Origin of the sequence: Mycobacterium sp. D16Q13, from assembly GCF_002013375.1 — a bacterium.
Taxonomy (GTDB): domain Bacteria; phylum Actinomycetota; class Actinomycetes; order Mycobacteriales; family Mycobacteriaceae; genus Mycobacterium.
The window spans coordinates 1-57,671 of the sequence record NZ_MAEW01000011.1 but is presented as its reverse complement, the minus strand read 5'-3'; the positions used below and the strand labels follow the sequence as shown (position 1 = coordinate 57,671).

Below are 57,671 nucleotides of genomic sequence, written 5' to 3'. Positions count from 1 at the left end.
CGTCGTCGTCAACGTCACCTACCGGATCGGGGCACTGGGCGGACTGGAGCTCAGCGCCCTGGGAGAGGGTTTCGACGACAACCTGGCGCTGCGGGACCAGATCGCGGCGCTGAGATGGGTGCGCGACAACATCGCGGCCTTCGGCGGGGACCCCGACCGGGTCACCATTTTCGGCGAGTCAGCGGGGGCGACATCGGTGCTGGCACTGCTGGCGAGTCCAGCAGCGGCAGGACTGTTCGGGCGTGCCATCGCACAGAGTCCCGCGTTGCCGCTCATCGCCGACAAGGCCCTGCGTGACCGGCGGGCGCACCGATACATGGAGCTGCTCGACGTCACCGATCCCAGTCGGCTCAAGGTGTTGCCACAGCGGGAACTGCGCCGCGGTGCGGCCAAACTGCAGATCGAAAGCGCCACCGATACGCCGATCCTCGGATATGGCCTGACGCACGGAACAGACCTGCTGCCGCATCACCCCATCGAGGCGGCGCGGCGCGGCGAGGTGCACCAGGTGCCGCTCATCATCGGGTCTAACAGCCATGAGGCGTCGATGTTCGCGCGGGTAAAACCGCCGATGCTGCCCACCACCGAGCCGACCGTGAACGGCTACTTCAATCGGGTGGGGCCGGAGTATCAAGACGCGATCATCGCCGCGTACCCGCGGTACCCGAGCCGTTCGGCCCTGGTGGCGGTGGGCTCAGACGCCATGTTCGCCGCACCCATGTGGGCGTTCGCCGATGCCTACAGTGCCTTCGTCGACACGTATATGTACCGGTTCGACCACACCGCGTGGGGGCTCAAGCTCCTCGGCCTGGGCGCCACCCACGGCAGTGAGATCGTGCATGTCCAGCACAGTTATGGATCATTTGTGGGGATGCTGCTGAGCCCGCTCGGGGCACGGATGATGCCCTCGGTGGGGCGCCGCATGCAGCGGGCCTGGCTGGACTTCGCCACGGGAGACGGGCCGGACGACTGGCCGACCTATGGGGCAGACGGTCGGCGCACGCGGATCATCCGGTCTCGCTCCGACGTCACCATCGAGGACCCGGACTCGGCGCGCCGTACCGCCTGGGCCCAGGTGCACTGAGTCTCGACGCGGCGCCCCGGCAGGGCAAGGAACGCGGGCCGCTAGGCTCAAACCTCTAAACACTGGCCTTTTTGTATAACAAGCACTGTCGAAGGGATCTTTTGTGCTGCGCACTCACGACGCGGGTACGTTGCGGGAGTCGGACGCCGGACAGCGCGTGACGCTTGCCGGCTGGGTGGCTCGACGGCGCGATCACGGCGGCGTCATCTTCATTGACCTGCGTGATGCCTCCGGCGTGTCCCAGGTGGTGTTCCGTGATGACGCGGTGCTCGAACAGGCCCATCGGTTGCGCGCCGAATTCTGCGTCAAGGTCACCGGTGTGGTCGAGGTCCGGCCCGAGGGCAACGCCAACGCCGAAATCCCGACCGGCCACATCGAGGTGAATGCGGCCGAGCTCATCGTGCTCAACGAGAGCGCGCCGCTGCCCTTCCAGCTGGATGAGACCGCGGGTGAAGAAGCGCGCCTGAAGTACCGGTACCTGGATCTGCGCCGCGAGGGTCCGGGCAACGCAATCAGGTTGCGCTCCAAGGTAAGCGCCGCGGCGCGCAGCGTGCTGGCCCGCCATGATTTCGTTGAGGTAGAGACTCCGACGCTGACGCGCTCGACTCCGGAGGGCGCGCGCGACTTCCTGGTGCCAGCCCGTCTGCAGCCGGGCAGCTTCTATGCGCTGCCGCAGAGCCCGCAGCTGTTCAAGCAGCTGCTCATGGTCGCGGGTATGGAGCGGTACTACCAGATCGCGCGGTGCTACCGGGACGAGGATTTCCGCGCCGACCGGCAGCCCGAGTTCACCCAGCTCGATATCGAGATGAGCTTCGTGGACCAGGACGATGTCATCGCGCTCGCCGAGGAGCTTCTCGTCGCGCTGTGGGACCTGATCGGATATCACGTGCCCACACCCATCGCGCGGATCACCTACGCCGAGGCGATGCGCCGCTATGGCAGCGATAAGCCGGACCTGCGGTTCGGCCTCGAGCTGGTGGAATGCACGGAGTACTTCTCGGACACCAGCTTCCGGGTGTTCCAGGCGCCCTATGTGGGGGCGGTGGTGATGCCGGGCGGCGCCGATCAGCCGCGCCGGACCCTGGACGGCTGGCAGGAATTCGCCAAACAGCGCGGACACAAGGGCCTGGCCTACGTGCTGGTGGGGGAGGACGGCACCCTGGGCGGGCCTGTCGCCAAGAACCTCACCGACGCCGAACGCGATGGGCTGGCAGCGCATGTCGGCGCCAGCCCGGGTGACTGCATCTTCTTCTCCGCCGGTGCTGTCAAATCCTCGCGGGCGCTGCTGGGTTCGGTGCGCGGCGAGATCGCCCAGCGCCTCGACTTGATCGCCCCCGACGCCTGGGCATTCGCCTGGGTGGTGGACGCGCCGATGTTCGAGCCCGCCGACGACGCCACCGCCGCCGGTGACGTGGCGGTTGGCTCCGGTGCCTGGACCGCGGTGCATCACGCCTTCACCTCACCGAAGCCGGAGTCGGAGAACACCTTCGACAACGATCCGGGATCGGCACTCGCCTACGCCTACGACATCGTGTGCAACGGGCACGAGATCGGTGGCGGATCAATCCGTATCCATCGCCGTGATGTCCAGGAACGTGTGTTCAAGGTCATGGGCATCAGTAACGAAGAGGCCCAGGACAAGTTCGGATTCCTGCTGGACGCCTTCGCGTTCGGTGCACCGCCCCATGGGGGCATCGCCTTCGGCTGGGACCGGGTGACCGCATTGCTCGCGGGTACCCCGTCCATCCGCGAAGTCATCGCCTTCCCGAAGTCCGGCGGCGGTGTGGATCCGCTCACGGATGCCCCGGCGCCGATCACCCCGGCGCAGCGCAAGGAGTCCGGAATCGACGCGAAACCCGATAAGGCCGATAAGCCGGGTAAGCCGGACGCGTAGCGCACGTGCTGCACGTCCGGGTCATCGCGCCCGCCGATCTCTCCGATCAGGTGGTGGAGTTCCTCTCTACCACAACGGGGGTCGCACATATCGTGCGTGTGCCCGGGGCGGCGATCAGCCCGGAGGGTGATGTGATTACCGCCGACGTGGCTCGCGAGACGGCCAACGATGTGCTCGACGGACTCAAGGCGATCGATATCGACAGGCGGGGATCGATCACCGCGGAAGTACTCGACACCGTGATCTCGCAGACCGCCTATGAGGCCGAGGACGACGCCGAAGGCGACCCCGCCGATGCCGTCATCTGGGATGAACTGATCGGGCGCACCCGCGAAGAATCTGCCCTCAACCTGACGTTCCTGGCCTTCCTGTGCCTGGCCTGCCTGATCGCCGCGGTTGGCGTGGTCACCGATTCACCGGTCACCATCGTCGGTGCCATGGTGGTGGGACCCGAGTTCGGTCCGCTTGCCGCCCTGGCGGTTTCGATCGTGCGGCGAAAATGGTCGCTGGCGCGCCGGTCGCTGCTGGCATTGGTGGTGGGATTCCCGGTGGCGATGGCGGTGACTGCCATCGGGGCGCTGGCGGCCGAGGGCGCCGGGTGGGTCACGTTGAAGAGTGTGCGTGAGCTGCAGCAGGTCGACTTCATATTCCAGGTGGGGCCGTTCTCGTTGGTGGTCGCGTTGTTGGCGGGCGCGGCCGGCATGCTGTCGTTGATGTCCGCGAAATCGGCGGCGCTGGTAGGGGTGTTCATCTCGGTGACCACCGTGCCGGCCGCGGGATTCGCGGTGGTCGCCGCGACTGTGGGGGAATGGGAAATCGCCGGACTGTCGGCGCTGCAGCTGGCGGTCAACCTTTTCGGCATTGTCCTGGCCGGGGTGTTGGTCCTGATGGTGCGACCGCGCGGGCTGCGCTAGGCGATATCTCCGATATCGGCGACCCGCTGATCGAACTCCTCGTCGGGGTCGTCATGAGCCAACGCGGGATCGCCGTATTCATAGGGCCGTGAGACGAACACAGTGCCCATGCCGATTTCTCGTGCGGCGCGCAGGTCATACGGATGTGCGGCCACCATCGCAGCGTCTCCGGGTGCGATACCGAGGTAGCCGAGCGCGCGCCGGTACACCACCGGATCCGGTTTGAAGCTGCCGAACACCTCCGCGGTGAGCACTGCGTCCCAGGAAATGCCCAGGCGTTTGAACAGATTCACCATGGTGGCCATATCGGTGTTGGACAGGGTGGCCACGACGGCCTGTGAACGCAGCCCCGACAGCCCAGCGGGTACATCCGGCCATGGCAGCAGGCGCTGCCAGCTGGACGCGACGAGCTCGGCGGTCGCAACGTCCGGACGCGGCAGCCCGAACATCTCGCAGATATCCGCGAAGCCGAGCGCGTAGAGATCCTGCACCCGTGTCCAGTCATCCACGGACTGAGCCAGATGTGCGACGCGGTCGAAATAGTCCGCGCGCCAGGCACGCGTGAAATCGGCCGCATCGATGCTGGGAGCGTGCGCGGCCACCGCGTGTGACACGGGCTCGAAGAAATCCAGCAGCGTGCCCTGCACGTCGAACAGGTATGCCTTGTACCGCAACGTGCCTCCGCTCAGTAGGTGCTCTTGGGTGGATCGGTGCGGGTGATGCCGGTGACCTCGATGACGGGAATGGACGACGGGCCGCGGTAGCTCTGACCGCCCGGCACAATGCCGGTCGCCGAGATCCAGGTGTTCTCCGGAAGCGCCGATGCCGACGCGGCCGCCGGGCCCGTCATATGCAACCGCGCCAGCTGGGCATCCGCGGCGCAACACACGATGACGATCTTGGCCAGGTCGGTGTGCTCGCCCTCTTTGAACGTGAACCCGGTGACGGTGATGGTGCGGCCGCTTAGCGTGTCCGAGGAACCTGCGGCGATGCGCATCAGGACCTCCGGCAGTGGCACCGATGGCGCCTCACCGGGTGGCAGTGGGGGGAAGGCCCGCCGGGGCGTGTTGGCCGATGCGCCGATGTTGGCCGGCGCGATGGAACGAGCGCTGAGGGCAGGGGGCACGATGAAGATGAGCAGAACGATCGGCAGCACCAAAAACCATGTGGCGCCGTGTTTGTGGGTGTGACCTCCGTGGCCGTCGTGCTCATCGTCATGGTCTGTGTGGCCGCGGCGCACATCGCGGATGATCGCTGCCAGACCGAGCCCGATCACGATGACCGCAGAACCGGCGAGCCACGGCAGCAGTCCGGGCTTGACGTAGCGAGTGAAAGTTCCGGTCACCGCGATCATGGCCACGCTGACCCCCAGCAGGATCAGCAGCGTGTTCTCCGTGTCGCGCCTCATGAGGTCCCCAGCACCGCCAGTCCGACACCCGTCGCGACGACGGTGGCGACCACGAATGTCAGCGGCGAGAACCGGGCCGCGAAGGGCCGTCCGAACATGCCCGACTGCATCGCGATGAGCTTCACGTCGACGGCCGGACCGACCACGAGGAAGACCAGCCGCGGAATCAGCGGCATCATCGTGATGCTCGCGGCGACGAAAGCGTCGGCTTCCGAGCACAGCGCGAGCACCACGGCAAGCAGCGCCATGGTCACCACACCCACCACGAGATTGCCCGCCAGATGCTCGAACACCCAGGCCGGAACCAGCACGTGCAAGGCCGCCGCGGCCACCGCGCCGATCGCCAGGTACGAGGCCGCCTGCAGAAAGTCGTGCCGGGCCGCCTCGGTGAATGTCGTCCAGCGGGAAGAGGATCCGGCGTGCGCGACGGGCAGCGTGCGGGTGACCCAGCTGTCCCGTCCCCACCGGGACCACGCCATGCCCATCACCATGGCGGTCAGCAGGGAGGCCACCGCGCGCGCCAGCACCATCTTTGGCTGGCCCGGGAAGGCGACCGCGGTAGCGACCAGTACCACCGGGTTGATCGCCGGCGCCGACAACATGAAGGTGAGTGCGGCAGCACCGACGGATCCTGGTCCGTACAGCCGGCGCGCCACCGGAACCGAACCGCATTCACAGCCGGGCAGTGCCGCACCGCTCACACCCGCCACCGCCACCGCGGCGACTGATCGGTTCGGTAGCCACCGCGCCAGCCGTTCTGGGGTGACGAACGTCGCGACGAGCCCACTCACGATCACCCCGAGCGCAAGGAACGGGACAGCCTGGACGAACACCCCACAGAACACGGTCCCGGCGGTCGCCAGCTTCTCGTTACCATCGACAATCCCGCGTAACCAGCTCGCGGCCAGGGCCATCGCGATGAGCGCCACCACCAGGATCTCGGTCGAACCGAACCACCGTCGGGACGAAGAGGCGGCGACCGTCATCCAGCCATCCTGTCAGCGGAACCTGAGAACGCGGCGCAGCAGTGGCACTCTGGTGAGGTGACCGATGACACACCTTTCAATGAACAGCCCGCCGCAGTGATCAACGAATTCAATGACGGCATCACTCAGGAGTTCCGTGCCAACGGCGGAGAGGTCGGCGGACAGTTCGCCGGTGTACCGATTCTGCTCCTGACCAACACCGGTGCCAAGAGTGGGCAGCAGCGTCTGAATCCGCTGGCCTACTTCGATATCGATGAGAAGATCTACATCGTCGGCTCATTCGGCGGTGCCGACAAGGACCCTGCCTGGGTGCACAACCTGCGCGCACATCCACATGCGCATATCGACATCGGAACCGGCGGTTATGACGTGATCGCCCACGAGCTTTCGCTTGGCGAGCGCGACGCGTTGTATCCGAAGGTCGTCGAGCAAGTTCCCGTGTTCGCTGACTACCAGGAGAAGACCGACCGGGCGATCCCGATCTTCGAGCTGCGTCGCCGTTAGTCGAGGAACCTGCGTGCCAGCGTCTTCGGCGCCTGGCACAGCCAGGCTTCGGTGATCAGTTCGGTGAGGTCCGGCGGCGAAATGGCCTCCAACCGGGCGAGCACGATCGGGTAACCGTCGAAATGTGGCGTGGTGAAGTAGACGTTCGGTTCCTCGGCGATCAACGCGTGTTTGACGCCCTCATCGCCGACGCGGGCGCCCAGTATGTCGCCGTCGGGGGCCGAATCTCCCAGTGCTGCCAGATCACTCTTCCGCAACGGCCGTTCCCAGACGAACAGTTTTTTGCGCACCTTCCACACGCGTGGGGCGGTTTCGAGCGCCTCGGGGAGCGCCGATGCGACGCCTGTTACGTCCTCCCAGGTGGCCACCGGTTCATTGTGCCCTGAATCGCAGGCCATGCGGGTGAGGCCAGGTTATGGTGGGATCAGCCGATGGGCATCAAGGTGGCGCTGGAGCACCGGACCAGCTACGTATTCGACAGACTCGTGCAGGTGCATCCGCACGAGATTCGATTGCGCCCCGCTCCGCACACCCGAACCCCCATCGAGGCCTACTCGTTGCGTATCGCACCTGACGATCACTTCATCAACTGGCAACAGGATGCCTTTGGTAATTTCCTTGCCCGCGTGGTGTTTCCGAAGCGGACCCGACGGCTATCGATCACCGTCGGACTCATCGCGGATCTGAAATCGGTCAATCCGTTCGACTTTTTCATCGAGGAGTGGGCCGAGCACGTCGGGTTTGTCTATCCGGCCGCGTTGGCGGCGGACCTGGAGCCCTATCTCAAACTGGTGGATGAATCCGTGCCGGGTTCGGGTCCCGGTGAACTGGTTCAGGCCTGGGTGGCCAACTTCACGATGGCACCGAACACACGCATCATCGATTACCTCGTCACGCTCAACCAGGCGCTGTGCTCGGATGTCGGTTATGCGGTGAGGTTGGAGCCCGGTGTTCAGAGCCCCGACACGACGCTGGCAGTGGGTATCGGCTCCTGCCGTGACACCGCCTGGTTGCTGGTGTCCATCCTGCGGCAGAAGGGGCTTGCCGCCCGCTTCGTGTCTGGATATCTGGTGCAACTGACCTCGGACATCGTCGAAATCGACGGTCCCTCAGGGCCGGTCGCGGACTTCACCGACCTGCATGCCTGGGCCGAGGTATACATTCCCGGTGCCGGATGGGTCGGGCTTGATCCCACGTCGGGGCTGCTCGCCGGTGAGGGGCATATTCCGCTCTCGGCGACTCCGCATCCGTCGACGTCTGCCGCCATCTCCGGGGCAACCGATGTGTGCGAGTCCACCCTCGATTTCTCCAACACCGTCACCCGTGTGCACGAAGATCCACGAGTCACGCTGCCGTACACGGCGTCGGTGTGGGAGGCCGTCACCGCGTTGGGTGCGGAGATCGACACTCGGCTCGATACCGCCGAGGTGGGGTTGACGATGGGTGGCGAGCCGACATTCGTGTCGATCGACGACCAGGTTGCCGAGGAGTGGACCACCGCGGCCGACGGGCCACAGAAGCGGGTACGTGCCTCCGATCTGGCCGCCCGGCTCAAAGCGCTCTGGGCGCCAGCAGGTTTGGTACAGCGCAGCCAGGGAAAGTGGTACCCCGGCGAACCTCTGCCGCGGTGGCAGATTGGTTTGCAGTGGAGGCGCGACGGCCAGGCACTGTGGTCTGACCCCGAACTGCTCGCAGACCCGTGGGCCGAGGATCGTCAGTGGTCTACCCCCGAGGGCGCCGACCGCGCGCTGCTGCACGCTCTGGCGGGTGATCTCGGGCTGCCCGAGAGCCAGGTACGCGCGGTGTACGAGGATCCGCTGAGTCAACTCGCCGCATCCGTTCGGCGTCCCGAGGGCGATCCGGTCGAGGCAGCCGATGACCCGGCACCGCAGGAAGACTCGGAAGATCGACGGTCAGAACTGCTGACCCGTCTGGACGAGCAGGTGACCGGGCCGGCCGCGTACTTGCTGCCCCTGCACCGCGGGGAGGACGGCGGCCGCTGGGAGAGCGCCGACTGGACACTGCGCCGCGGACGGATTGTCCTGACGCAGGGATCGTCCCCGGCGGGGCTCCGGCTCCCACTTGATTCCATCTCCTGGCAGCCGGCACCGCACCCCACCGAGGCTGACCCGCTCGGTGTCACCGCGGAGCTCGGCGCACAACGGGCCGGCGCGGACGCCGTTGTGGTGCCCGCTGACGGAGCACCCCCCACTGCCCTGGTCGCCGAGATTCGCGACGGGCTGCTGTATCTGTTCCTGCCGCCGGTGCAAAGCCTCGACGACTTCGTGGATCTCATCGCGCGCGTCGAGGCCGCCGTCACCTGCCCGCTGGTGATCGAAGGGTATGGACCGCCGCCGGACCCCCGGCTGGAAGTCATGAGTGTCACTCCCGATCCGGGGGTCATCGAGGTCAACGTGACCCCCACCGGGAGTTTCGCCGAACAGTCCCGCCAGCTGCAGGCGCTGTACGAGGAGGCACGCAAGGCGCGGCTGACCACCGAATCGTTCGACGTGGATGGCACCCACACCGGGACCGGCGGGGGTAACCACATCACACTCGGGGGCCGGACCCCGGCGACCTCACCCTTGCTGCGCCGCCCCGATCTGCTGGTGTCGCTGCTGACCTACTGGCAGCATCATCCCGCGTTGTCCTACCTGTTCTCGGGACGGTTCGTCGGCACCACATCGCAGGCCCCTCGCGTCGACGAAGGTCGAGAAGAGGCGTTGTACGAGTTGGAGATCGCCTTCGCGGAGATCGACAGATTGACGAAGGCGCCCGATCGCGATCCTTCCGAGCATCCTGCTCCGTGGCATGTCGACCGGGCGCTGCGGCATTTGCTCACCGATATCACCGGGAACACTCACCGGGCGGAGTTTTGTATCGACAAGCTGTACAGCCCCGACAGCGCCCGCGGGCGTCTGGGCCTGCTGGAGCTGCGTGGATTCGAGATGCCGCCGCATTTCCAGATGGCCATGGTCCAGTCGCTGCTGGTGCGCGCACTGGTCGCCAGGTTCTGGGAGCAACCGCTGCGCGCACCGCTGATCCGTCATGGCGCGAATCTGCATGGCCGTTACCTGTTGCCGCACTTCATTATTCATGATATTGCTCAGGTTGCCGCCGAGCTGCGTGCGCATGGCATCGCCTTTGAAACCAGCTGGCTCGATCCGTTCACCGAGTTCCGGTTCCCCCGGATCGGCACCGCGGTGTTCGACGGTATCGAGATTGAACTGCGCGGGGCCATCGAACCGTGGCGGGTGTTGGGAGAGGAGGCAACCGCCGGAGGTGCCGCGCGATACGTGGATTCCTCGATTGAGCGTGTGCAGGTGCGAGTCATCGGAGCCGATCGTTCCCGGTACGTCGTCACCTGCAATGGTGAGCCCATCCCGCTGCTCTCGACCGCCAACCCGGACGTTCAGGTAGCCGGCGTCCGATACCGGGCGTGGCAGCCGCCCAGCGCGCTGCATCCGAGCATCACCGTCGACGACCCGCTGCGTTTCGAGCTCATCGACACTGCCAACGCGTTGTCTCGCGGCGGCTGTACGTACCACGTATCGCACCCGGGTGGCCGGTCCTATGACGACCCTCCCGTCAACGCGGTGGCCGCCGAGGCACGCCGTGGGAGGCGCTTCGATGCCACCGGTTACACCACCGGGCACGTTGATTTGTCAGACTTGCGCGAGAAACAAGCCCGCATGTCTACCGATGCCGTGGCGCCCGGCATCCTGGATCTACGCCGTGCGAGAACGGTGGGACGCAGGTAGGCGGTCGATAGGGCGTAGAAACGGCAGCGTAACGGGAAGGAAGGTACGACCGGTGGTAGCACCTGCTTCGGGGGCTCCCGTCGGACCCGACTTCTCTGTGGCCGATAACCCGCTGATCGCGCAGTACCGCAGCATTCGTGCCCAGGGAGCACTGTTCGAGGTCGGCCGACGGGGCAGCCAGGCGGGTTACGACGAGTTCCTGGCACCTGATGGCAGCGTTCGCCCGGCCTGGACCGACCTGGCCGACGCCATCGCGCAGCGTGGCCGTCCTGGTTTGGATCGTCTGCTCGATCGCGTCCGCACTCTTGTCGACAGCGACGGCATCACCTACATGGATCCCGGACGCGTCTCGGTATCGACGCCCGCACCCGATGCGCCCACTCATCCGGTCCCGTGGCGTCTGGATGGGCTCCCGCTGCTCCTCGACTCTGCCGACTGGGACGTACTGGAGGTCGGGCTGACGCAGCGGGCCACGCTGCTGGACGCCATCCTCAGCGACCTGTACGGGCCGCAGGAGTTGATCAGCTCCGGTGCGCTGCCGCCACAGCTGCTCTTCGCACATCCGGGATATGTGCGCGCGGCGCACGGCATGGCCTTGCCCGGCAGGCATCAGCTGTTCCTGCTCGGCTGTGATGTCGGCCGCACCGGCGCCGGCGAGTTTCGGGTGAATGCCGACTGGACGCAGGCGCCATCGGGTGCCGGGTACGCGATGGCGGACCGCCGCGTGGTGGCCCACGCCGCTCCTGATCTCTACGAGAAGATGGCGCCGAGGCCGACCTCGTCGTTCGCGCAGACACTTCGCCTGGCGCTTATCGATGTCGCGCCGGAGTCGGTCGAGGATCCGTCGGTGGTGGTGCTCAGTCCCGGTATCCACTCGGAGACATCCTTCGATCAGGCGTACCTCGCGTCGGTACTGGGTTTTCCGCTGGTCGAGTCCGCCGATCTGGTGGTGCGCGACGGCAAGCTGTGGATGCGGTCACTGGGCACCCTGCGCCGGGTGGACGTGGTGTTGCGCAGAGTCGACGCCGGCTACTCCGATCCGCTGGATCTGCGGGCCGACTCACGACTGGGAGTCGTCGGCTTGGTCGAGGTACTTCGCCGGGGCGCGGTGACCGTCGTCAACTCGCTGGGCAGCGGGGTGTTGGAGAATCCGGGCCTGGCTCGTTTCCTGCCGGAGCTATCGCGGCGGCTGCTCGATGAGCCGCTCGCCTTGTCCGGAGGTCAAACCTGGTGGGGCGGCATCGACGCGGAACGATCGCATCTGCTCGCGAATCTTGGCTCGCTGCTGGTCAAATCAACAGTGGGGGAAGAGGTTTACACCGGACCATTGCAGTCGGCGCAGACACTGGAGACCTTGCGGGCACGCGTCGAGGCGGCGCCCTGGTGCTGGATTGGTCAGGAACTTCCCGAACTGTCGGTGGCTCCCACATATCTGCGCTCGGGTGCTCTGACCGCAGCGCCGATCGGTATGCGACTGTTCACGGTGGCGCAGCGCGGCGGGTACGCGCCGATGATCGGTGGTCTCGGATACGTCGGCGCTTCCGGAAACTCAGGATCGACGCTCAACAGTATTGCCGCCAAGGATATTTGGGTTCAACAGCCAGATCGCGATCAGACCGAGCGAGCCCTGACCGTGGCCTCGCTGGATCTGCCCGCTGGTCGCCTGGCGGGCGCTGACGCGGTCAGCTCACCGCGTGTGTTGTCCGATCTGTTCTGGCTGGGGCGGTACGGAGAGCGCGCGGAGAATCTGGTCCGGCTGTTGTCCGTCACCCGGGAACGGTTCCACGAGTACCGGTATCGGCAGTTCATGGAGGCCAGTGAATGCGTCCCGGTGCTGTTGAAGGCACTTGGCGACATCACCGGCACCGACACCAGTTCCGAGGATCTGGGAACACAGCTGTGGTCGTTGACGGTGGACAAGGAGCGGGTCGGGTCCCTGGCGCAATCGGTCGAGCGGCTGGGTCTGGCGGCTCGCGCTGTTCGAGATCAGATGTCCAATGACACCTGGATGGTGCTCGGCGGCATGGATCGCGCCATCGTGACCGCGGCGGCCGAGTACGACGAGAGCGCGCGGTCCGGCGGCAGCCCCACCCGTGCGGACGACACGGTGCTTGCCGCCACCCAAACTCAGGTATTGGCAGGGCTTCTCGCGCTGGCGGGGCTGGCGGCGGAATCGACGGTGCACGATATCGGTTGGACGATCATGGATATCGGTAAGCGCATCGAACGGGGCCTCGGCCTGACAGCCCTGCTGCGTTCCACACTCACGACGGTCCGCTGCCGCGCGGCCGAGCAGTCCGTGACCGAGTCGACGTTGGTGGCGTGCGAGTCTTCGGTGATGTACCGCCGCCGCACCCGGGGCAAGATCAGCCTGGAGGCCGTTGCCGACCTGCTGCTGTTCGATGCCGTCAATCCGAGATCCCTGCTGTATCAGGTGGAGTCGCTACGCACCGACCTCAAGTCGTTGCCGAGTGCCTCGGGAACCTCACGTCCGGAGCGGTTGGTGGAGGACTTGGTGACGCAGCTGCGCCGGATCGATCCGGCTGATCTGGACGCTGCGGGCGACGATGGGCAGCGCGACACACTCGCGGACACCCTCGACAACGTCCATCAGGCGTTGCGCGAATTGTCCTCGGTGGTCACCAAGACGCACCTGTCCATGCCGACCGGTATGCAGCCACTGTGGGGCCCTGACCCGGGGCGGAGATTGCCGTGACCGATGGTCTTCGCGCGGGCGGTTCATCCGTGATCCGGTACCAGGTCACGCACCGAACCCTGTACAAATACTCCGACGATGTCACCAGTTCCTATGGGCGCGGCTACCTCACGCCGCGCGACACCGACTGGCAGCATTGTGAATCGAATGAACTGATCGTAGAACCGGAGCCCTCGGACAGCTCCACCGGCAGGGACGTGTACGGAAACCTCAGCTCGTACTTCCACGTCACCACGCCGCACCGGGAGCTCAGCGTTACCGCCCGCTCGATCGTTGACGTCAGCATCCCACCGCTCCCTGCGGCGGGGTGGGAGCAGGCGTGGGAGCTGGCTCGCCCGGCATTCGGGGACGCGACCGGGGCCGGCGCACTGGCTGCCGAGTTCGTGCTGGACTTGGTGCCCCCCGAGATCACCGATGATGTACGCGCCTACGCCGCAGTGAGTTTCACCGCGGGACGGCCACTCGGGGAGGCGGTCGTGGACCTGATGGGCCGGATCTATCGTGACTTCCAGTACCGCTCGGGGTCCACCACCATTTCCACCAAGGTCAGCGAAGTGCTGGCTGCGGGGGAGGGAGTTTGTCAGGACTTCGCCCGCATCGCGGCGACGGCACTGCGCACCCAGGGGCTTGCGGCGCGCTATGTGTCCGGTTACCTGGCCACGAATCCGCCGCCCGGGCAGCCGCGCCTGGTTGGCGCCGACGCCACCCATGCGTGGGCAGCGGTGTGGGTCCCGCCCGACGGATGGGTCGCGTTCGACCCGACGAATGACACGATTGCCGACGAGCGGTATGTCACCGTCGCTTGGGGTCGCGATTACGCCGACGTCCCGCCCTTGCGCGGCATCATCTATACCGATTCCGACAGCAGCACGATCAAGGTGTCGGTGGACGTCGCACCGTGTGAGGAGAGCCCCGCTCATGCGTGACTTCATCTGTCCGCAGTGCGGTCAGCATCTGGCGTTCGAGAACTCGGTCTGCCTGGCCTGCGGAAGTCACGTCGGGTTCTCGCTCGAGGACAAGGCCCTGCTGGTCATCGCCCAGGACGACGGGCCCGGGTTCGTCGACTCCGAGAATCATCACCTGTGTGCGAATCTGCATGTAGCCGAATGCAATTGGCTGGTGGATGGTACCGGTACGGATACGTTGTGTGCGTCCTGCGTGCTCACGCGCACTCGGCCCAGCGATTCTGACGGAACGGCCTTGCCGGCATTCGCCGACGCAGAGAAGGCGAAGCGCCGGCTCATCGCTGAGCTCGCCGAGCTGCGACTACCGGTGACGGGGCGAGACGTCGACCCCGAGTTCGGACTGGCCTTCGATCTGCTGTCCAGTAAAGAACAGCAGGTGATGACGGGGCATCACAACGGGGTGATCACACTGGATCTCGCCGAGGGCGATGACGTGCACCGCGAGCAGCTTCGCATCTCGATGGATGAGCCGTATCGCACACTGCTCGGCCATTTCCGTCACGAGATTGGGCACTACTTCTATTACCGACTCGTCGAAACCACGCCGGATCATGTGGAGAGGTTCCGCGCACTATTCGGCGATCCAAATGCCGACTACCAGGCGGCCCTTGACCGGCATTATCAGCAGGGGGTGCCGGAAGGCTGGGAGGCGAGTTTCGTTTCCTCCTACGCCACCATGCATCCCGCCGAGGATTGGGCGGAGACCTTCGCGCACTACCTGCATGTCCGCGATACGTTGGACACTGCCGCTGCCTTCGCCCTGGCGCCCGCCGGCGGCACCTTCGATCGCAGGGTGCTGGGCCCCAGCGGATTCGACACCATCATCGAGATGTGGCTGCCCCTGGCCTGGTCGCTGAACATGGTCAACCGCTCCATGGGGCGCGACGATCTGTATCCGTTCGTGCTGCCCGGTCCGGTGCTGGAGAAGATGCGACTGATCCACGAGATCGTCACCGCCGTGGGGGAGCCCGCAACCGGATAGTTACCCGCCCGGGGTGGCGAATACGAACAGAGCCATGAAGGCCACATTGATGAAGAAGGTGGCTTCGACCAGGCTGACGGTGATGAAAAACGGTGTGAATAGCCGGTTCTGAGATTCCGGCTGGCGGGCTACCCCGGCGATGAGCTGTGCTCCCGCCATGCCGTCGCCGATACCCGCGCCGATCGCACCGCCCGCCAGCGTGATGGCTCCGGCCAGTAGCGCGTTGCCCATGAGGAGTTCAGTGGCCATGATGTGCACCTTTCTTCGTCGTGGCATCCAACAGTGCGGCGATGATCTCCACTGCCGCCCCGATACCGACCTCATCACGAATGAGTCGTGAAAGACGTTGGGCTTCTTGTCGATACCGTGAGAGGGTGATCACCTCTGTGATCGATGCCGAGAGTTGGTCGGCCCGAAGCGACGTACGCGGCAGCGGTGTACAGGCGGCCCCGATGTGCCCCAATCGGTGAGCCCAGAAGGGCTGGTCCATGATGCCCGGGATGGGAACACAGGGGATTCCGGCCCGCAATGCGGCGGCGGCCGTTCCGGCGCCGCAGTGGTGCGCGGCGGCGGCCATTCGCGGAAACAGCCAGGAGTGCGGAACATCGTCGACGGTGATGGCGTCATCGCCCAGGCCGGCGAGTCCGGCCCACCCGCGTTGCACCACTGCCCGTACTCCGGCTCGACGTATCGCGGTGCCGATGGTCTCCGAGAGCTCGTGTCCCTTGGCGGTAGCGGTGCTGCCGAAGCCAATGAAGACGGGAGCGGGCCCGTTGTCGAGAAATTCGCTCAGTTCTTGTGGGGGGAGCCAGGTGTCGTCATGATCGGGCCACCAGTACCCGGTCTGATGCCAGTGCGGTCGCCAATCGCGGGGGCGTGCGACGACGTGACGGCTGTAGCCGTGCACCATGGGCCAGTGTCTCGCGCGGATGTCGTGGTAGCGGCGCGGTGAAGCGGGGGCCAGTCCGAGATGGTGGCGCAGGTCATCGATGAGCGGTGTGTAGATCCGTTCCCCCCACTGGGCAAGGCGCCACACCAACCGGTTACCCCGGGTGCCAAACGACCGGACGGTCAGTGGCGGTGGCGCAAAATCGGCGGTGGGGCAGGCCGGTTGAAGTGAGAGGCCTGCGCTGGGTATGTCGAGTGCTTCGGCAACGTGATATCCCAGCAGCGTGCCCACTGGGCCTTCGGCCAGCAGAACATCGGCATCGTGCGCAGTTTCGGCCATCGCCTCGCCGACTCCCGCAAGTCCTGCCCGCATCTCAGTGAGAGCTGCCCCCGAGGGGCGCATCCGCGCGCCGTCCACGAGTGCCTGACCATGCTCGCAGTCTCGAGTTGCCGCTTCGGTATCTCCGGGCAACGGACGGAATTCCAGACCGGATGCACGTACCAGGTGTGCATAGGGTTCTTGCGCGGCAATGACCACGTGCACAGACAGGCTGTCGCGCAGCCGTTTTCCCAGTCCGGTCAGCGGCACCACGTCTCCACGGGTGCCATATGCGGAGATCACGATCGTTGTCATGGCGCTGTCCCGACGGCCTTGGTGAACATGTCGACGAGTTGTTCTCCGTATCCGGTGGCGTCATAGTCGGGGTCACGTCCCAGTTCCCACACGGCGCCATCCAGCGCCGCCCGCAAGGCGTTCTTCATGAACCGGGGCGACACCGACTGGAACTCACCGGTCGCGACGCCGTCGAGGAAAATCGCCTCGGGGTCCATCGCGGCGAACTCGGCGGGGGGCGCTGCGCCTGCCGCCGCCTGGTCGAACCGCAGACCGTCCTGACTGCGATAACCGGTGATGATCTCCAGTAGGGCGATCGCGGCCATCCGATTACTGACGACGAACTCGATGTTGGCCCTGATGTAGGCCGTGAGACGTGCGATCGCGGTGGTCTCTGCCTGCACTGCGGGCACGATCGCGGTGCACGCCCGGGTGAACACCTCGAGCATCACGGATTCGATGACCTCAGTTTTCGATGTGAAGTGATACAGCACCGCGCTCTTGGCCACTCCGACGTGCTCGGCAATTTTCGCCAGCGACGTCTGCGGATACCCGGTGCCGGCGAGCACCTCGATGGCGCCCGCCACTATCTGTGCCCGTCGGGCCCGTTCAGTGAAGGTCAATGTCTCTGCAGACCGCATGGTCTCAAATTAGACCGATCGGTCAGAACGCGCAAGGGCAACGCCCACGACATCCGCTGGCAAATGCATGGATGTGAATTCTGAGATGAGTGTGTGCCGCCCCACAGTCTTATAAAGACGGGGTAAGGTGAGGCGGTAATGACCACATTATTGGCAGACCCCGTCGCGCAGGTTATCGCCACAGCTGAGGAGTTGCTCTCCAAGCGCGCGGGGGCAACCGTGACGTTGGCTGAACCCGAAGATCTCGGTGGCAGCGGGCCTGCGATCGTTATTCGGGTCCGTGCGGTGCAGAACCCTTTCGCGTTGCCGAAGTCCATGGTGATCAAGCAGGTCCCCGAGGGCGGATCCCATGCCGCCGTGCTGCGCGAGGTCGTGTCGTACCAGTTTGCAAACTCCCTGACGGCCAAGCATCGGCCCGGGCCAGAACTGGTTGCCTACTCGATCGCCGAACGACTCATCGTGCTCACCGACCTGGGTTCCGCGCCGACCATGTCTGAACTGCTCGCAGAGCGCAATCGCGCTGCGATAAACCACGCGTTGATGGCGTGGGCGCAAGCCCTGGGGCGGATGCATGTGGCCACGGTGGGGCGCGAAGGAGACTTTGCTGCACTGCTTCGGCGCATTGATGTGAAGAAGGCCGATGTCGACCCATCGCAGCAGCGCCTCGGTGGAGCGGACACCATCGCCCCGCTGCAGCAGATCCTGAGGAGTGAGTACTCCCTCGAGGTACCGACGCCGCTGATTCCACGCCTACAGCAAACAGCTGAACTCTTCGAGAAGGGCGGCGTTCGAGCCTTTAGTCCTTCCGAGGTTGCCCCCGACAACATCCTTGTCACCGAGCACGGCGTCCGTATCCTCGATTACGAATGGGGCGGATTCCGGGACATCGTGCTGGACATCGCGCACGCACTCACCGTCTACCCGGAGTTCCTCGGCGCCACCGAACGCGAGGAGGTCGCCGAGCTCGATGATGCGATGACCGAGGCGTGGCGCTCCGATGTCGTGTCGATCGCACCGGCGCTCGCGGACGACGAGATGCTCGCGCGGCGCATCCTGGATGCGCGGCTGATGTGGGTATGGCTGGCCACCCACGAGTACTTCACCATCGATGTCGACATTGACGACGACACGGTGGCCCTGGGGAACCCCGCACCGAGCCACCCCGCACTTCTGGGGCGTTGGATGGCACTACACGCGGCCGCCGAGCGTGTGGGCGACGTCGTCGTGGCCGGCCACGCAGCGGACGTTATCGCCGCACTGCGCGGCGATACTTTTACCGAGGACTGAGCGCCGGATCGAACCTCATTCGGTCAATGTCCACCGCGATGCAGGTCCTCGAACAGGCTGTGCGCGAATATCTTTCAGCCGACCGGAACGGGTAATGCATTCCCGGAAGTGTTGAGTATCACATCTGTACGTCATCCAACCTGACATACAAGGCCGGTCGTGCCGTTGACTTGACACATCAGGACGTGCAGGGTTTTAGCGCACCACTTATCTCCATAGCCTCGACGCTGTTCGCCATGACAGCGTTGTCAATCGCTGCGAAACATCATCCGCGCGTAGATATTTGAGGTGACTGGTGACATCGAACAACATTGTGTTCTCCGAAGAGCTTGACCTCGTCGTTGAGGCCATCGAGTCGGTGGCCACCGAGGCGCTTCCCGAGCTCACTCCCGAATCGGAGATCGCGGACCTGGGTTACAACTCGGTGCAGACCCTCGAATTCCTGACGCATATCGAAGAGGTCACCGGAGTCCGGTTGCCTCCGCGTGAGCTGGTCAGGGTGAACACGATCGCCGATCTGGCCGCCGTCGTACGTGCACATCTGGCCGCTGAGCTCGCCGGCTGATGGACGCGCACCGCGGGAACGGTCCATCGGAGCCGCTGGCCATCGTGGGGATGGCATGCCAGGTACCGGGGGCCGGGGACGTCCGATCCTTCTGGCAGATGCTGCTGCGAGGCGACACCGCCGTCGGACAGATCCCGCGGGAGCGCTGGGAGCATGGGCCGTTCTTCGATCCCGAGGGTAAGCGCCCCAACACCACCTACACCGATGTGATGGCCGCGGTCAGCGGTATCGACCGGTTCGATCCGCTTACCTTCGGGATTTCGCCGCGGCAAGCCGAAGTCATGGATCCGCAACATCGGATCCTGTTGACCACCACGCGCGAGGCATTGGAGGATGCCGGCTTCGATCAGGAGAGCTTCGCGGGCCGCAGCGTCGGCGTATACGTCGGTATCTCGACATCCGACTTTCGCGAGGTGGTGGTGAGTGCGCCCCTGCGCGGAGTGCAGCTCGGCGCCGGTCAATTCGGGGATTCCTCAAATCTCTCCGATATCGACTCGCGGGCCCTGACGGCGGATGTCCCGGTAGTGCGTCCGTTCACGATGCCGGGCTCGCTGCTCAACATGTCGGCCGCGATGATCAGCAGAGCGTTCAATCTGCGCGGGCCTTCGATGGCGGTCGACGCCGCCTGCGCGTCATCGCTGGTCGCGCTGAACAACGCTGTGCTTGCGCTGCGGTCGCGGCAATGCGAGGTGGCGATTGTTGCCGGAGTACACCTGAATCTGGTGCCCGATTCGCTGGTGATGTTCTCGAAGATCGGCGCCGTCTCAAAGTCCGGTGTCTGCGCCCCCTTTGACGCGAGCGCTGACGGATTCGTACTCGGTGAGGGCGCGGGCGTCATCGTGTTGACCCGCGAGGACACCCTGCCCGCGCGGGGCGAGGTACATGCCTGGCTACGTGGCGTCGGCTGCAACAACGACGGCTCCGGCGCCGGGCCGATGGAGCCGCAGGCCGCGGGACAGCGCGCCGCGATCGAGTTCGCACTTGCGGACGCGGGGCTGGATCCCGGTCAGATCGATTACGTCGAGGCGCACGGTACCGCCACTCCGGTTGGCGACGCGGTGGAGGTCGAGTCGTTGAGTTCTTGCCTGGCGCACCGCGGGGATCTGCCGCGGTATCTCGGCAGTGCAAAAGCCAATGTGGGGCACGCCATGTCCGCGGCGGGGCTGATCGGGCTGATTAAGACGGCACTGGTGTTGCGCACCGGAATCATTCCGCCGCAGCCCAACATTCGTGAAAAACGAGGAGCGCTAAATCTGGAGGAACGGGGTTGGCGCATCGCCGAATCGGCGACCACGCTGCCCGCTGTGCCGCTACGGCCGCACGTGGCGGGTGTCAGCGCGTTCGGATTCGGCGGAACCAATGTGCATGTACTCCTGGAAGCGGGTCAGCCGCGTGACGTCGCGCGCACAGGCACACCCCGGGACTCCTGGGTGATACCGATTCGCGGTGAAAATGCCAGCGATATCGAGGTGCGCTGCCAGTATCTGCTGGACGACATCGACGCCACACCGGACCTGGACCTCGGACAGGTGGCCCGGACGCTCACACGCCGCGAGGACCGCGGGGTGGAGTTGCTGATCGTCACCAGTTCGATCTTGGAGCTCCACGAGCATCTGCGCGCCGCGCTCGCAGTGCTCAAGGCAGGCAGCGAGATTCCCACGCGGATAGGCGAAGACATCTGGTATCGATCGGCCAAGCCGGCCTCCTCGATCCCTCGGGTCTGCTTCCTGTTCGCCGGCCAGGGGGCGCAGACCGTCAACGAGCTCGCGTTATTGAAAACCGCGGTGCCGGGGGTGAATGCGACTATCGAACGTCTCGCCGAGGCCGCGAACAGCCCCGGACTGCTCGACGTGATGTATCCGGCCGAGCACACGCCGGATGCCGAGATGGCGCTCGCCAGCACGGACCGCTGCCAGCCGGCACTGCTGATCACGCAGCTGGCCCTCGTGCAGTATCTGGCCAGCGCCGGTGTCGTTCCCGATGTCGTACTGGGCCACAGCGTCGGGGAATTCGCCGCCGCCGCCACCGTGGGAGTGCTCTCCGACGAGGAGGCGGTGCGTTTTGCCGCCCGGCGGGGAGAGGCGATTGCCCATGCCGACATTCCTGCCGGGGGGATGATCGCGTGCCGAAGTGACGAGGCCACGCTGCGCGCGCTCATCGAGGGCGTTCCGTCGGTATGGGTGGCCAACCACAACGCCGCGGATCAGATCGTCCTCGCCGGCACCACCGACGGATTGGCCACTGCCGGTGCGCTACTCATCGGCGCCGATGTTCCGCACAAGGTGCTGAACGTCTCGCATGCCTTCCACAGTCCGCTGCTAGAACCGGCGAACCGTGAAATCTACAGGCTGGTTGGGGAATTGCCCATCCGGAACCCGGAAATCGCCTTCATATCGTGCATCTCGGCATCCGAGTACACCAATGCGGAGGAGATTCGCGCGCGGTGGCGTGAACACGCGCTCGCACCGGTGCGTTTCTCCGGCGCCCTCGGCGCCCTCGGGGGCACGGACACCGTCTTTCTTCAGATCGGTGCGGGGCGTGCTCTGTTGAACCTCGCGCGGTCGGTGGGCGCTCCTGCCGATCATCTGGTGGAGGTGGACACCGCCGAGCACGCTCGCCTGCTCAATCGGATACGGGCCCAATTGCGTTCGGTTGGCGTGCCCACCGCATTGGACGGCCCGTCCGATCACCCGGGCGCACTGCTGACCACACGGCCGGTTCCCGCCAAGTCACTGTGGCCGGTGAAGAAGCGTGAATCGCGGCGCACCCTCGCGGCGATTCCTCAGGACAGCTCTCCGGCGAAGCGGACACAATCCGCGCCTATCGGGAAGGAATCACCCCTCGTGCAGGACATCATCTCGCTCTGGCGTGAACAGACCGCGCTACTCACTACGGTCCTGGGTAGCCAGGCCGTCGACCTGCCGCCGATTGCTCAGGCGGTACCCGCGATACCCGTCGCCGTGGAACCTGTCACGGTACCCAACCCGCAGCGTACGTCCGTGAATCGAAACAGCAATGCGCTCAACGAGATCGCGCGCATTGGATCATATGACGCGGCGGCGCTCACCGCCGGACACCTCCTCGTCGGTGATCTGGGCTTTGACTCGCTGATGCTCACGGAGCTGTTCAAGACCCTGCAGAAGGGCAATCCGGACCTTGCACTGCAGGACTTCAGTGCCAAGGAACTCACAGTGGGCAATGTCGTGGCTCTGGCAGCAGGGCAGACGGCTGTGGTGGTCGCGAAACCCGAGCCCTCCGGTGAGGTCCTCGTCGAGCGGGTCAGTCGTGAGCGCACGATCACGGATTTCCCGGAGTGGCAGGCGCTGGACAAGCGGCTGAAAGACTTCGACAGCGAGGGCACGGAGAACCCGTATTTCACGGTGCACCAGCAGGTTGTCAATGACACCACCCGCGTGGGCGATCGTGTGCTGATCAACTTCTCGAGCTACAACTATCTGGGACTGTCGGGGGACGAGCGGGTCACCGCCCGCGCCCAAGAGGCGTTGAGCCGTTACGGCACATCGGTTTCCGCAAGCCGACTGCTTTCGGGGGAGAAGCCGGTGCACCGCGAGCTGGAGGCGGCCATCGCGCGGCTGCTGAAGGTTGAGGATGTGGTCACCCTCGTCGGCGGCCATTCCACGAATGTCACTGCCATCGGCCACATTCTTGGTGAGCAGGACATCGTGCTGCACGACGCGCTGGCGCACGACAGCATCATGCAGGGCTGCCGCTTGTCCGGTGCGACGCGGCGTCCGTTCAAGCACAACGACGCCGCACATCTGGACCAGCTACTCGGCACCGTTCGCGACCGATACCGTCGGGCTCTGGTGGTGATCGAAGGCGCCTACAGCATGGACGGTGACATCGCCGACCTGCCGGCGTTCATCGAGGTGGCCAAGCGGCATGACGCCCTGCTCATGGTCGACGAGGCGCACTCCATCGGGGTTCTCGGTGCGGGCGGCGGCGGCATCGGCGAGCACTTCGACGTGGACCGTTCTCAGGTCGACATCTGGATGGGCACCCTGTCGAAATCGCTGTCCAGCTGCGGTGGCTACCTCGGCGGATCTCGCGAGCTGATCGAGTACCTGAAATACAGCCTGCCCGGCTTCATCTACAGTTGCGGGCTGCCACCGGCGTCGGCCGGCGCCTCGCTCGCCTCGATCGAGATTCTGCAGGCCGAGCCGGAACGTGTTGCCGCACTGCATGCCAACGCCGACTACATGCGTGCCGCGTTTGCGGGCGCCGGTCTCTCGTTCGGCGACAGCAATGGGACACCGATCATCCCGTTCGTGGTGGGTGACTCGCGCCGATCGCTTCTGCTGGCCGCGCAGCTGCGCGAATCCGGCATCAACGTCGATCCGATCCTGTACCCCGCCGTGCCCAACGATCAGACGCGACTGCGCTTCTTCGTGACGGCCAGCCACAGTTTCGAGCAGATCGACCGCACCGTGAAAATCCTTGCGAACCTTGTCAACCCCGCAACCCAGAACCTGAACGGAGCGTGACGATGTTCGACATCGATAACCCGCGATCGTTGGCCACGGCGCTTCAGGCCAATGCCGCGTCGACCACCCGCGGACTGACATTCATCGGCGACGACCGTAGCGAGGTATTGGTGCCCTTCGCGGAGCTGCTGGGTGAGGTGGCTCGCGGCGCCGGTGCGTTGTCGGCACACGGCATCGCGCCGGGTGACCGGGTGGCGCTGGTAGTGCCGGATACCCGTGAATTCGTCACCGGGTTCCTCGCGATCGTGTGGCTCGGTGCCATACCCGTGCCGTTGTATCCGCCGACGAGCCTGGGTAAGCAGGATGCATACCTCGACTTCCTCGAATCAGTGCTGTCCTCCAGCGGATCTCGCGGACTCATCGCACCGCAATGGGTGGACGAGGTGCTGAACCTGTCGGCCAGATTCGGTGCCCAGGTGGGTGCCGTGGTGCATACCGAAACTGTCACCGCCGGAGGCGATTACGTGGATGCCGCCCCGCGCACCACAGATCAGGTCACCTTCCTGCAGTTCACCAGTGGCAGTACCGGAAAACCGAAGGCCGTCCGGGTGACCGACGCCTCGCTGTGGGCCAACGCGCACTCATTCCTGACAAATCTGCGCTGCCTGGAGGCGCAGAAGTACCCCACCGAACGCCTGGTCAGCTGGCTTCCGCTGTACCACGATATGGGTCTGATCGGGCATTTCCTGAGTGTGGTGCTATTCGGGCTCCAGGCAACGTATCTGCCCACACTGGCCTTCCTGCGTGACCCGGGCATCTGGCTTGACACGGTGTCCAGGCATCGCGGAACCGTCTCCTTCGCACCGAATTTCGCGTTCGCATTGACGGTCAAGAAGGCCGTGCCGCCCCCCGCAGGGGAGACCGCGTGGGACTTTTCCAGCGTGCGGGTCTTCGGTTGCGGCGCCGAACCGATCAACGCCGAGGTGCTGGATGCCTTCATCGAGGCGTATGCCCCGCACGGACTCACACAGGAGGCCGTGATGCCTGCCTACGGCATGGCCGAGGCCACCCTCGCGATTACCTTCGACAGCCTTGCCAGCCGTTTCGAGCGTCTGCCCATTTCCGGTGCGGCATACCGGAATGAGGGTCTGGTGGTCCCCGCCGCCGTAGGCGATGACGTTCTCACCTTCGTCAGCTGCGGGAAGGTACTCGACGACCGGCACCGCGTGCGGATCGTCGACGACGCCGGGCGAGAGCTGGAGCAGGGGCGTGTCGGCGACGTTCAGTTTCACGGACCATCGGTCGCGGCCGGATACTTCGAGAATGAGGAGGCAACCCGTAATGCCTTCAGTGCCGACGGGTGGCTGAGCACCGGTGATCGCGGGTTCATCGCGGACGGCAACCTGTACGTCACCGGGCGTAAGAAGGACATCCTCGTCGTCAATGGGCGCAACTACGACCCGCAGCAGGTCGAATGGGCGGTAGAGGATGTGCCTGGCATCCGGAAGGGCAATGTGGTGGCCTTCTCCGTACCGGGAGATGTCACTGAACACGTGGTGATCGCCGCCGAACGATCCGGCAAGAGCGACGACGACAATGCTGCGCAGATCACGAAGATCAGGCGTTCGGTGTCCGACCGCACGCGTCTGGCGCTGGCCGATGTCGTGTTGTTGCGGCCGGGCCAGCTGCCCAAAACCTCCTCGGGAAAGGTGCAGCGTTCGCGCACCCGCGACCTCTATGTGCAGGGGGCACTCGCCGATTCGGTGGTGGCCACTCGCACTCACGCGCACGCGGTTCCGATCACGGTCTAGTCACAGGGGCGCGTCGTAGCCGGATGCGGCGCCGACGCGTTCCTACCATCGCCGGGTGGCTGATCGCTATGGCACCGACATCCTGTCCAACAACCCGCATGCTCCGCGGCGTCCTCAATCGACCGAGGTCGCGGCGATAAAGGGCCTGGTGGTCGAGGATGCCCAGACGGGCTTCGTGGGTGCGGTCGTGCGGATCGAGTACGGCCGGATGGATCTGGAGGACCGGCACGGACGAGTCCGCGGATTCCCGGTCGGGCCGGGATATCTCATCGACGGCAAACCGGTGATCCTCAAGGAGCCGTTGCGGCACACACCCACCAAGCCATCCAGGAGCGCGTCGGGATCGGTTGCGGTACAGGGTCTTAAGGCACGCACGGCGCTGGCCAGCCGAATCTACGTCGAGGGCCGTCACGATGCGGAGCTCGTCGAGCAGGTGTGGGGTCACGACCTGCGCGTCGAAGGTGTGGTCGTCGAGTACCTGGGCGGGGTGGACGACCTCGCGGCCATCGTGAAGGAATTCCAGCCCGGTCCGGGGCGTCGGCTCGGAGTGCTGGTTGATCACCTGGTGAAGGGGTCGAAGGAATCACGTATCGCCGAAACGGTGCAGAAGGGCCCCTACGGCGAGCACACCCTCGTGGTCGGGCATCCGTTCGTCGACATCTGGCAAGCGGTCAAGCCCGAGCGGATCGGCCTGCATGCCTGGCCCACCGTGCCACGGGACATCGAATGGAAGCACGGCATCTGCCAGGCACTGGGCTGGCCTCATGGCAGTCAGACCGAGATTGCCGAGGCCTGGCGCCGGATCCGCGGCAAGGTGCGCACCTGGACAGACCTGGAGCCCGCCCTGATCGGCCGTGTCGAGGAACTCATCGATTTCGTCACGCTGCCTGACCAGTGACGGGCTGCACTGAACCCGTCGGCCCGACGTGGTAAGCCTGAGACGTGTCAGACAGCCTGTTCGACGTGCCCGGGGGCGGGTTCGACGTGGCCCCTGTGGATGCGGGGGTGGCGCCCAACGCGCCCCTCGCTGTCCGCATGCGCCCCGCCACACTCGATGAGGTGGTGGGGCAGGGGCACCTGCTCAAGCAGGGCTCGCCGTTGCGCCGCCTCGTCGACGGCTCCGGCGCGGCCTCGGTCATCCTGTACGGACCGCCGGGCACAGGGAAGACAACTCTCGCATCCTTGATTTCGGGGGCCACCGGGCGCAGGTTCGAAGCGTTGTCGGCCCTGTCCGCGGGCGTGAAAGAGGTGCGAGCGGTCATCGACGATGCGCGCCGTGCCGCCGTCCATGGCCGCCAGACAGTGCTCTTCATCGACGAGGTGCACCGGTTCTCCAAGACACAGCAGGATGCGCTGCTCGCGGCGGTCGAGAACCGGGTGGTGCTGCTGGTGGCCGCCACCACGGAGAATCCCTCCTTTTCGGTGGTGGCACCGCTGCTTTCGCGCTCGCTGATACTTCAGTTGCAGCCGCTGGGCGACAACGATATTCGCGAGGTACTCGAGCGGGCGATCGCCGATGAGCGCGGGCTCGGTGGTGCGGTGACCGTCGACGCCGAGGCGCTGAGCCTGCTGGCGCAGTTGGCCGCGGGCGATGCGCGGCGCGCACTGACCGCGCTGGAAGTCGCCGCAGAAACAGCCGAAGGCGCGGGCTCGGTCATATCCGTCGAAGTGGTCGAGCAGTCGGTGGATCGGGCAGCGGTGCGCTACGACCGCGACGGTGACCAGCATTACGACGTGGTGAGCGCCTTCATCAAGTCGATCCGGGGCTCCGATGTGGACGCCGCGCTGCACTATCTGGCGCGCATGCTGATCGCCGGGGAGGACCCGCGCTTCATCGCCCGGCGGCTGATGATCCTGGCCAGTGAGGATGTCGGCATGGCAGACCCCACCGCGTTGCCGTTGGCGGTGGCGGCCGCCCAGACAGTGCAACTGATCGGGATGCCTGAGGCGCAGCTGACCTTGACCCACGCGACCATCCACCTCGCGACCGCGCCCAAGTCGGGAGCGGTTCCCGCGGCACTGGGAGCGGCGATGGGTGACATCCGCGCGGGGAAGGCCGGGCTGGTGCCGCCGCATCTGCGTGACGGCCACTACAGCGGCGCCGCAAAACTGGGCAACGCCGTCGGATACGTGTACCCGCACAACGACCGCGACGGTGTGGTGGCGCAGCAGTATCCGCCCGATGAGCTGGTCGGTGCCGATTACTACCAGCCCACCGATCACGGCAACGAACGTGACATCGGATCGCGGCTGGACAAACTGCGCGCCATCATTCGGCGTGGGCTGAAGCGCTGAGTTGTGATCGAGTGTGCGGATTTTGTCGGTTCTGGCCGGTAAATCGACACAAATCGCACACTCGGCATACTGGACGACATGGCGTTACGTATGCGTGTGATCGCGGGGGGATTACTGGCATCGCTCGCTGTGATGGCGGCGCCCACCATGGCGTGGGCAGATCCGGAGCCTGAGCCGGGACCCGAGCCCGTCCTCGACGATCCAGGCCCGCCACCACCTGCGCCGGTTGACCCCTGGGTGGAGCAGTACGGCCGCGACGTCGGGGCCGGTGCCGCCGGTAACGCCGCGGAGGCAGGAGCCGGCATTCTGCTGAGCCCCTTCCTGGGGCCATTCACTGGCCTCGCGACCGCACCCATCGGCGGCGCCGTCGACAGCTCGATCCGCGACGCGCCTTAGCGGTCACCGGCCGGGCTTGCTGCGAACGCGGTCCGAGCGCGTTCATGTGTGTCGAGCGTCTCTTTCCGGTTAGCCGGGCGCAGTGTGACGGACCAGATACTCGGTGGCGGTACCTCCTGACCTTGGCGTATACCGGCGGTAGGCAGACGCACCGGTAGGGTGGTCCGGTCAGATTCCCCAGCTACACGCAAGGACGACATGCAGACACACGAGATCCGGAAGCGATTCCTGGACCACTTCGTGAAGGCCGGTCACACCGAGGTACCGAGCGCCTCGGTGATTCTCGACGACCCCAACCTGCTGTTCGTCAACGCCGGCATGGTTCAGTTCGTGCCGTTCTTCCTGGGGCAGCGCACGCCGCCGTACAACACGGCCACCAGCGTCCAGAAGTGCATTCGCACCCCGGACATCGACGAGGTGGGCATCACCACCCGGCACAACACGTTCTTTCAGATGGCCGGGAACTTCTCCTTCGGCGACTACTTCAAGCGTGAGGCGATTGAGCTGGCCTGGACGCTGTTGACCAACCCGGTGTCCGAAGGTGGTTACGGGTTCGACCCGGAGAAACTCTGGGCCACCGTCTATCTCGATGACGATGAGGCCATCGGGCTGTGGCAGGAGATCGCCGGGCTGCCGCTGGACCGGATTCAGCGCCGCGGAATGGCCGACAACTACTGGTCCATGGGCATCCCCGGTCCGTGCGGCCCGTGTTCAGAGATCTACTACGACCGTGGCCCCGAGTACGGCATCGAGGGTGGCCCGGAGGCCAACGAGGATCGCTATATCGAGATCTGGAATCTCGTGTTCATGCAGAACGAGCGTGGCGAGGGCACCTCCAAGACGGACTTCGAGATCCTCGGGCCGCTGCCGCGTCAGAACATCGACACGGGTATGGGTGTCGAGCGCATCGCGTGTCTGTTGCAGGGTGTCGACAACGTCTATGAAACCGACCTGGTGCGGCCTGTCATCGATTGCGTGGCAGCAGTCGCCCCGCGCGGATACGGGCAAGGTAGCCACGAGGACGACGTCCGCTACCGCGTCATCGGCGATCACGCGCGCACCGCGGCGATCATCATCGGTGACGGGGTCAGCCCCGGCAACGAAGGCCGCGGCTATGTGCTGCGCCGCCTGCTGCGCCGGATCATCCGCTCCACCAAGTTGCTTGGCGTCGAAAAGCCCATGATGGGCGAGCTGATGGCCGTGGTGCGTGACGAGATGGGCCCGTCGTACCCCGAGTTGGTGACCGACTTCGAACGCATCAGCCGAATCGCCGTTGCCGAGGAGACCGCGTTCAACCGCACCCTGGCTTCCGGTTCGAAGCTGTTCGAGGACGCCGCGGACAAGACGAAAACGGCTGGAAAGAGCACGCTTTCGGGTAACGATGCGTTCACCCTGCACGACACCTACGGATTCCCGATCGAGCTCACCCTCGAAATGGCGGCCGAGGCCGGGCTTTCGGTGGATGAGAACGGCTTCCGGGATCTGATGAACGAGCAGCGGCAGCGCGCCAAGGCTGACGCTGCCGCGCGCAAGCACGCCCATGCGGACCTGACGGCGTACCGCGAACTTGTTGACGCGGGGCCCACGGAATTCACCGGGTTCGACGAATTGGATTCCCAGGCCACGATTCTGGGCATCTTTGTCGACGGTGCCCGGGTGCCGGTTGCCTCAGCGGGCACCGAGGCGGAAATCGTGTTGGACCGCACCCCGCTCTACGCCGAATCAGGTGGCCAGATCGCCGACGTCGGATCCATTCGCGGAGACGGGGCCAACACGACATCGCAGGCGAAGGTCGCTGATGTTCAGAAGATCGCCAAAACCCTGTTCGTGCACAAGGTCACGGTGGAATCCGGTGAGTTCGTCGAGGGTGACCAGGTGGTGGCCTCGGTGGATCCGCAGTGGCGCCACGGCGCCACTCAGGGTCACTCGGGCACGCACATGGTGCACGCCGCGTTGCGGCAAGTGCTGGGGCCCAATGCCGTTCAGGCAGGCTCGCTGAACCGGCCCGGATATCTGCGTTTCGACTTCAGCTGGCAGGGAGCGCTCTCGGAGGCGCAGCGGCAAGAGGTGGAGGACGTCGCCAACAAGGCGGTCGAGGCCAACTACCCCGTCAACACCTTCGTCACGAATCTGGACCAGGCCAAGTCGATGGGCGCGATGGCGCTCTTCGGCGAGAACTACGGCGACCGGGTGCGTGTGGTCGATATCGGCGGACCGTTCTCACTGGAACTGTGCGGCGGGACGCATGTGGCGCATTCCTCGCAAATCGGGCCGGTGACGCTACTGGGGGAGTCCTCGGTGGGCTCCGGGGTCCGCCGCGTGGAGGCCTACGTCGGGCTCGACGCGTTCCGGTACCTCTCCAAGGAGCGTGCCCTGATGGCGGCGCTGTCCTCGACGCTGAAGGTGCCCTCCGAGGAGGTTCCGGGCCGGGTCGCCACCCTGGTGGATCGGCTCAAGGTGGCCGAAAGGGAATTGGAGCAAACACGTTTGGCCTCGGTGAAGGCGTCCATCGCGACATTGGTGAACAACGCCGAACGCCTGGGCACTTCGGCCGGCACTGTCACCGTGGTCGCGCACCGGCTGCCCGATGGCACCGGCGCGGGCGACCTGCGCAGCCTGATCGGCGACATCCGGGGCCGGCTCGGCAGTGACCCCGCGGTGGTGGCCCTGATCGCGGCCGGAGACGGCTCGGTGCCCTTCGTGGTGTCGGTCAATCAGGCCGCGCAAGATGCGGGGCTGCGTGCCAGCGACCTTGTGGGCGCCATCGGATCGGCCGTGGACGGTCGAGGCGGCGGTAAGTCCGACACGGCACAGGGATCCGGCAAGGATCCCTCCGGCATTGACGCGGCGCTGCAGGCGCTGCGTGAACAGATCCGCCAGGCCTGAATCGAGTGCCCGACAGCATGGATGACCCGCTCGCGGGAAGACCGACGACCGAAGCGCCCACCCCGGATCGTCCCGGCCCCGACGACCCGGGCCGAGGACGTCGTCTCGGCGTGGATGTGGGTACCGTCAGAATCGGCATCGCATCGAGCGATCCCGACGGAATTCTCGCCACTCCGGTGGAGACGGTTCCGCGGGATGCAAAGGAAGACAGCGATTTTCGCCGTATTGCGGAGTTGATTGAGGAGATGAGCGTGGTCGAGGTCGTTGTCGGCCTGCCGCGCAACCTGCGCGAAGGAACGGGGGCGTCCGCGCGCGACGCGACGGGGTTCGCCCGTGAGCTGGGCAAGCGAATTGCCCCGGTGCCGGTGCGCTTAGTAGACGAGCGTTTCACTACTACTACCGCCCAGCGTTCCCTGCGCGAGGCAGGAGTACGGTCTCGTCAGCAGCGCGGGATCATCGACCAGGCGGCAGCGGTGGCCATTCTGCAGGATTGGCTTGAGCAGCGGCGCCGGTGCGGCAGTGAAGGGGGCACGCGTTGAGCGACTGGCGCGACTGGGACGATCGCCAGGAGCCCGACGACGACTGGGGAGGCGGCCGCCGGGCTGTACCGGTCGCGGTCGGTCCTCGCCCCCGGGAGACTCGTCGTGAACGGGCGCGGCGCAGGGCAGCGGCCCGGCGCCGGCGCAATGCCGGACTCGCGGGCCTTGCGTTGGTCATCATCATCACGGTCGCAGCCGTTGTCGGCGGAGCCACATTGTGGGACAGCCTGTTCGGTGCCGATGCCCCTGTGACCGACTATTCGGGGTCCGGAGTCAAGGACTTTGTGTTCGAGGTGCACCCCGGCGACACCACCAAGGTCATCGGGCAGCGTCTGAAGGATGAGGGCGTGGTGGCCACCCCGAGTGCGTTCACCGATGCCGCGCAAGGCAATCAGGCCATCGCTGCGATTCAGCCCGGCTTCTACAAGCTGCGCACCAAGATTCCGGGTAAGCAAGCCGTCGCACGTCTGGCCGAGCAAGACAACCGGGTCGGTCTGCTCGTCATTCCCGAGGGGCGTCAGCTCGACGACGTCTCCGCAGTGGCCAATGGCGCGGTCACCGAGGGCATCTTCACCCTGATCGCGCGTGCCTCCTGTGTGGATCTGGACGGCGAAAAGCACTGTGTGGCCGCATCGGACTTGCGGCAGGCCGCCACGACGGCGTCGCAGGCCGAGCTTGCGGTGCCGGAGTGGGCGTCCAACGGGGTCAACGCCGTACGCGATGACCATCGCCGCATCGAGGGGTTGATCGCCGCGGGGCGGTGGGACTTCGACCCGATGGCTGAGCCGGAGCAGATTCTGGCCTCCTTGATCCGGGAGAGCACGGCGCAGTATCAGCAGCTGGGGCTATTGCAGGCCGACGCGGCCGGATTGTCGCCCTACGAGGTGCTGGTGGTGGCCTCACTGTTGCAGCGAGAGGCCAAGCCTCGCGATTTCGCCAAGGTGGCGCGGGTGGTCTACAACCGACTGGCCAAGCATCAGAAGCTGGAATTCGACTCCACGGTGAACTATCCGTTGGACCGCCAAGAAATCGCGACCACCGACCACGACCGGGAAAACAAGACGCTCTGGAATACCTATGTGTCGCAGGGGCTTCCGGCTACCCCGATCTCTTCGCCGAGCCCGGAGGCGCTGCAGGCGGCCGAGCATCCGGAGCCGGGGGACTGGCTGTACTTCGTCACGATCGATGCCGAGGGCACCACGTTGTTCACCGCCGACTACAACGAACACCTGGCCAATATCGAGCTGGCCAAGAAGAACGGCATCCTGGACAGTGCGCGATGAGCCTCTCGGGTGATGAGCATGAGCGCGGCTGACACTCGCCGTGCCGCGGTCCTCGGATCACCGATCGGGCATTCCCGCTCACCTGATCTGCATCTGGCGGCCTATCGCGCGCTGGGTCTAACCGACTGGACCTACGAACGCATCGAGTGCACGGCCGATCAGTTGCCCGGTGTGGTGGGCGGTGCCGGGCCCGAATGGGTGGGTTTCTCGGTGACCATGCCCGGAAAGTTCGCCGCCCTGGAATCCGCCTCCAGCTGCACCGAGCGCGCGCGATTGATCGGCGCTGCCAACACGCTGGTTCGCGCGGGTGATGGTTGGCATGCCGACAACACGGATGTCGACGGCGTATCCGGGGCGCTGCGTGGCGCCGGGATCGACCCCTCGGGGCACGCGGCGGTGATCGTCGGTGCCGGAGGTACTGCGCGGCCGGCGATCGTCGCGCTGGCGGCCATGGGTGTGCGGTCCCTGACCGTGGTGGCCCGCGATGCCGCCCGGGCGCAGGGTGCTCTCGAATTGGCCGAACGGGTCGGTGTGCCGACATCGGTGACTGGATTCGATGATGTGGCCCTGTCATCGGTGTGCGCGTCATCGGGCGTGCTGGTGAGCACCGTGCCCGCGGAAGCCGCCACCGCCTATGCAGAGTCCCTGGCGGTGGCTCCCGCGATTCTCGACGTTATCTACCACCCGTGGCCCACCGAACTGGCAGCCGCGGCGCACCGCCGCGGCGCGGCGGTGGTTGGCGGTTTAGAGATGCTGCTCAACCAGGCGTTTACCCAGGTGGAGCTGTTTACCGGGCAGCCAGCGCCGCGGGCGGCGATGACCGCCGCCCTGCGCTGACCATTCAGCAATTCGGCGTTGCCGGCCAGTGGCCGTGGGGAGAGTCAGACCCGCGAATGACGGTAAGACCTGCGGAAATCAAATTTATGGGACTTTTGGTCCCATCAGAGGTTGCATGGGATGCCGAGTCCCAGTAAATTGGACGGTAATTCGAGGAGGAAGCAATGCCGCTTTACACCGTCCCCGGGCCGAGCGATTTCGACGCGGAGTACCTGCAGACCCTGCACACGCTGTCCGAAGGCTCGGTGCGCCTGCACTTCGATCCCTTCACGGACATCGACTGGGATGCGCCCGATTACCAAATCGATCGCAACGATCCGCGCTGGGTGCTGAACCCGGAGCTGGACACCCTCGGCGCCACCCAGTGGTACCGGGATCTGCCGCTCGACCGCCAAATCGAGATCGGCCGCTGGCGACTGGCCAATAGCGTCAAGGTCGGGCTTGCCTTCGAGAGCATCTTGATCCGCGGCATGATGCAGTACCTCATGAAGCTGCCGAACGGCTCGCCGGAGTTCCGCTACTGCCTCCACGAGATGACCGAGGAGTGCAACCACATCCAGATGTTCCAGGAACTCGTCAACCGCATCGGTGACGACGTCCCGGGTATGCGCAAGTGGTTCCGCAGGCTGTCACCGATCATCGGCGTGGCGGGCGGCTGGGCCCATGTGGTGCTTTTCATCGGCATCCTCGGCGGCGAGGAGCCCATCGACCACTATCAGAAGTCCTTGATCCGCAAGGACGTCGATCTGCCGCCGGCTGTCCGGCGCACGATGGAAATCCACGTCGCCGAAGAGGCGCGGCATATTTCCTTCGCGGGTGAGTTCCTGCGCGTGCACATGCCGCTGATGAGCGCGCGCAAGCGTGCGCTCTGCACCCTGTTGTTCCCGGTCGTCATGAAGTTGCTGGCCAACGAGATCATGATTCCGCCGCGGTCCTTCGCCGCCGAGTTCGGCATCCCGCGTGAGGTTTTCAAGCAGGCCTTCTGGCGTAGCGCCCACGCTCGGCACACCCTTTCCGAGTACTTCGGGGACATGCGCAAGCTCACCGAAGACATCGGAATGCGGCCGTGGTGGGTGCGCCCGCTGTGGAAGCTGATGCACATCGATGGCCGTCCGTCGCGCTACCGCAGCGAGCCCGACCGTTCACACATGGGCGCGCCGCTAGCGGTTGGCGCCTGACAGTTCGGCGATCGCGGCCATCAATTCGGTCTGCGGATCTAAGGACACGCCCATCGAGCGCCCTGCCCCGTCCAGCACGTACCAGACGTAGTTGGCGAGGTCGTCGACGATCTCGGTGCGACTGCGCACGGGGTCGGTTTCCCGTAGCCATCGGGAGAGGGTTCCTTCGACCATCGTCACGACCGCATAGGTGACCGATTCGAAGGGGCTGTAGTCGATTCCGAGTAGCTCGGTGATCGGGATCAGGACCCCGCGGACACGCTGCTCCATGCGCACCTTGACCGTACTGACCGCATCGACGGCGGGATCCTCGTCCGTGGTACCTGAGCCCATGAACTCATAGCGATGCGGGTAGTCGGTCATCCAATCCAGCACCGCCCGAATGGTTCTGGTGGCGATGTCGTTGATGGAACCCCTGGTGACGTCGAGCTGTGACGAGATTGTCGTATCGAAGTCCTCCATCAGATACGAGCGAATGCGTCGATCGAGGTCCTCGCGGCCCTCGAACTGCCGGTACACCACGGACTTGGCCAGCTCTGCCCGCTTGGCGATTGACTGCACGGGAATCTCGGTGCCGGGCGGCGTTTCGTCGAGCAGTGCGACGGCAGATTCCACGATGCGCGTCTGTCGGGCGGAGTTATGCCGCTCCCAACGTGCCTCATGCCCGGTAAGCGAGCGTTCCTTGGCATTGGTATCCGGCACCGCCCGATTCTATCGACCCACTTCCGCCTTGGATGCCACACAGAAGATCCGGCGGAATCCGAACGGTGTGACGTCGCCGGAAGGCGGATATGCCTGGCGCAGCAGTCCGGCGTATTCCGCCTCGAACTCGGCGAATTCGTCGACCGAGAGCGCCGACACGACAGGCCTCAGTCCGGTGCCGTGCACCCATCGCAACACCGGATCCTCGCCCGCGAGCAGGTGCACATATGTCGTTTCCCAGGCATCCGGGACCAGGCCGGCGGAAAGCGCCAGGCGCGCATAACCTTCGGCCCCGTCAGTGCTCTCGGTTCCACGCAGCACCCCACCCAATCGCGATGCCCAGCGCGGCGATTCGGCCACCTGGCGCATCAGCGCATGGGAGGGCGCGCCGAAGTTGCCAGGAACCTGAAAGGCCAGCCAGCCGCCCGGATTGAGCTGCTGTGCCCACCCGGTGATGAGCTCGCGGTGCTGCGGAAGCCATTGCAACGCCGCATTGGTGAACAGCACGTCTACTCCGTCTGCCCGGAAGTCCGCGATATCGCCTCGCTCGAGATGCAGATTGGCGGGTAGGTCGGCTGGTGCGGTGGCCAGCAGTTCGGCGGAGGAGTCCAGTCCCAGTACCGAAGCGTTGGGCCATCGGCGGGCCAAGTCGACAGTCAAGATTCCACTGGCGCAACCCAAGTCAACGACGGTACGCGGATCCGAGGCCGGCACCCGAGAAAGAAGTTCGTAGAACGGGCGACTGCGTTCGTCACCAAATCGGCTGTATTCCTGTGCGCTCCACAATGTCGTCGTCACTACTCCAAATCTAGCCGCGCGGCGTTACATTCCCCACATGATTTTCGGGGCGGGGGTGGCGGTGCTGTGCTGGATGGCGGCGCTGTCGTATTTCGACATCAGGTACCGCAGGCTGCCGAATTGGCTCACTCTGCCCGCGGCCGTGGGGGTCGTCGCGGTAGCGATACTCGACCGCAGTCCGCCGATGGCGGCGGGTGCGGCGGCACTGACTGGCCTGTATCTGGTGGCGCACCTGCTGTCGCCGCGTGCGATGGGGGCTGGGGACGTGAAGCTCGCCTTTGGCACCGGCGGCCTGGCGGGGGCATTCGGATTGGACGCGTGGTTCCTGGCGGCGATCGGTGCGCCGCTGCTCACCGGCCTGATCGGCGCGCTGTTCCTTGCCCGCGGACGTCGGGGCGTCTCGGTTCCGCACGGACCGTCGATGTGTCTGGCCACCGCATCGGCTGTCGGGTTGTTGGCCCTGGCACCAGGCATCTGACAAAGAACCATCCACTGTCCCGATCGATTTGGAAGACCGGAGTGCCCGCATGGGACAATGGCACACGTGTTGCGCTGGATCACGGCAGGTGAATCGCATGGACGTGCATTGGTCGCGGTCATGGAAGGCATGGTCGCTGGTGTCGAACTGACATCGGAAGACATTGGCAGGCAGCTGGCGCGTCGCCGCCTGGGCTACGGCCGAGGGGCGCGGATGGCCTTTGAGGCCGATCAGGTCACCATGATCGGCGGCGTGCGACACGGTCTGACCTTGGGCGGGCCGGTGGCCATCGAGATCGGTAATACCGAATGGCCCAAATGGGAGACCGTAATGTCTCCGGACCCCGTCGACCCTGCCGAGCTGGAGAACATCGCGCGCAACGCGCCACTGACACGGCCCCGTCCCGGACATGCGGACTACGCGGGCATGCTCAAGTACGGATTCGACGACGCTCGTCCGGTGCTGGAGCGGGCCAGTGCGCGCGAGACCGCGGCCCGTGTCGCGGTGGGCACCATTGCCAAGGCATTCCTCAAGCAGGCCCTGGGCGTCGATGTCATCTCGCACGTCATCTCCATCGGAGACTCTGAGCCCTACGACGGGCCGGTTCCGGGCGTTGCGGACCTGGCCGCCATCGATGCCAGCCCGGTGCGGGCGTTCGACGCGCAGGCCGAGTCATCGATGATCGGCGAGATCGAAGCCGCCAAGAAGGATGGCGACACCCTCGGTGGCGTGGTAGAAGTCGTGGTCGCGGGCCTGCCTGTCGGACTTGGCTCCTTCATCAGTGGTAACGACCGGCTGGACAGCCAGCTGGCCGCGGCCATCATGGGGATCCAGGCCATCAAGGGCGTTGAGATCGGCGACGGTTTCACCACCGCTCGCCGGCGTGGCAGTGCCGCGCACGACGAGATCTACCCGGGCCCCGACGGCATCCTGCGCTCCACCAATCGTGCCGGAGGCCTTGAAGGTGGCATGACGAACGGCCAGCCGCTGCGGGTGCGGGCGGCCATGAAGCCCATCTCCACTGTGCCGCGGGCGCTGGCCACCGTCGACATGTCCACCGGGGACGAAGCTGTCGCAATCCACCAGCGTTCCGACGTGTGCGCGGTGCCGGCCGCTGGGGTGGTCGCCGAGGCGATGGTCGCGCTGGTGGTGGCGCGTGCCGCACTGGAGAAATTCGGTGGCGACTCGCTGTCCGAGACGAAGACCAATGTCGGTGCGTACCTGGATGCGGTGGCGCAGCGGGAACCACGCCGGGAATCGTCCGATGAGCAGCTTGCGCGAAGAGCGGCTAACACAGCGGGATGAGCCCCAAAGCCGTTCTTGTCGGGCTGCCCGGATCGGGTAAGTCCACCATTGGCCGTCGGCTGGCAAAAGCGTTGGACGTCAACATCTATGACACCGACAACGGCATCGAGACAGCGGCCGGTCGCACCATCGCCGACATCTTCGCCGCCGACGGCGAACCGGAATTCCGGCGTATCGAGGAATCGGTGATTCGGCAGGCGCTTGATCAGCAAGATGGAGTGGTTTCGCTCGGCGGCGGCGCCGTGCTCACTCCAGGAGTCCGGGAAGCGCTCGCCGGGCATACTGTGGTGTATCTCGAAATCAGTGCCGCGGAGGGGATTCGGCGCACCGGGGGAAGTGTGGTGCGTCCGCTGCTCGCCGGACCGGATCGTGCCGAGAAGTATCACGCCCTGATGTCGCAGCGGGTGCCGCTGTACCGCGAGGTTGCCACCATCAAGGTCAACACCGACCGGCGAAACCCCGGTGCCGTGGTGCGGATGATCGTCTCCCGGTTGGAGAATCCGGATGCACCCGTTTCCTCGCGGCGGCGACGTCCCCGTCGGCGTCCCCGTTCACGACGGCGTGCGTCGGGCGTCATCGCCCCCGCGCGTACCGACCCTTCCGGAACCGAAACCAAGGAGTGAGCCGACAATGACTAGCGCCGAGCCGACAACGATCACCGTCGAGGTGAATCCGCCCTACCCGGTAATCGTGGGGACGGGTCTGCTGGGTGAGCTGGTGGGCGCGCTCAAGGGTTCCGACAAGGTGGCGATCCTGCATCAGCCCACTCTTGCCGTCACGGCCGAAGAAATTCGGAAGACCCTGGCCGACACCGGAATCGATGCGCACCGGGTCGAGATTCCCGATGCTGAGGCCGGTAAGGATCTGGCCGTGCTCGGCTACATCTGGGAGGTGCTGGGCCGGATCGGGATTGGACGCAAGGACGCTGTCGTCAGCCTTGGGGGAGGAGCTGCCACCGATACGGCCGGCTTCGCCGCGGCCACGTGGCTGCGCGGGGTGAAGGTGGTGCACGTACCCACCACGCTGCTCGCCATGGTCGACGCCGCGGTTGGCGGTAAGACAGGTATCAACACCGATGCGGGCAAGAACCTTGTCGGCGCGTTCCACCAGCCGGGGGCGGTGCTGGTGGACCTGGCGACCCTCGATTCGTTGCCGCGTAACGAGATCGTCGCCGGGATGGCCGAAGTGGTAAAGGCAGGTTTCATCGCCGACCCGGTGATCCTTGATCTCATCGAGGCCGACCCGCAGGCCGCGATCGACCCGTCCAAGCCGGTGCTGCGCGAGCTCATCGAACGCTCCATCGCGGTCAAGGCGAAGGTGGTGGCGGCCGACGAAAAGGAGGCCGAGCTGCGCGAGATCCTCAACTACGGCCATACCCTCGGGCACGCCATCGAGCGGCGTGAGCGGTACCGGTGGCGCCACGGTGCGGCGGTATCGGTCGGTTTGGTGTTCGCCGCGGAACTGGGGCGATTGGCCGGTCGTCTCGATGACGAGACCGCTGATCGCCATGCGCGGGTGCTCTCGGCCCTCGGGCTGCCAATACGTTACGACGCCGACGCGCTGGGACAACTCGTCGAATCCATGCAGGGCGATAAGAAGACCCGCTCGGGCATACTGCGTTTCGTGGTGCTCGACGGGTTGGCCAAGCCGGGACGATTGGAAGGTCCCGATCCGTCACTGCTGGCCGCCGCGTACTCGGTGGTGGCCAGTCCGAGCTCTGGCGAGGGAGTGATGTTGTGACGATCCAGATTCTCAACGGCCCGAATCTGGGCCGTCTCGGTAAACGAGAGGCCGCCGTCTACGGCAGTGTGACCTATGCCGAGCTGGTGTCTCTCATTGGGGCTGAGGCCGGCGCATTGGGTGTGGAAGTTCAGGTACGGCAGACCGATAGTGAAGCCGAACTTCTCGGCTGGGTTCACGCCGCCGCCGACGCCAAGGATCCGGTGATCCTCAATGCCGGTGCGTTCACCCATACCTCGGTGGCACTACGGGACGCGTGCGCCGAACTGACCGCCGGACTCATCGAGGTGCATATCTCGAATGTGCATGCGCGCGAAGAGTTTCGGCATCACTCATACCTGAGTGCGCTCGCCACCGGCGTGATCGTCGGGCTGGGCGTCCAGGGATATCTGCTGGCGCTGCGCTACTTCGTGACGTCGACTTCTTCCTGAACTGCCTGGAACACGTCGGTATCGGACTGCTGGAGCGCCGCGTGCTCCCTTTCCTTGCGGTCCACGAGCAGTCGGCCGACAAATACGCCCACCATGGCGGGCGCGAACACCAGCAGAGCCACGAACGCGGCGGTGGTGGTGAGCTCGGCGAGGATGCTCGCCGCATAGATCCCGTCGTTGAACAGGCTGATCAACCAGACCACCAGGCCACTGACGACCCCGGCGAAAATGCCGCCCAGCAGCCACCACATGGCTAGGTCCTCACGGCGATCTGGATCTGGATTGCGCTGGGCGTCGCCGCGGCCGTCGGTGATCGCCCAGGCCGTCACCGCCGCGACGAACACCAGGACCAGCGCGATGTTGATCACGGTGCCGTGGGTCTCCCACACGCTGATGGCCAATCCCTGCACCACACGGATCAGCACCATGAGGATGGCGAAGACGGCGCCACGGGTGAGCCATTGAGTCGTCATAGAACGTGTTCCACCGTCGGGCATGGGCCCAGCGTATCGCGGTAGCGTCGACACCTATGACGACCGTCCTCAGCCATACCGACCGCAGGGAACGGCTCCGCGAGGGGCTGCGTGCGGACGGGCTCGATGCGCTTTTGGTGACCGATCTGGTCAACATTCGCTATCTGACCGGTTTCACCGGGTCGGCGGCGGCGCTGTGGGTGGCCGCTGGGGACGGGCCGGATGAGCAGGCAACCGTGCTGTGCACCGACGGCCGCTACCGCACACAGGCTGCCGCACAGGTCCCTGACCTGCGCGCCCTGATCGACCGTGGGTACGGCGCGGCGCTGGTCGCGCTGGCCGGGACCGGGCGCGCGGGTTTCGAAAGCCATGTGGTGACCGTCGACGGATACGACAAGCTGACGGCGGCAGCCTCGGATATCGAGCTTGTACGGGCGCCGAATCGAGTGGAGAAATTGCGGGAGGTGAAAGACGAGTCCGAGGTGCTCTTACTCGAAAGGGCTTGTGCCGCAGCCGACACCGCATTGTCCGCGTTGATCGCGACCGGCGGGATCCGGCCCGGGCGCACCGAGCGTGAGGTGGCGCGTGACCTGGAGAACCTCATGTGCGAGCACGGGGCGGACGGCACCTCATTCGAGACGATCGTCGCCGCCGGGCCACACTCGGCGATACCGCATCATCGGCCCACCGACGCGGTGCTGACTGATGGTGACTTCGTGAAGATCGACTTCGGAGCGCTGGTCGCCGGGTATCACTCCGACATGACCAGGACTCTGGTGCTGGGCTCGGTGTCACCCTGGCAGCAGGAGATCTATGAACTGGTGCTGGCCGCGCAGGCGGCGGGTCGGGCGGCGCTGGCGCCCGGGGCATCGCTGAAGGGCGTCGACGCCGCGGCCCGCGATGTCATCGCCGCCGCGGGATACGGACAGAACTTCGGCCACGGCCTCGGGCACGGGGTGGGGTTGCAGATCCACGAAGCACCGGGTATCGGTGCCGGCGCCACCGGTACACTGCTTGCTGGCTCGGCGGTGACAGTCGAGCCAGGGGTCTACCTGCCCAACCGGGGCGGAGTCCGGATCGAGGACACGCTCGTGGTGCGGCCCGACGGGCCGGAGCTGTTGACCCGGTTCCCCAAGGAACTCACCGTCATTAATTGAGTAGTACTGAACAGTTACGCAAGGAGACAGACGACTGTGGCTTCAACCGCCGATTTCAAGAACGGCCTGGTGCTCAACATCGATGGTCAGCTGTGGCAGATCACCGAGTTCCAGCATGTGAAGCCCGGTAAGGGACCGGCGTTCGTGCGCACCAAGCTCAAGAACGTGCTGTCGGGCAAGGTCGTCGACAAGACGTTCAACGCGGGCGTCAAGGTCGAGACCGCGACCGTGGACCGCCGCGACACCACTTACCTGTACCGCGACGGCGACTCGTTCGTGTTCATGGACAGCCAGGATTTCGAGCAGCATCACCTTTCCCCAGAGCTGGTCGGCGGCGCCTCGCGCTTCCTGCTGGAGGGCATGACCGTGCAGGTCGCCTTCAACGAGGGCGCCGCGCTGTACATCGAGCTTCCGGTGACCGTCGAGCTCGTGGTCACCCACACCGAGCCGGGCCTGCAGGGCGACCGCTCCAGCGCGGGCACCAAGCCGGCCACGATGGAAACCGGCGCCGAGATCCAGGTTCCGCTGTTCATCAACACCGGCGACCGCCTCAAGGTCGATTCACGTGACGCCAGCTACCTCGGCCGTGTGAATGGCTGAAACCGGCTCGACCGGCCGGGCGTCGTCTGCCAAGGGAGGCCGTCGTAAGGCTCGCAAGCGAGCAGTGGACCTGCTGTTCGAGGCGGAGGCGCGGGATATGACGGCCGCCGCGGTGGCCGACGAGCGCCGCGCCTTGGCGGAGTCGAAGCCGGACGTGGAACCGCTGAACCCGTACACGGTGACTGTCGCGCACGGTGTGACCGAGCACGCCGCCCACATCGACGAGTTAATCGCTTCGCACCTGCAGGGCTGGACATTGGCCCGGCTGCCCGCCGTCGATCGCGCGATCATGCGGGTCGCGGTGTGGGAGCTGCTGCATGCCGAGGACGTCCCCGAGGTAGTCGCCGTCGATGAGGCCGTGGAGCTGGCCAAACAGCTCTCCACCGATGAGTCTCCGGCGTTTGTGAACGGTGTGCTGGGTCAGCTCATGCTGGTGACCCCACACATTCGGGGCGGCTCCGCCGCTAATTCGGCGGAGTAGCTCAGCCGAGCCGGATCTCGAACACCGGGATCACCCGGTCGGTCAGCGTCTCGTACTCCGCGAATCCGGGGGCACGCTGCTTCACGATTTCGAACACCCGATCGCGCTCGGCGCGGGGGAGTTCGACGGCCGTGGCGTTGGACTTCGGGTTCGCGCCGATCTCCACCTCGACGCTCGGGTTGGCGCGCAGATTCGCCACCCAGGCGGGATTCTTCGGCCTGCCCGCCGACGAACCCACGATGTAGGCCGTACCGTCGATATTGAAGTAGGCCAACGGATTCACACGTTGTGCGCCCGATTTTGCGCCCGTGCTGGTCAGCAGCAGGAGCGGAAACCCCTCGAACTGGCCGCCGACCTTGCCCCCGTTGGCGCGGAACTCGGCGATGTTGGCCTCGTTGAATGACTGCTCGGTGCCCGATGGTTCGGTCATCGCGGTCTCGATTCTCTCGGTGACGGGGTCGAGCCTAACGGCCTGTTGTGGATCACGAGGCGAGCAACCACAAGGTTGCCCGATCACGGCAGGGAGCCCGCCCCGGTATGCATGATGCACGGTGTTCTGCCACGATTAGCTGCATGGGTACGTGGGGCGAAGGGCCGTTTGATAACGATGATGCCGCAGACTTTCTGAGTGACCTGAGGGAGAGCGATGATATCGAGCTAGAACTGGCTCGATATCTACGATTGGCGACCGGAGAGTATGTCGAGGCGCCCGAGGGCGCATCCGCCGTGGCCGCCGCTGCGGTAGTTGCTCTCTTATGTTCAGACACGGTGGATCCGGCGGTGGTGCCCTGGTCGGAAGACGTTGCCAACATCCGTGTCAAGCAAACCCAAGCGCATGCCCTCGGACTGCTGGCGAGTGCGGCGATCGCGCGAGTGACCGGCACCGGCAGTGAACTCGCGGATCTTTGGGAGGACGGCGATGCGAGCCAGTGGCGCGCCATCGTCGGTGCTGTCGATGCCTCGCTGCGTGGAATCGGCACACCGGACTATCACGATTGGGCCCCCTACCCGGGGCTGGTCGAGGCAGCCGCCATCGCGCTACGCGATCCCGATGTGGCCCTTGATGAGTTGACTGCCGTCGTGAATCTGCCGGATGTTCGGGTCTTCACCCTGGATCGTGAACCCACCGAAGATTCCCGAGGTCTCTGGCAGGAGGTGGCGCTTGTCGACGGTCGTCGCCTCATCATGTGGCACGGCGAGGACAAATCCGGACGGTACGACTCCGTGGAATTCACCTCGACGGTTCGCACGGTCCCGTTGTCCGCCATCACGGGGCAAGAGTTGCGCACCACATACCAGGACATTGACGGGGTGCGGTCATTGTTGGCCGTCGAACTCTGGCTATCCACGGCGATACCGGACAAGACACGTGCCGTCTCAATCTCGGAGACGGAATGGGTGGTCGACGATTTCTACTTCGCCAAGTCGATCGTCGACGGTGGGCTCGCACAGATGGAACGGCTCCTGCAATTCGGACGGGCGGTGGCTCAGCATGTTTGATCCCGGTGCAGATTGGGCGACCTTGCCGCGGCTGGAGAGCGCCGTTGAGGTGTTCACCCCGAACGCGGACCTGGTGATCGACCAGCTGCGTGGTGTCGTCGACTTCGAGCGGGTGTCTGCGTTCGTGCTGAGCCGAGGTACCGAGACGCACGACTGGGGCGAGATGCATTGGTGCGAAGTCGCATTGGTCGAAGGTGGCCGGATGATCTTGTGGTTCGGCAAGGACGGCCACTGTGCGGGGCATGGGGGGCGCGCTCCACACCCGACACTGTCGGCGACGATGCGCACCTTCCCGCTCTCCGAAATCAGCGATCAGTCGCTGGTTACCGAGTATGACGTGGAGCCGGATGGATCACGGGTTCTCACCGCGGTTCATGTGACGGTCTACACGTCGACGACGTACCGGAGTGTGAAGACGTCGTTAGAAGAGCATCGCCACAGCGTCGAGGACTTCCGTTTCTCAAAGTATTCGAACCAGGGTGTGGCACAGATGAACAGGCTCATCGAGTTCGCGGGGGCGTTGTCCCGGCAGACACGCTGACAGTATGTCGACGGTCCGCACCCCTCCTCGGTCGGCGGACGGACGTGCTTGAGCGGTTCTTGAGTTATCGAAGGGACATTGGATGCGACGAACTGCGGAGGAAATAGGGAAGCTCAAGGACGGGGTGTTATGCGGGGTCGGGTTGTTCTCATCACCGGCTCCTCGAGAGGGATCGGGTTGGCGACGGCACGCCTTGCCAAGGCTGCCGGCGCGGAGGTAGTTCTGCACGGACGTACCGCTTCTGCTGCACTCGGTGAGAGGGCAGCGGAAATGGATGCACAGCACGTCGTCGCCGACGTCGGCGATCATGCCGACGTCCGCAGCGCGGTTCAGGAAGTTGTGCGTGCTCACGGCCGTATCGATTCCCTGGTGAACTGTGCCGGGGTCGCGGCGCCGCGGGCGTTCGCCGAGTTGACGAGGCTGGACTGGGATCAGCATCTGACTGCGAATCTGATTGGCGTGTTTAACTTTTGCCAAACAGTGGCGCCGCACATGCCCCGGGATGGCAGTGGGAGGATCGTGAATGTCTCCTCCATGCGGGGCAACTTGCCCATGGCCACCGCACGGGGCATGGCCTACTCCGCCTCGAAGGCTGCACTGAATAGCTTTACTGTGGCGCTCGCGAAGGAGCTGGCGCCGGAAATCTTGGTTAATGGCCTGGCACCGGGACTCATCGAAACCGACTTGATCGCCGGCCTGAATCCATTGAGCCGCACGGAGGCCGAATCATCGTTGCTTGGCCGAATAGGTACACCATTGGAAATAGCGGAGATGCTGATATTTCTGGCCAGCGAGAAAGTCAGTTATATGACAGGCCAGATCATTACGGCGGACGGCGGGTCGGAACTTGGCAACCGGTAGGGCGACAATATGTCATATGTAACGAAGTCTGTCACATATTATCACCGAGATCATGCGATGTTAATCGTACAGTAACTCTCGTACTAAGCGGATGTGTATGCGACCGGTTAAGCTGGGAAGATACTGAGAGACCATCAATAAATATAGACCAGCAGCACATTGGCGTGCCCCTGAATGGTACCACGCGGGAGGTAATGCAGAATGGTTGTACGCGCAGAGGCTAATATCCTCGGTCCGTTGTCACTGACCGCTTCGTCGCCATCTGGTGAGCGGGATGCAACACCATCGGCGAAGAAACAACGTCAAGTTCTTGCCATGCTTCTGGCAAGGACCGGGCGTTTCGTGCCGGCCGCCGTGCTCATCGACGAACTATGGGATGACGAGCCACCTAAGAGTGCAACAACTGTTGTACAGACATACATCCTCAGTATCCGCAAGACAATTGCCAAAGAGTTTGATATGAGCGTCGCCCAGGTTGCGTCGTCCATGTTGCAGACCAAGAACATGGGCTACCTGTTCAGTCCACAAGATATCAACCTTGACCTGCGTAGATACCAAAGTCTCATCGAATCCGCCCGGTGTGCTAAAGAGTCCGGAAACGATCATCAGGCAGTTCTATTGTATGTCAATGCCGAGAAGACATGGACCGGCCCCGCGTTTGTGGATATCGAGGTTGGGCGTCTTCTCGCGTCCGAAAAAGATCAGGTCGAATGCATATTTTTGGCCAATTTGGAATTGCGTATTGAGGCTCAATTGCGCCTCGAAAGATACCGCGAAGCCGCGATCGACCTTGCCTTATGGGTGTCCCGCTTCCCGTATCATGAACGGCTGTACGCATACTATATGTACGCGCTTTGTCTCGCGGGGTGGCGTGACAAGGCGCTCGGGGTATTCCAGCTGGCGAGAAAAACACTTGCGGCAGGGCTCGGGTTGGAGCCCTGTGTGAAATTACAGAGATTGCATGGCGATATATTGGCCTCATCCGATGATACGGTGGCTGAAAGAATGAGAACCGAGCACGGCAGGTTCCTTACGGGCCTAATTCCGCACACTGTCACTGGGCTGACATCGCAGGTTTCCTGATAGGTAATTAGCACGGCCAAATCCACCAGCAATGCTGGTGGATTTTTCTTGCCATCTTTACGCCGGGCCAGCCGTTTCATCGCGAATGCAACTGCTTGAGTGGTCTTTGAGTAGCCGTTCCTCACAATGTATCGGACAGCAATACCGATACATATGAGAGGTGGGAGATGGAGCGAAGAGTAGTCATCACCGGCATCGGTGTCCGCGCGCCAGGTGGTCGCGGCGCCGACGAGTTCTGGCAACTGCTGGCCGCTGGACGGACCGCGACCCGGGGCATCTCCTACTTCGATGCTTCGCCCTACCGGTCCCGGATCGCCGGAGAGGCCGACTTCGATGCCGAGCAGGAGGGTCTGTCGCACAAGGAGATTCGCCGCATGGACCGGGCCACCCAGTTCGCGGTGGTCTGTACCCGCGAGGCGGTAGCCGATAGCGGCCTGGATGTGAACAGACTCGACCCCTATCGGCTAGGCGTCAGCCTGGGCAGCGCAGTGGCCGCGGCCACCAGCTTGGAGCAGGAATATCTGGTGCTGTCGGATTCCGGGCGAAACTGGCTTTCGGACCAGAAGGCCTTGTCGCCACACATGTTCGACTACATGATTCCCAGTGTGATGCCGGCCGAGGTGGCCTGGACAGTGGGGGCACAGGGCCCGGTGACGATGGTGTCCAACGGATGCACTTCGGGGCTGGACTCGGTGGGACATGCCGTGGCGTTGATTCGTGAGGGCAGCGCCGACGTGATGCTCAGCGGTGCCGCAGACACCCCGATCACGCCGATTGTGGTGGCCTGCTTTGACGCGATCAAGGCAACGAGCACGCGTAATGACACCCCGGAGACGGGCTCTCGCCCCTTCGACGGCTCTCGCAACGGATTTGTGCTCGCTGAGGGCGCAGCGATGTTCGTGCTGGAGGAGTTTGAACATGCGCGCGCCCGCGGTGCCCAGATATACGCAGAGGTATCGGGATACGCCACCAGATGCAACGCCTACCACATGACCGGCCTGAAGATCGACGGGCGGGAGATGGCCGAAGCCATCACGATCGCGCTGGACGAAGCACGGCTCGACCCGACCAAGATCGACTACATCAACGCCCACGGATCGGGTACCCGGCAGAACGACCGCCACGAAACAGCGGCGTTCAAGCGCAGTTTGGGTGAGCACGCCTATCGCACCCCGGTGAGCTCGATCAAGTCCATGGTCGGACATTCCCTGGGCGCCATTGGGTCCGTCGAGATCGCCGCGTCCCTGTTGGCGATCAAGAACCAGGTAGTCCCGCCGACCGCGAATCTGCACGAGGCGGACCCGGAGTGCGACCTCGACTACGTCCCCATCACGGCACGTGATCATCACACCGAACACGTGCTCACCGTGGGCAGTGGCTTCGGGGGATTCCAGACCGCGATGGTGCTGAGTCGCCCGACCGAGATGTTGGGGGCATCGGCATGACACGCGTACTGGTCACCGGCATCGGAATCCTGGCCCCAAATGGCCTGGGCACCGAAAATTATTGGGAAGCAACAGTATCGGGGCACACCGGTATCTCGACGCTAGACAGATTCGACGTCTCCGGGTACACGAGCACATTGGCGGGGCAGCTCACCAATTTCAACGCCAAGGAGTTGCTGCCGGGACGGCTGCTGCCGCAGACCGACATCTCTACCCGGCTGGCCCTCGTGGCCGCGGAGTGGGCACTGGGCGATGCGAAAGTGGACCCGGAGGAATTCACCGACTATGAGATGGGTGTGGTCACCTCGACCGCTTCGGGCGGCTTCGAGTTCACCCACCGGGAGTTCCAGAAGTTGTGGTCTCAGGGCTCGGAGCACGTCAGTGTGTATGAATCGTTTGCCTGGTTCTATGCCGTCAACACCGGCCAAATCTCGATTCGGCACGGAATGCGCGGGCCCAGTAGTGCTTTGGTCGCCGAACAGGCGGGCGGTCTCGATGCGCTCGGGCATGCGCGCCGTACGGTGCGGCGTGGCACCACACTGGTCGTCTCCGGAGGGGCGGATTCGGCTCTCGACCCGTGGGGCTGGACGTCACACATCTCCACCGGCAATGTCACGAGGGCAACCGATCCAGCGCAGGGCTACCTTCCGTTCGACCAGAGAGCGAACGGATATGTGCCCGGAGAAGGGGGATGCATTCTCATCTGCGAAGACGCAGATTCCGCAGCGGCTCGCAATGCCCCCAACATCCACGGGGAAATCGCCGGATATGCCTCGACATTCGACCCGGCCCCGGGCTCGGGCCTGCCCGGCGGTCTGGCCCGTGCGGCACAGATGGCGATTGCCGACGCTGGGATGACACCGGCCGATATCGATGTGGTCTTCGCCGACGCGGCCGGCGTGACCGGCGCGGACGCCGCGGAAGCCGAGGCCATCGCGGCGGTCTTCTCGCCTCGGGGCGTGCCCGTGACGGCGCCAAAGTCGATGACCGGCAGGCTCTATGCGGCCGGTGGCCCGCTGGATGTGGCGACGGCGCTGCTGTCCCTGCGGGACGGCGTCGTCCCGCCGACGGTCGGTACCACATACGTGCCAGAGCGCTATCAGATCGATCTTGTGCAGGGTCAACCACGTGAGGCGTCATTGTCAGCCGCCTTGATTCTCGCGCGGGGCCGGTGGGGGTTCAACTCCGCCGTCGTCGTGCGTCGCTGAACACGAAAATCACTGAAGGAGAGAGAAATGGCCGAAGTTACGCTTGCCCAGCTGCATAAGATCCTGGTGGCTTGCGCCGGTGGCGAGGACGACACCGAGATCAGTCCCGAGAGCGCGACGATTGAGTTCGAAGAGCTCGGTTACGACTCGTTGGCCCTGATGGAAACCGCCGCCCGGTTGCAGCGGGAGTACGGGGTGCATATCGCCGAAGAGGACCTGGCTGACCTGACCACGCCGCAGCAGATGCTGGATGTCATCAACTCTCAGCTGGCCGGTGCGGCATGACATCCCAGGTGACACATACTTTGACGCACTCGCGAGAAATCGCGTCCCCCGCGGAGACGGTTTACTCGCTGGTGGCGGACGTGACCCGGTGGCCGGTCATCTTCGGCCCGACCGTGTACGTGGACCTGCTCGAGCACAGCGACACCGGCGAGCGGTTCCACATTTGGGCGACAGTCAATGGTGCAGTGCGGGATTGGGTCTCGCGGAGGAGCTTTGACCCGCAGGCCATGCTCGTCGAGTTCGCTCAGGAGCGCAGCGCGGCGCCCATTACCTCGATGGGCGGTAGTTGGAAGTTCACCGGCCTGCCCGGCGGGCGCACCAAGGTGGTGCTGGACCATCACTTCACGGTCGCCGGGGACGATGCCGCGCAGGCCTCCATCATCACGGCCGTCAACAACAACAGCGAAAAGGAACTGGCGGCCTTGGGGCTGGTGGCCGAATGCGGTTATCTGCCCGGGGAAATCATCCAGGTATTCGAGGACACCGTGCAGCTGCCGGGAAGCGCCGCCGATATCTACACATTCGTGGAACGCAGTGACCTGTGGCCGAAGCGGTTGCCACACGTTGGCCGGGTCAACCTGGTGGAGACCGTAGACGGTGTGCAGGACATGGAAATGGATACCGTCACCAGCGACGGCAGCAGCCACACCACGCGGTCGGTGCGGCTGTGCTTTAGCCCAAACAAGATTGTGTACAAGCAACAACTGCCGCCCGCGCTGCTGCTGGGGCACAGCGGGGTGTGGGAGTTCACCGATGGTCCAGACGGTGCGGTCGCCACCTCGCGGCATATGGTCGCCATCAACCCGGCGGCAATAGCGCCGGTACTTGGCGCTGGCCAGGGTATCGGCGACGCACAGCAGTACCTGCGAAATGCGCTGGGTGCCAACAGCAAAGCGACCCTCGCCCACGCCGGTTACTGGGCAGAGTCTCTCGCGGAAAACCTCAGTTGACCTCCGGGCTGGCGGCACGGGGCACCGACCGGATCACCGAGATCGCAGACGGTGTCTACGCGTATCTGCAGCTCCCCGGGGGCTGGTGCCTCAGTAACTCGGGAATCGTAGTGAGCCCGGACGGCGCGGTCGTCATCGACACCCTGGCCACGGAGAGCCGTAACCGGCGGCTGGTGGCGGCGGTCGACGGATTGGCTCCGGGCTCGCACCGCACCGTGGTCAACACCCACTTCCACGGCGACCATCACTTCGGTAATCACCTGTTTGGCCCGCAGGCGACAATTATCGCCCACGAGCGCGCCCGGACAGAGATGGACGAGGCAGGCCTGGCGCTCACCCAACTATGGCCCCAGGTCGAATGGGGTGATGTCAGAGTCACGTTGCCGTCGGTCACCTTCACCGATCGGCTCCGCCTACATATCGGCGACCGCGCAGCGGAGCTGATCCATTTCGGCCCGGCGCACACCACGAACGACGCGGTGGTGTGGCTTCCCCAGGACAAGATCCTGTTCGCCGGGGATATCGTGCTCTCGGGTGCGACCCCTTTTAATCTGATGGGCTCGGTCGAGGGTGCGTTGCGTGTCATCGGTGAGCTGGCTCAATTGGGTGCCGAAACTGTGGTGTGCGGTCATGGCCCGCTGACGGGGCCCGAGGTGTTCGCGCAGACCACCGCCTATCTGACCTGGATCCAGCAGCTGGCCGCCGAGGGGTCTGCCGACGGCGTTGGACCGCTCGAGGCCGCACGCCGTGCCGAGCTGGGCGAGTTCGCGGGGCTGATCGACTCAGAACGGCTGGTGGGCAACCTGTACCGCGCCTATGCCGAACAGGGCGCGGCACCACGGGACAGTGAGTTCGGGGCACCCCTTGACGTGATCGCGGCATTCGATGACATGGTCAGTTACAACGACGGGCAGGTGCCCGAATGCCTGGCGTAGCCGTCGACGTCTGCGTGATCGGCGGAGGTCCGGCGGGGCTGATGGCCGGTCTGGTGCTGGCCCGGTTCGGTCTGGATGTCACTGTTCTGGAGAAGCATGCGGACTTTCTGCGTGACTTCCGCGGCGATACTGTTCACCCGTCGACTCTGCAGGCGATGGATGAGCTGGGGCTGATCGACCAGTTTCTCGAGCTGCCCCACGCCAAGGCTGAAACACTGCCGATAGCAACCGATTCCGGGCAATTGCTCTTCGCCGACTTTCGGGCGCTGCCGGGCAAGTACCGCTATCTCGCGTTCATGCCGCAATGGGACGTGCTGAACTTCATCGCCACCGCCGCCCGCCGGTACCCGGGATTTCACCTTTTACAACGAGTTGAGGCCACCGAACTGATCCACGATGGTGAGGACGTGGTGGGTGTGCGGGCAAACGGCCCGGACGGCGCGCTGCAGATCCGGGCCACACTGGTCATCGCAGCCGACGGGCGGCGTTCACTCGTGCGGAACACCGGATCACTTGACCTTGCCGCTTCTACCGCGCCCATGGATGTGTTGTGGTTCCGGGTGAGCCGCGAAGCCGGCGACCTGATTCCGGCGGTGCGCAGCGGCAAGGGCTACTTCATCGTCTGCCTCAACCGTGAGCACTATTGGCAAGTCGCGTACATGATCCCCAAAGGGGGCTACGAGCAGACGCGGCGTGATGGCATCGAAGCGCTACGGGCGGCGATCGCACGGATCTATCCGGTATTGGCCGACAGACTGGCCGCGGAGCTGCGCGATTGGAGCAGCTTTCATCTGCTCGATGTGCGCGTCGACCGATTGCGGCAGTGGTACCGGCCGGGTCTGCTGGCGATCGGTGATGCGGCACATGCGATGTCGCCGGCCGGTGGTGTTGGTATCAATCTGGCAGTGCAGGATGCCATCGCCGCGGCTCGCCTACTGGGCCCGGTATTGGCGTCCGGAGCCCGGCCGTCGACGGCGCAATTGGCGCGCGTGCAACGCCGACGTGAGTATCCGGTGCGGATAGTGCAGTGGGCCCAGTTACATCTCCTGGCCGACCTCTATCCGACGGCTGGCCGTGCGCCCGCCGAGCGGCCGCTCCTCATACGGCTAATCCGCACATTTCCCATGCTGCCCAGGCTTATCGCGCGGGTCATAGGCCGAGGCCTGCGGCCTGAACCCGTACCCCCACCGCTGGTAGGGGCGCAGTCAGAATCCATGGAGGCATAGATATGACGACATATGTATTGGTACACGGCGCATTTCATGGAGGGTGGTGCTGGGAACGGCTGACTCCGGTTCTGGAGGCAAGTGGTCACCAGGTCTATGCGCCCTCGCTGACCGGACTGGGCGACAGGGCCGCCGAGCTGGGGCCGGATGTGGGTCTGGACGCGCACGTGAGTGATGTCGCCGGGCTGATCGTGGACGAGGACCTGACCGATGTCGTGTTGGTGGGGCACAGCTACGCAGGCATTGTCGTCACGGCCGTCGCGGACCAGATTCCCTCCCGGATAGGCCTTCTGGTGTATCTGGACACGTTCGTCGCGCACGACGGCGAGGCCGTTGCCGACATTCTTCCGGTCAACGTGCAGGCCTTCGCGGATGCGGCGCAGGCCGAGGGCGACGGCTGGTGTGTGCCGGTGGCCGGTATGCCCCCCGGGGTGGAAGGCTGCTACGGGGTGACCGACGAGCCCGATCTGAGCTGGCTGCGGTCGATGCAGAGCCCGCAGTCCCTACGCACTTTCACCGATGTTCTTCGGCTGGGTAATCCGGCGCAGCTGGAGAGTGTCCCGCGGGCGCACATCCATTGCTCCGGCGGCGGTGAGGCATGGACGTCCCTGCGTCGGCAGTTGATGCCACGTTCTTATCCACCAGCAGGGGAGCCAGTGCGTGAACTCGACACTGGCCATGACGCCATGATTACCAAGCCTGACGAGTTGGCAGCGATCCTTGACGACCTGGTGACGGCGCACGCCCGCAGCGGATCCGCCCATGCACTGCAATGAGGGGGAGCCGGTCCGGCCCGATCACTTCGTGGGGCAGTGGCGGCTGGAGTCCTATTACGATCTCGACGAGAGCGGCGGCACCAGCGAGGGGCCGCTCGGTGAATCGCCGATCGGTCTGCTCTATTACGGGGCCGAAGGTGCGTTGTCGGTCAGCATGATGCGCGGTGAACAAGTGCCCGGCGCAGTCCCGTTCATGGGATACGCCGGGCACTGGCACGTTGACGGGCCGCTAGTGCTGCATCAGATTGTGGTGTGCTCCAACCCCGCCTGGGCAGGCACCGTGCAGACACGTCAGTACGACTTCGATGGCGATACGCTGACGCTGATCGGTGTGCTCCAGCAGGGAGGCAAGCAGCAGCGACGCATCCTTGCCTGGCGGCGGGTTTAGTAGTTACCCAGGCCGCCACAGACATTGAGGGCCTGAGCGGTTACCGCATTGGCGCCGGGGCTAATCAAGTAGTCGACCATGGCCGCTACCTCTTCGGTATCCACGTATCGCCCGATGGGTACGCGAGCGGCGACCCGCTTGCCGGCTTCCTCGGCATCAACACCCCACAAGGTTGCGTAGGTCTCACGGACCCGTTCGGCCATCGGCGTCTCCACGAATCCTGGGCACACGGCGTTAACCGTCACACCGGTCTTCGCCAATTCGAGGCCCAATGCCTTGGTGAATCCGACCATCCCGTGCTTGGACGCCGAGTACGGTGCGCCGTGCAGGACACCCTGCTTGCCGCCGGTGGACGCGATGTTGATGATTCGGCCCCAGCCCTGGTCGAGCATCCCGCCGGTGGTGAGTGCCGCTTTGGTCATCAGGAAAACGCTGTTGAGATTGGTGTTGATGACGTCGAACCACAGTTCGTCGGTGATGTCTTTGGTGATTCCGCCGCCGTTACGGCCGGCATTGTTGACCAATATATCCACTGGCCCATAGCGATCCACAGCAGCGGTGACATAAGCGCGTATCTGCTCGGGCGCAGTAACGTCACAGGTCACGCCGTCAGCCTCATAGCCGTCGGCCTGTAGTTGTTTGATGGTTTGGCTGAGTGACTCCTCGCTACGGGCACAGAGGAACACCGCGAAATCCTGTTTCGCCAAATGCTGCGCGATCGTCAAACCCATGCCGCTGGTCGCGCCGGTGATGAGAGCAACTTTACGAGTCGTTGTCGAAGTCATGAAGGTGACTATGCACGGCACCGCTATAGCTCCGGTCAAGCCCGGGTGTATTGCCCTTGACCGATATTCGAGCCTCGCTAGGGAAACTGGCGACACCGAAGTGCCAGGCCAGGCGGATAAGACTAAGGAGCCGACCGTGACGACCGTTGACATCAGCACGAGCCTCTACACCGAGGTGCAGCAGTTCTACTCCAGACAGATGCAGCGACTCGACGGGCAGGACATCGAAGGCTATGCGGCCACCTTTACCGAGGACGCGATTTTCGACCACACCACCGCGCTACCCGCCAGCGTTACGAGAGCCGGAATCATCAACGATCTGTACGACTTTCGTGAGATGGGTAAGCACGATCCGGTGCAGAAGCGGCACTACTTCTCCATGATCGACCTCGAATACATCGATACCGACGAGATTCGTTCAACCGTCTATTGCCTGGTGATCAAGACCAGGCCAGGTAAGCCCGCTGAGGCCAACCCGAGCTGTGTCGTTCACGATGTGCTTGTGCGCGTCGACGGCGAGTTGCAGACAAAGTCGCGGCATGTGAGATATGACAGTGATTCCCCACTGCTGCAAGGGGAAACAGCGCATGAACCGGAGCTGACGGCTCAGGAAGGCCTGGCACTGCCTGCCGCCTCGCAGAACCTGCTGTTCCGTGAGGCCCGCACCGCCAATACCTTCACCGACGAGCCGGTCTCGGACGAGCGGGTGCAAGCCATCTACGAGCTGATCAAATTTGGGCCGACATCGATGAATCAGCAGCCGCTTCGCATTGTCTTGGTGCGTTCCGGTGAAGCACGGTCACGGCTGGTCAAGCACCTGCTCGGGACTAACCAGGCCAAGACCCTTGCAGCCCCACTTGTGGCGATTCTGGCTGCCGACTTGAATTTTCACGATGAGCTGCCCACCCAGTTCCCGCATCTTCCTGAGGCCAAGGACTACTTCGCGGAAGCGGAGGCGCGTGCCGCGTCGGCGAGAACCAATGCGTTGATCCAGGTTGGCTACGTCATTTTGGGTATCCGGGCGGCGGGTCTGGCGGCGGGACCGATGACGGGATTCGACGCGGATGCCGTGGACCAAGAGTTTTTCCCCGACGGAGTCCACCAATCTCTGGTCGTGGTGAATATCGGCAAGCCCGGGCCCGATGCCTGGCACCCGAGGCTCCCTCGCCTCGCCTATGACGATGTCGTCACTTCGGTCTAGCGGATACAGGAGCATGAACATGTTTGCAATGGTGATGCCGGGACAAGGTGCGCAACGCAAAGGCATGATGACCCCCTGGCTGGATGCTGCCGGATCCGCCCGGATCGACGAGTTCTCGGAAGCCGCCGATCTTGACCTGCGCCACTATGGTTCGGCGGCCGAGAACGACGAGATTACCGACACCGCGATAGCTCAGCCGCTTATCGTCGCTACCTCGCTGCTGGTTTTCGAGCGCCTTCGCGACGAACTGAGGCTGCCGGACCGGATGATTTTCGCCGGTCATTCCGTGGGGGAGCTGGCTGCCGCAGCGGCCGCCGGTGCCATCGCCCCGCGAGATGCCGTCCGGCTAGCCAGGCTTCGCGGTCTGGCAATGCGCCGTGCCTGTGACCATGAACCCACGGGCATGGCAGCAGTGGTCGGTGGCGGCTTGTGCGAGGTGACCCGTGCGGTGGAGGAGCTGGGCCTGTTCGTGGCGAATGTGAACGGTCCAGGACAAGTGGTGGCCGCCGGTCGGCTCGAGGAGCTGGATCACTTGCGGGCCAACCCGCCGGCCGACACCCAGGTCAAATTGCTGCAGGTGGCTGGAGCCTTCCATTCTCCCTACATGGCGGCTGCCGAGGCGGAATTCGGTGCGGCATTGGACAGCGCTGCTGTGGTGACAGCCCCGCACCCGTTGCTGTCGAACGCTGACGGGGCACTCGTCACCGGGCCGTTGGATCTCAAACACCGGCTGGTCCAGCAGCTGACTCGCCAGGTGCGGTGGGATCTTTGTGCCCAGTCGCTTCGCCAGTACCGCGCGGATGTTCGCATCGAATTGGGCAAGGGAGCGCTCAGCGGGCTGACTCGCCGGGAAAAGCCAGTGCCACAATCAATTCAAGTATCGGCCCCGGAAAATATCGCGTTGGTTCGGGAAGCTCTTACCCAGCGGGAGAACGTGTCCGGATCCATCGGGCCTCGCCTGGCCTCGTGACGAGTAGGTCCTCCGATGGCATCGGTGGATAACGGCGTACCGGAGGTTCCCCTCGGTTATCTACTCACTCGCACCGCGGCACTATTGCAGCGGCAGGCGGCCGCTGGGTTGGAACCCCTCGGCTTATCCCTCTCGGCCTTCATCTGTATGCAGATTCTGCACGCGGCCCCCGGTTCGTCGAACTCTCAGCTCGCCCGTACGGCGCGCGTGAGCAGACAGGCGATGTGTGATGTGCTGCAGCAGCTTCAGGACGAGGGGCTTGTCACGCGGCCAATGTCCGCGGATCAGGGCCGGACGCTACCCGCCTCCCTCACCCGGCAAGGGCTGCAGCGTCTTGACACGGCCCGCCAAGAAGTCGCGTGCGCGGAGCATCGAGTAACGGTCGCTCTGACAGACGAGGAGCGTGGGAAGCTCAAATCGCTGCTCGCGCAGCTGAGTATGCCGACGGTCTGATGGCCGGCGGCCGTCAGGAAC

At 64.7% G+C, this 57,671-nt stretch carries 54 protein-coding genes and 2 pseudogenes (1 of these 56 running past the window's edge); 44 read left to right on the top strand and 12 right to left on the bottom strand.

The genetic code is table 11. The annotated features are described in order from the left end of the window. The 3 genes from B4400_RS13260 to B4400_RS13250 form a co-directional block, all read left to right on the top strand. Positions 1–1,084, top strand: the 3' portion of a protein-coding gene (locus B4400_RS13260) for a carboxylesterase/lipase family protein (RefSeq protein ID WP_286142093.1). It extends 467 nt beyond the left edge of the window; the window shows 1,084 of its 1,551 coding nt (coding positions 468–1,551); its start codon lies off the left edge, out of view; its stop codon occupies positions 1,082–1,084. Between the two features lie 103 nt (positions 1,085–1,187). After that, positions 1,188–2,978, top strand: a complete 1,791-nt coding sequence (gene aspS / locus B4400_RS13255) for an aspartate--tRNA ligase (protein ID WP_078310729.1) — start codon at positions 1,188–1,190, stop codon at positions 2,976–2,978. A 5-nt stretch (positions 2,979–2,983) separates the two neighbouring features. Next, the gene (locus B4400_RS13250; protein ID WP_078310727.1) at positions 2,984–3,892 is read left to right on the top strand and encodes a DUF389 domain-containing protein; all 909 of its coding nucleotides are present in this window, start codon (positions 2,984–2,986) and stop codon (positions 3,890–3,892) included. Here B4400_RS13250 and B4400_RS13245 read toward each other — a convergent pair. The 3 genes from B4400_RS13245 to B4400_RS13235 are packed head-to-tail and all read right to left on the bottom strand — an operon-like array spanning position 3,889 to position 6,286. Beyond that, a complete protein-coding gene (locus B4400_RS13245) occupies positions 3,889–4,566 on the bottom strand; it encodes a haloacid dehalogenase type II (RefSeq protein ID WP_078310725.1) in 678 nt (225 codons plus the stop codon). The genes B4400_RS13250 and B4400_RS13245 overlap by 4 nt on opposite strands. An 11-nt stretch (positions 4,567–4,577) precedes the next feature. After that, complete coding sequence (locus B4400_RS13240; RefSeq protein WP_078310722.1) at positions 4,578–5,300, bottom strand: TIGR03943 family putative permease subunit; 723 nt, start codon at positions 5,298–5,300, stop codon at positions 4,578–4,580. Then, positions 5,297–6,286: a permease gene (locus B4400_RS13235; RefSeq protein ID WP_078310720.1), complete on the bottom strand. Its 990-nt coding sequence runs from the start codon at positions 6,284–6,286 to the stop codon at positions 5,297–5,299. The genes B4400_RS13240 and B4400_RS13235 overlap by 4 nt, the downstream gene beginning before the upstream one ends. 57 nt (positions 6,287–6,343) lie before the next feature. On the opposite strand from B4400_RS13235, the gene B4400_RS13230 reads away from it, so the two are divergent. Further along, the gene (locus B4400_RS13230) at positions 6,344–6,790 is read left to right on the top strand and encodes a nitroreductase family deazaflavin-dependent oxidoreductase (RefSeq protein ID WP_078310717.1); all 447 of its coding nucleotides are present in this window, start codon (positions 6,344–6,346) and stop codon (positions 6,788–6,790) included. On the opposite strand, the gene B4400_RS13225 is transcribed toward B4400_RS13230, so the two are convergent. Beyond that, positions 6,787–7,158, bottom strand: coding sequence for an MmcQ/YjbR family DNA-binding protein (locus tag B4400_RS13225; RefSeq protein ID WP_078310882.1), 372 nt, complete (start codon positions 7,156–7,158; stop codon positions 6,787–6,789). The two genes, B4400_RS13230 and B4400_RS13225, sit on opposite strands and share 4 nt — an antisense overlap. 63 nt (positions 7,159–7,221) lie before the next feature. Here B4400_RS13225 and B4400_RS13220 point away from each other — a divergent pair, with 63 nt between their 5' ends. From B4400_RS13220 to B4400_RS13205, 4 genes are all read left to right on the top strand, one after another. Then, positions 7,222–10,551, top strand: coding sequence for a transglutaminase family protein (locus B4400_RS13220; RefSeq protein ID WP_078310715.1), 3,330 nt, complete (start codon positions 7,222–7,224; stop codon positions 10,549–10,551). A 112-nt stretch (positions 10,552–10,663) separates the two neighbouring features. Further along, positions 10,664–13,267, top strand: coding sequence for a circularly permuted type 2 ATP-grasp protein (locus tag B4400_RS13215; protein ID WP_078310881.1), 2,604 nt, complete (start codon positions 10,664–10,666; stop codon positions 13,265–13,267). Then, positions 13,258–14,193, top strand: a complete 936-nt coding sequence (locus B4400_RS13210; protein WP_502688399.1) for a transglutaminase family protein — start codon at positions 13,258–13,260, stop codon at positions 14,191–14,193. The genes B4400_RS13215 and B4400_RS13210 overlap by 10 nt, the downstream gene beginning before the upstream one ends. Continuing rightward, complete coding sequence (locus B4400_RS13205; protein WP_078310710.1) at positions 14,186–15,214, top strand: zinc-binding metallopeptidase family protein; 1,029 nt, start codon at positions 14,186–14,188, stop codon at positions 15,212–15,214. Before B4400_RS13210 ends, B4400_RS13205 begins: the two co-directional genes overlap by 8 nt. Here the strand turns inward: B4400_RS13205 and B4400_RS13200 are convergent, their stop codons facing one another. Genes B4400_RS13200 through B4400_RS13190 form a run of 3 tightly spaced genes read right to left on the bottom strand, consistent with a single transcriptional unit; the run spans position 15,215 to position 17,356 of the window. Further along, positions 15,215–15,445 (bottom strand): F0F1 ATP synthase subunit C, encoded by a 231-nt coding sequence (locus tag B4400_RS13200; protein ID WP_499971781.1) that lies wholly within the window; start codon positions 15,443–15,445, stop codon positions 15,215–15,217. Positions 15,446–15,452: 7 nt separating this feature from the next. Further along, the gene (locus B4400_RS13195) at positions 15,453–16,736 is read right to left on the bottom strand and encodes a glycosyltransferase (protein WP_078310708.1); all 1,284 of its coding nucleotides are present in this window, start codon (positions 16,734–16,736) and stop codon (positions 15,453–15,455) included. Beyond that, the gene (locus B4400_RS13190) at positions 16,733–17,356 is read right to left on the bottom strand and encodes a TetR/AcrR family transcriptional regulator (protein WP_078310706.1); all 624 of its coding nucleotides are present in this window, start codon (positions 17,354–17,356) and stop codon (positions 16,733–16,735) included. The genes B4400_RS13195 and B4400_RS13190 overlap by 4 nt, the downstream gene beginning before the upstream one ends. A gap of 138 nt (positions 17,357–17,494) precedes the next feature. Here B4400_RS13190 and B4400_RS13185 point away from each other — a divergent pair, with 138 nt between their 5' ends. From B4400_RS13185 to B4400_RS13130, 12 genes are all read left to right on the top strand, one after another. After that, on the top strand, positions 17,495–18,643 hold the full coding sequence (locus B4400_RS13185; RefSeq protein ID WP_078310704.1) for a kinase: 1,149 nt from the start codon (positions 17,495–17,497) through the stop codon (positions 18,641–18,643). A 295-nt stretch (positions 18,644–18,938) separates the two neighbouring features. Next, positions 18,939–19,208, top strand: a complete 270-nt coding sequence (locus B4400_RS13180; protein WP_078310702.1) for an acyl carrier protein — start codon at positions 18,939–18,941, stop codon at positions 19,206–19,208. Continuing rightward, positions 19,208–23,713, top strand: coding sequence for a type I polyketide synthase (locus tag B4400_RS13175; protein WP_078310700.1), 4,506 nt, complete (start codon positions 19,208–19,210; stop codon positions 23,711–23,713). Before B4400_RS13180 ends, B4400_RS13175 begins: the two co-directional genes overlap by 1 nt. Positions 23,714–23,715: 2 nt before the next feature. Then, positions 23,716–25,464 carry a fatty acyl-AMP ligase gene (locus tag B4400_RS13170; RefSeq protein ID WP_078310698.1) on the top strand — a complete coding sequence of 583 codons (1,749 nt, stop codon included), beginning with the start codon at positions 23,716–23,718 and terminating at the stop codon, positions 25,462–25,464. Positions 25,465–25,519: 55 nt separating this feature from the next. Beyond that, positions 25,520–26,362: a DUF3097 domain-containing protein gene (locus B4400_RS13165; protein WP_078310696.1), complete on the top strand. Its 843-nt coding sequence runs from the start codon at positions 25,520–25,522 to the stop codon at positions 26,360–26,362. A gap of 44 nt (positions 26,363–26,406) precedes the next feature. Continuing rightward, complete coding sequence (locus tag B4400_RS13160) at positions 26,407–27,759, top strand: replication-associated recombination protein A (protein WP_078310694.1); 1,353 nt, start codon at positions 26,407–26,409, stop codon at positions 27,757–27,759. 78 nt (positions 27,760–27,837) lie between these two features. After that, positions 27,838–28,155 carry a hypothetical protein gene (locus B4400_RS13155; RefSeq protein ID WP_078310692.1) on the top strand — a complete coding sequence of 106 codons (318 nt, stop codon included), beginning with the start codon at positions 27,838–27,840 and terminating at the stop codon, positions 28,153–28,155. A gap of 198 nt (positions 28,156–28,353) precedes the next feature. Beyond that, a complete protein-coding gene (gene alaS / locus B4400_RS13150; protein ID WP_078310689.1) occupies positions 28,354–31,041 on the top strand; it encodes an alanine--tRNA ligase in 2,688 nt (895 codons plus the stop codon). Between the two features lie 17 nt (positions 31,042–31,058). Continuing rightward, positions 31,059–31,580, top strand: coding sequence for a Holliday junction resolvase RuvX (ruvX, locus tag B4400_RS13145; RefSeq protein ID WP_078310686.1), 522 nt, complete (start codon positions 31,059–31,061; stop codon positions 31,578–31,580). Next, the gene (gene mltG, locus B4400_RS13140) at positions 31,577–32,863 is read left to right on the top strand and encodes an endolytic transglycosylase MltG (RefSeq protein WP_078310682.1); all 1,287 of its coding nucleotides are present in this window, start codon (positions 31,577–31,579) and stop codon (positions 32,861–32,863) included. The genes ruvX and mltG overlap by 4 nt, the downstream gene beginning before the upstream one ends. An 18-nt stretch (positions 32,864–32,881) precedes the next feature. Then, the gene (locus B4400_RS13135; protein ID WP_078310880.1) at positions 32,882–33,700 is read left to right on the top strand and encodes a shikimate dehydrogenase; all 819 of its coding nucleotides are present in this window, start codon (positions 32,882–32,884) and stop codon (positions 33,698–33,700) included. A 164-nt stretch (positions 33,701–33,864) separates the two neighbouring features. Further along, entirely contained in the window at positions 33,865–34,878 is a 1,014-nt protein-coding gene (locus B4400_RS13130; RefSeq protein WP_078310679.1) for an AurF N-oxygenase family protein, read from the top strand. Here the strand turns inward: B4400_RS13130 and B4400_RS13125 are convergent. Both B4400_RS13125 and B4400_RS13120 read right to left on the bottom strand, forming a co-directional pair. Further along, on the bottom strand, positions 34,861–35,580 hold the full coding sequence (locus B4400_RS13125; RefSeq protein WP_078310677.1) for a TetR/AcrR family transcriptional regulator: 720 nt from the start codon (positions 35,578–35,580) through the stop codon (positions 34,861–34,863). The two genes, B4400_RS13130 and B4400_RS13125, sit on opposite strands and share 18 nt — an antisense overlap. A gap of 9 nt (positions 35,581–35,589) precedes the next feature. Beyond that, a complete protein-coding gene (locus B4400_RS13120; RefSeq protein WP_078310675.1) occupies positions 35,590–36,378 on the bottom strand; it encodes a methyltransferase domain-containing protein in 789 nt (262 codons plus the stop codon). A 37-nt stretch (positions 36,379–36,415) separates the two neighbouring features. On the opposite strand from B4400_RS13120, the gene B4400_RS13115 reads away from it, so the two are divergent. The 5 genes and pseudogenes from B4400_RS13115 (at position 36,416) to aroQ (ending at position 40,332) form a co-directional block, all read left to right on the top strand. Then, positions 36,416–36,856, top strand: a complete 441-nt coding sequence (locus B4400_RS13115; protein WP_078310672.1) for a prepilin peptidase — start codon at positions 36,416–36,418, stop codon at positions 36,854–36,856. A 66-nt stretch (positions 36,857–36,922) separates the two neighbouring features. Then, entirely contained in the window at positions 36,923–38,161 is a 1,239-nt protein-coding gene (aroC, locus tag B4400_RS13110; RefSeq protein WP_078310879.1) for a chorismate synthase, read from the top strand. After that, a pseudogene (locus B4400_RS13105) lies at positions 38,158–38,664 on the top strand (shikimate kinase); the annotation flags it as partial. The gene aroC and the pseudogene B4400_RS13105, both read left to right, overlap by 4 nt. Before the next feature lie 127 nt (positions 38,665–38,791). Beyond that, a complete protein-coding gene (gene aroB / locus B4400_RS13100) occupies positions 38,792–39,901 on the top strand; it encodes a 3-dehydroquinate synthase (RefSeq protein WP_078310668.1) in 1,110 nt (369 codons plus the stop codon). Then, positions 39,898–40,332, top strand: coding sequence for a type II 3-dehydroquinate dehydratase (aroQ, locus tag B4400_RS13095; RefSeq protein WP_078310666.1), 435 nt, complete (start codon positions 39,898–39,900; stop codon positions 40,330–40,332). The genes aroB and aroQ overlap by 4 nt, the downstream gene beginning before the upstream one ends. Here the strand turns inward: aroQ and B4400_RS13090 are convergent. After that, complete coding sequence (locus tag B4400_RS13090) at positions 40,305–40,805, bottom strand: B-4DMT family transporter (protein ID WP_139360236.1); 501 nt, start codon at positions 40,803–40,805, stop codon at positions 40,305–40,307. The two genes, aroQ and B4400_RS13090, sit on opposite strands and share 28 nt — an antisense overlap. A gap of 56 nt (positions 40,806–40,861) precedes the next feature. Here B4400_RS13090 and B4400_RS13085 point away from each other — a divergent pair, with 56 nt between their 5' ends. From B4400_RS13085 to nusB, 3 genes are read left to right on the top strand one after another with little or no spacing between them, the layout of a single operon-like run. After that, positions 40,862–41,962 (top strand): M24 family metallopeptidase, encoded by a 1,101-nt coding sequence (locus B4400_RS13085; protein ID WP_078310663.1) that lies wholly within the window; start codon positions 40,862–40,864, stop codon positions 41,960–41,962. A gap of 36 nt (positions 41,963–41,998) precedes the next feature. After that, positions 41,999–42,562 carry an elongation factor P gene (gene efp, locus B4400_RS13080; RefSeq protein WP_078287954.1) on the top strand — a complete coding sequence of 188 codons (564 nt, stop codon included), beginning with the start codon at positions 41,999–42,001 and terminating at the stop codon, positions 42,560–42,562. Continuing rightward, positions 42,555–43,043, top strand: coding sequence for a transcription antitermination factor NusB (gene nusB, locus B4400_RS13075; protein WP_078310659.1), 489 nt, complete (start codon positions 42,555–42,557; stop codon positions 43,041–43,043). Before efp ends, nusB begins: the two co-directional genes overlap by 8 nt. Before the next feature lies 1 nt (position 43,044). Here the strand turns inward: nusB and B4400_RS13070 are convergent, their stop codons facing one another. Next, positions 43,045–43,473, bottom strand: coding sequence for a nitroreductase family deazaflavin-dependent oxidoreductase (locus tag B4400_RS13070; RefSeq protein ID WP_078310657.1), 429 nt, complete (start codon positions 43,471–43,473; stop codon positions 43,045–43,047). Between the two features lie 143 nt (positions 43,474–43,616). Between B4400_RS13070 and B4400_RS13065 the strand changes: the two genes are divergently transcribed. The 12 genes from B4400_RS13065 to B4400_RS13010 all read left to right on the top strand — a co-directional run bounded on the left by B4400_RS13065 (position 43,617) and on the right by B4400_RS13010 (position 54,241). Further along, a complete protein-coding gene (locus B4400_RS13065; protein ID WP_170914997.1) occupies positions 43,617–44,543 on the top strand; it encodes a DUF4259 domain-containing protein in 927 nt (308 codons plus the stop codon). Continuing rightward, positions 44,536–45,084: a hypothetical protein gene (locus B4400_RS13060; RefSeq protein ID WP_078310653.1), complete on the top strand. Its 549-nt coding sequence runs from the start codon at positions 44,536–44,538 to the stop codon at positions 45,082–45,084. Before B4400_RS13065 ends, B4400_RS13060 begins: the two co-directional genes overlap by 8 nt. A gap of 129 nt (positions 45,085–45,213) precedes the next feature. Continuing rightward, positions 45,214–45,945, top strand: a complete 732-nt coding sequence (locus B4400_RS13055; protein WP_078310652.1) for an SDR family NAD(P)-dependent oxidoreductase — start codon at positions 45,214–45,216, stop codon at positions 45,943–45,945. Between the two features lie 237 nt (positions 45,946–46,182). Continuing rightward, positions 46,183–47,028 (top strand): AfsR/SARP family transcriptional regulator, encoded by an 846-nt coding sequence (locus B4400_RS13050; RefSeq protein ID WP_176112817.1) that lies wholly within the window; start codon positions 46,183–46,185, stop codon positions 47,026–47,028. Between the two features lie 167 nt (positions 47,029–47,195). Then, positions 47,196–48,473, top strand: coding sequence for a beta-ketoacyl-[acyl-carrier-protein] synthase family protein (locus B4400_RS13045; RefSeq protein WP_078310648.1), 1,278 nt, complete (start codon positions 47,196–47,198; stop codon positions 48,471–48,473). After that, complete coding sequence (locus B4400_RS13040) at positions 48,470–49,681, top strand: ketosynthase chain-length factor (RefSeq protein ID WP_078310646.1); 1,212 nt, start codon at positions 48,470–48,472, stop codon at positions 49,679–49,681. The genes B4400_RS13045 and B4400_RS13040 overlap by 4 nt, the downstream gene beginning before the upstream one ends. A gap of 27 nt (positions 49,682–49,708) precedes the next feature. Next, a complete protein-coding gene (locus B4400_RS13035) occupies positions 49,709–49,966 on the top strand; it encodes an acyl carrier protein (protein WP_078310643.1) in 258 nt (85 codons plus the stop codon). An 8-nt stretch (positions 49,967–49,974) separates the two neighbouring features. Further along, positions 49,975–50,916, top strand: coding sequence for an aromatase/cyclase (locus tag B4400_RS13030; RefSeq protein ID WP_212566648.1), 942 nt, complete (start codon positions 49,975–49,977; stop codon positions 50,914–50,916). Next, positions 50,913–51,851, top strand: a complete 939-nt coding sequence (locus B4400_RS13025; protein ID WP_212566647.1) for an MBL fold metallo-hydrolase — start codon at positions 50,913–50,915, stop codon at positions 51,849–51,851. The genes B4400_RS13030 and B4400_RS13025 overlap by 4 nt, the downstream gene beginning before the upstream one ends. Continuing rightward, on the top strand, positions 51,839–53,077 hold the full coding sequence (locus B4400_RS13020) for an FAD-dependent oxidoreductase (RefSeq protein ID WP_078310637.1): 1,239 nt from the start codon (positions 51,839–51,841) through the stop codon (positions 53,075–53,077). The genes B4400_RS13025 and B4400_RS13020 overlap by 13 nt, the downstream gene beginning before the upstream one ends. Positions 53,078–53,079: 2 nt before the next feature. Then, positions 53,080–53,853: an alpha/beta fold hydrolase gene (locus B4400_RS13015; RefSeq protein ID WP_078315669.1), complete on the top strand. Its 774-nt coding sequence runs from the start codon at positions 53,080–53,082 to the stop codon at positions 53,851–53,853. After that, entirely contained in the window at positions 53,840–54,241 is a 402-nt protein-coding gene (locus B4400_RS13010; RefSeq protein WP_078310632.1) for a lipocalin-like domain-containing protein, read from the top strand. The genes B4400_RS13015 and B4400_RS13010 overlap by 14 nt, the downstream gene beginning before the upstream one ends. Here the strand turns inward: B4400_RS13010 and B4400_RS13005 are convergent. After that, entirely contained in the window at positions 54,238–55,026 is a 789-nt protein-coding gene (locus B4400_RS13005; protein ID WP_078310634.1) for an SDR family NAD(P)-dependent oxidoreductase, read from the bottom strand. The genes B4400_RS13010 and B4400_RS13005 overlap by 4 nt on opposite strands. Here B4400_RS13005 and B4400_RS24925 point away from each other — a divergent pair. The 4 genes and pseudogenes from B4400_RS24925 to B4400_RS12990 all read left to right on the top strand — a co-directional run. Beyond that, a pseudogene (locus B4400_RS24925) lies at positions 54,971–55,555 on the top strand (nuclear transport factor 2 family protein); the annotation flags it as partial. The gene B4400_RS13005 and the pseudogene B4400_RS24925 sit on opposite strands and share 56 nt — an antisense overlap. A 69-nt stretch (positions 55,556–55,624) precedes the next feature. Further along, on the top strand, positions 55,625–56,227 hold the full coding sequence (locus tag B4400_RS24920) for a malonic semialdehyde reductase (protein ID WP_170915010.1): 603 nt from the start codon (positions 55,625–55,627) through the stop codon (positions 56,225–56,227). A 19-nt stretch (positions 56,228–56,246) separates the two neighbouring features. Next, positions 56,247–57,197 carry an ACP S-malonyltransferase gene (locus B4400_RS12995; RefSeq protein WP_170914995.1) on the top strand — a complete coding sequence of 317 codons (951 nt, stop codon included), beginning with the start codon at positions 56,247–56,249 and terminating at the stop codon, positions 57,195–57,197. A gap of 15 nt (positions 57,198–57,212) precedes the next feature. Further along, on the top strand, positions 57,213–57,650 hold the full coding sequence (locus B4400_RS12990) for a MarR family winged helix-turn-helix transcriptional regulator (protein WP_078310626.1): 438 nt from the start codon (positions 57,213–57,215) through the stop codon (positions 57,648–57,650). Positions 57,651–57,671: the final 21 nt, after the last annotated feature.

What these genes read in the sequence shown, in the direction of transcription:
- B4400_RS13035 (WP_078310643.1), top strand. Translation starts at nt 49,709, where the DNA reads ATGGCCGAAGTTACGCTTGCCCAGCTGCATAAGATCCTGGTGGCTTGC.
- B4400_RS13020 (WP_078310637.1), top strand. Translation starts at nt 51,839, where the DNA reads ATGCCTGGCGTAGCCGTCGACGTCTGCGTGATCGGCGGAGGTCCGGCG.
- nusB (WP_078310659.1), top strand. Translation starts at nt 42,555, where the DNA reads ATGGCTGAAACCGGCTCGACCGGCCGGGCGTCGTCTGCCAAGGGAGGC.
- B4400_RS13115 (WP_078310672.1), top strand. Translation starts at nt 36,416, where the DNA reads ATGATTTTCGGGGCGGGGGTGGCGGTGCTGTGCTGGATGGCGGCGCTG.
- B4400_RS13015 (WP_078315669.1), top strand. Translation starts at nt 53,080, where the DNA reads ATGACGACATATGTATTGGTACACGGCGCATTTCATGGAGGGTGGTGC.
- B4400_RS13205 (WP_078310710.1), top strand. Translation starts at nt 14,186, where the DNA reads ATGCGTGACTTCATCTGTCCGCAGTGCGGTCAGCATCTGGCGTTCGAG.
- aroB (WP_078310668.1), top strand. Translation starts at nt 38,792, where the DNA reads ATGACTAGCGCCGAGCCGACAACGATCACCGTCGAGGTGAATCCGCCC.
- B4400_RS13065 (WP_170914997.1), top strand. Translation starts at nt 43,617, where the DNA reads ATGGGTACGTGGGGCGAAGGGCCGTTTGATAACGATGATGCCGCAGAC.
- B4400_RS13055 (WP_078310652.1), top strand. Translation starts at nt 45,214, where the DNA reads ATGCGGGGTCGGGTTGTTCTCATCACCGGCTCCTCGAGAGGGATCGGG.
- B4400_RS13185 (WP_078310704.1), top strand. Translation starts at nt 17,495, where the DNA reads ATGACCACATTATTGGCAGACCCCGTCGCGCAGGTTATCGCCACAGCT.
- B4400_RS13155 (WP_078310692.1), top strand. Translation starts at nt 27,838, where the DNA reads ATGGCGTTACGTATGCGTGTGATCGCGGGGGGATTACTGGCATCGCTC.
- B4400_RS13240 (WP_078310722.1), bottom strand. Translation starts at nt 5,300, where the DNA reads ATGAGGCGCGACACGGAGAACACGCTGCTGATCCTGCTGGGGGTCAGC.
- B4400_RS13070 (WP_078310657.1), bottom strand. Translation starts at nt 43,473, where the DNA reads ATGACCGAACCATCGGGCACCGAGCAGTCATTCAACGAGGCCAACATC.
- B4400_RS13045 (WP_078310648.1), top strand. Translation starts at nt 47,196, where the DNA reads ATGGAGCGAAGAGTAGTCATCACCGGCATCGGTGTCCGCGCGCCAGGT.
- B4400_RS13220 (WP_078310715.1), top strand. Translation starts at nt 7,222, where the DNA reads ATGGGCATCAAGGTGGCGCTGGAGCACCGGACCAGCTACGTATTCGAC.
- B4400_RS13170 (WP_078310698.1), top strand. Translation starts at nt 23,716, where the DNA reads ATGTTCGACATCGATAACCCGCGATCGTTGGCCACGGCGCTTCAGGCC.
- B4400_RS13190 (WP_078310706.1), bottom strand. Translation starts at nt 17,356, where the DNA reads ATGCGGTCTGCAGAGACATTGACCTTCACTGAACGGGCCCGACGGGCA.
- B4400_RS13135 (WP_078310880.1), top strand. Translation starts at nt 32,882, where the DNA reads ATGAGCGCGGCTGACACTCGCCGTGCCGCGGTCCTCGGATCACCGATC.
- B4400_RS12995 (WP_170914995.1), top strand. Translation starts at nt 56,247, where the DNA reads ATGTTTGCAATGGTGATGCCGGGACAAGGTGCGCAACGCAAAGGCATG.
- alaS (WP_078310689.1), top strand. Translation starts at nt 28,354, where the DNA reads ATGCAGACACACGAGATCCGGAAGCGATTCCTGGACCACTTCGTGAAG.
- B4400_RS13195 (WP_078310708.1), bottom strand. Translation starts at nt 16,736, where the DNA reads ATGACAACGATCGTGATCTCCGCATATGGCACCCGTGGAGACGTGGTG.
- ruvX (WP_078310686.1), top strand. Translation starts at nt 31,059, where the DNA reads ATGGATGACCCGCTCGCGGGAAGACCGACGACCGAAGCGCCCACCCCG.
- B4400_RS13060 (WP_078310653.1), top strand. Translation starts at nt 44,536, where the DNA reads ATGTTTGATCCCGGTGCAGATTGGGCGACCTTGCCGCGGCTGGAGAGC.
- B4400_RS13010 (WP_078310632.1), top strand. Translation starts at nt 53,840, where the DNA reads ATGCACTGCAATGAGGGGGAGCCGGTCCGGCCCGATCACTTCGTGGGG.
- B4400_RS13040 (WP_078310646.1), top strand. Translation starts at nt 48,470, where the DNA reads ATGACACGCGTACTGGTCACCGGCATCGGAATCCTGGCCCCAAATGGC.
- B4400_RS13090 (WP_139360236.1), bottom strand. Translation starts at nt 40,805, where the DNA reads ATGACGACTCAATGGCTCACCCGTGGCGCCGTCTTCGCCATCCTCATG.
- B4400_RS13130 (WP_078310679.1), top strand. Translation starts at nt 33,865, where the DNA reads ATGCCGCTTTACACCGTCCCCGGGCCGAGCGATTTCGACGCGGAGTAC.
- B4400_RS12990 (WP_078310626.1), top strand. Translation starts at nt 57,213, where the DNA reads ATGGCATCGGTGGATAACGGCGTACCGGAGGTTCCCCTCGGTTATCTA.
- B4400_RS13175 (WP_078310700.1), top strand. Translation starts at nt 19,208, where the DNA reads ATGGACGCGCACCGCGGGAACGGTCCATCGGAGCCGCTGGCCATCGTG.
- B4400_RS13235 (WP_078310720.1), bottom strand. Translation starts at nt 6,286, where the DNA reads ATGACGGTCGCCGCCTCTTCGTCCCGACGGTGGTTCGGTTCGACCGAG.
- B4400_RS13005 (WP_078310634.1), bottom strand. Translation starts at nt 55,026, where the DNA reads ATGACTTCGACAACGACTCGTAAAGTTGCTCTCATCACCGGCGCGACC.
- B4400_RS13085 (WP_078310663.1), top strand. Translation starts at nt 40,862, where the DNA reads ATGACGACCGTCCTCAGCCATACCGACCGCAGGGAACGGCTCCGCGAG.
- B4400_RS13200 (WP_499971781.1), bottom strand. Translation starts at nt 15,445, where the DNA reads ATGGGCAACGCGCTACTGGCCGGAGCCATCACGCTGGCGGGCGGTGCG.